Origin of the sequence: Arthrobacter sp. 131MFCol6.1 (genome assembly GCF_000374925.1) — a bacterium.
In the GTDB taxonomy this organism is placed as follows: domain Bacteria; phylum Actinomycetota; class Actinomycetes; order Actinomycetales; family Micrococcaceae; genus Arthrobacter.
Genome location: NZ_KB895552.1, coordinates 1 through 57,190, shown reverse-complemented (window position 1 = coordinate 57,190; position 57,190 = coordinate 1). Strand labels below are relative to the sequence as shown.

The following is a 57,190-nucleotide window of genomic DNA, read 5'->3' as shown; positions in this document are numbered from 1 at the left end:
CCCGGCGTGCCGTCGAGCACCTGGTGGGCCACGGCCACCGCAACATCGCCCTGGTCATGGGCATGAACGCCGGCAATGATCTGGACGCCCGCGAGGTCGGCTGGCAGCAGGGCCTCGCGGAGGCCGGCCTCCCGGAAGGGCCCATTCTGCGCTGTGACTTCGACCGGCAGGGCGGCTACCGGGCCGGGCAGCGGCTGGTCGCGGCCGCGGACCGCCCCACTGCCGTGTTTGTCAGTTCCGACCTGCAGGCTGTCGGCCTGCTGCGCGCGGTGTCCGAGGCCGGGCTGCGGGTCCCCGAGGACCTGGCGGTCTTCTCCTTCGACGGCTCGGCTGAGGCGGAGTTCAGCTGGCCGCCGCTGAGCACGGTCGCGCAGCCTGTGCAGGCCATGGCCGAGGCCGCCGTCGAGGCGCTCATTGGCTTTGACGGCCTGTCTCCGACCCGGAACAGGATCTTTCCGGTGGACCTGGTCCTGCGCGCATCCTGCGGCTGCGCGCCGGTGCCCCTCCCCGTCCTTGCGGCACCGGCCGGACAGTAGCGCGGGTTTACCGCAGACTGCGACGACCGGGGCCGGCCTCCAAGAGGCCGACCCCGGTCGGACGTATATTGCGCGGGTCTTTGCCGTGCGGCTACCGGGCAGCCGATGGCGCCGTCTGGTCCTCCGCGGCGGCCGGTTCGCCGGCTGGATGCGCGTTCCGCAGGTGCCGGCCGGACCAGGGTCACTCGCCGTGGACGGCGGCCTGGCGCTCCTCGGACCGGTTTAGATAGGCCAGCAGCAGCGTGCCGGCGCGGTCCAGGTCCCCGGCTTCCAGGGCGGTGCAGATTTCCTCGTTGTCCGGCAGGTAGCCCCGGTAGAAGTGCGCATCCACGGTGGCCTTGTGGAAGAACAGCCGCATCTCGGCCAGGACCTGGGACATGATCGTGTCCAGCCGCCGGCTGCCCGCCAGGGCCACGATAGCGCCATGGAAATGCTGGTTGGCGCTGCCCAGGCCTTCCTCGTCATTGGCGGCGGCGGCGGCTTTGCCCTCTTCCACCGCAGCGCGGACCGCGGCCACGCGCTCCGGGCTGCCGCCGCCGCGGATCGCACTGACTTCAATGGCGCGGCGCACGGTATAGACGTCGTGGATGTCGCCGGCCTCGAGGCTGGCCACGAAGACGCCGCGGTTCGGGTGCCGGACCACCAGGCGCTCGGCCGCCAGTTCGGCGAAGGCCTCGCGGACCGTGTTGCGGGAGACGCCCAGGTCTTCGGCGATGCTCGACTCCGTGAGCCGGGCTCCCGGCAGGAGCAGGCCCTCCGCCAGTTGCAGGCGCAGCTCGGCCGCGACGCGGTCCGCCACGGAGGGGACGGCCACGCGCAGCCGCGCGGCAGCTGCGCCGAGGGCGGAGCCGGCAGCCCCATCGGGAGTGGTCATAGTGCCGAATCTACACGATTGTCCCAATGTTGAATCGTCGGATTGTTGAACAATCCGTGAAATTGATGCATCCTAGTAGGGGGCTATCATGAGACGAGGATCACAAATGGCAACCATTGACCTGAACAGCGACGTTGGCGAATCTTTCGGACGCTGGACCCTGGGCGACGACACGGCGATGTTCCGCTCGGTCTCCAGCGCCAACGTGGCCTGCGGATTCCACGCTGGCGACCCCAGCGTCATCCGCCGGACCTGCCGCGAGGCGGTTGCCGCCGGCGTCGTGATCGGCGCCCACGTCGGCTACCGCGATCTGGCCGGCTTCGGCCGCCGCTTCCTGGACATCGACCCGATCGAACTGGCCGACGACGTCGTCTACCAGATCGGTGCGCTGCAGGCGCTGGCTGCCGTCGAGGGTGGCACGGTTAAGTACGTCAAGCCGCACGGCGGCCTGTACAACGCGATCGTTTCGCACACCGCCCAGGCGAAGGCCGTCGTCGACGCCGTGAAATCCGTTGACCCGAACCTGCCCATCCTGGGCCTGCCGGGCTCGGAAGTGCTGCGCCTGGCCGAGGCCGCCGGCCTCCGCGCGGTTACCGAAGCCTTCGCGGACCGGGCTTACAACCCGGACGGCACCCTCGTGTCCCGTACGCTCCCCGGAGCCGTGCTGGAGGACCCCGCTCTCGGCACTGAGCATGTCCTCCGGATGGCCACCGATTCCGCCATCCGCACCATCGACGGCTCCATCCTGAAAATCCGCGCCGAAAGCATCTGCGTGCACGGTGATTCCCCGGGTGCCGTCGCCATGGCCGCCGCTGTCCGCGAAGCGCTCAACGCCGCAGACATCACCACCGCTGCCTTCGTCTAGACCGCAGCTTCACCGCTTCACACCCCGGTGCCACCGGGACCATCCGCACTTAACCCAAGCAACAGGCAGCACCCCGCACACCTGGAGGAAAACCATGACTGCAGCACCGCATCAGGCCACCCCGGCCGCCGGCAAGAGGAGGATCCCGCCCGGTGCCCTCAAGGCCTACATCGCGAGCCTCACCGGCACTTCGCTGGAGTACTACGACTTCGCGATCTACTCCGTGGCCTCGGCCTTGGTGTTCCCCAAGGTCTTCTTCCCGGGCAACGACGAATACGTCGGGCTGCTGCTGTCGTTCTCGACCTTTGCGGTGGGCTACCTCGCCCGTCCCATCGGCGGCGTGATCTTCGGCCGGCTCGGTGACAAAATCGGCCGCAAGCACGTCCTCGTGACCACCCTGCTGCTGATCGGCATCGCAACGGTGGTAATCGGCGCGCTCCCTGGCTACGCCACCATCGGTATAGCCGCACCCATCATCCTGGTGTTGCTGCGCCTGGCACAGGGCATCGGCGTCGGCGGCGAGTGGGGCGGTGCCGTCCTGCTCTCGAGCGAATTCGGCGACGCCAAGCGGCGCGGCTTCTGGTCTTCCGCCGCGCAGATCGGCCCGCCCGCCGGCAACCTGATGGCCAACGGCGTCCTGGCCGTGCTCGCCGCGACTCTCAGCAACGAAGACTTCCTCTCCTGGGGCTGGCGCGTGGCCTTCCTCGCCTCGGCCGTTTTGGTGGGCTTCGGCCTGCTGATCCGGCTCAAGCTCGAGGAAACCCCCGTCTTCAAGGCCATCCAGGCCCACGGCGAACAGCCCAAGGCCCCCATCAAGGAGGTCTTCACCAAGGAACCGCGCGCCCTCGTGGCCGCCGCCCTGTCCCGCATCAGCCCGGACGTGCTGTACTCCCTGCTCACCGTCTTCATGGCCGTCTACGCCACCAAGCAACTGGGCATGAGCACCAGCAACGTACTGACCGCCATCCTGATCGGCTCCGCCTTCCAGCTGGTCCTGATCCCTGCGGCGGGCGCCCTCACGGACCGCGTCAACCGCCGCCTCGTATACGGTATCGCCGCCGTCGGAACCGCCATTTACATCCCGCTGTTCTTCGTCATGATCCAGGACAAGTCGGTCCTCACACTGACCGTCGGCATCGTGATCGGGCTGGCCTTCCACGCCTTCATGTACGGCCCGCAGGCTGCCTACATCACCGAACAGTTCCCGGCCCGGCTGCGCTACGCCGGCAGTTCGCTGGCCTACACGCTGGCCGGCGTGGTCGGCGGCGCCATCGCACCGTTGGTCTTCACCGCCCTCTTCGCTGCCAGCGGCAATTGGTTCCTGATCGCGGGCTACCTCGCGGTCGCCTCGATCGTGACGGTCATCGGGCTGGCCATCGGGCGCAACCCGCATACCGACGAAGAAGAGCGGCTCCTGCAGGAAGCCCGCGCCTGAGCGGCGCGGGTCCTGTCCACCGGCACCGGCACAATGATTGAGGCAACTCGTGATTGAGACAGCAGGGGAACCCCTGAAGGTACAAGCGACCGGAGCAGGCGAAACCGCAGCTCACAAGGTCCGCTCTGTGCGGGCAGTGGGGACGCGCGCGGTCCTGGCCGAGCTCTCCGGCACCCAGGATGTGCTTGCCCTGCAGGCGCTGCTGCTGGAGAAGCCACTGCCGGGCCAGCAGGACGTCCTGGCCGCGGCCGAGACCGTCCTGGTCAAGGCCGAATCCCCGGCGTCGGCCCGGCGCATCGCCGCCCGCCTGATGCAGCTCGACCTCACCGCACCCGTCCAGCGCGACGGCGAGCTGGTGGTCATCGACACCGTGTACGACGGCGAGGACCTCGCCGAAGTCGGGCGGCTGACCGGCTTGGGAACCGACGGCGTGATTGCCGCCCACTCCGGGCAGATCTGGACCGTTGCCTTCGCCGGCTTTGCCCCCGGATTCGGGTACATGATCGGGGAGAACCAGCAGCTGGAAGTGCCGCGCCGTAGCTCGCCCCGCACTGCAGTTCCCGCGGGCTCCGTGGCGCTGGCCGGCAACTACTCGGCCGTGTACCCGCGCCGGTCCCCGGGCGGCTGGCAGCTGATCGGGCGCACCAACGCCAAGATGTGGGACCTGGACCGGGAGCCGCCCGCCCTGGCCGCCCCCGGCCACCGGGTGCAGTTCCGTCCGGTCCGGGATGCACTCGCCCTAGCGGCGGAGCCGGTAGCGGAGCCCGCGGCGGCAGTCGCAGAAGCTTCCGCCGATGGACTCCGGATCGTTTCACCGGGTCTTCAGAGCCTGATCCAGGACCTCGGCCGGGACGGCCACTCCGGCCTGGGCGTCTCCGCCGCCGGCGCGCTGGACCGGGCCTCGCTGCGCCGGGCCAACCGCCTCGTCGGCAACGCCCCCGGCGCAGCCGGCATCGAGACCGTCGCGGGCGGCCTCAAGGTCCAGGCCGTGGGGGACCGGGTCCTCGCCGTCGCCGGGGCGCCGTCGGAACTGAGCATCGCCTCCGCACCGGACGAGGCCGGCGATACGTGGCAGCGCACCGTGCCGGTGGCCACTCCCTTCGCGCTGCTCGACGGCGAAACGCTCAGCATCGGTGCGCCGGAGAGCGGCTTCCGCAGCTACCTCGCGGTCCGCGGCGGGGTGAATGCCGCCCCGGTACTGGGCAGCCGCTCCACGGACACCATGTCCGGGATCGGTCCTGCGCCCCTGGCCGCCGGGCAGCTACTGGGCACCGGCGGAGAAGCCGAGAGCGGCGTCGTCGGAAATCCCGAACTGCAGCCGGACTACCCGGGCGCCGGGGTGACCGTCCTCGACGTCGTCCCCGGCCCCCGCGCCGACTGGTTCGATCAGGCGGCACTGGACTCCTTTGCCGCCCAGGACTGGGCCGTGCTGCCGCAGTCCAACCGCGTCGGCATGCGGCTGGACGGTACCCCGCTGCAGCGCAGCCGCCAGGGCGAACTGCCCAGCGAAGGCACCGTCGCCGGCGCCCTGCAGGTTCCGCCGGAGGGCCTTCCCGTGCTGTTCCTGGCCGACCATCCGATCACCGGCGGCTACCCGGTGATCGCCGTGGTGGTCGACTCCCAGCTGGACCTCGCCGCCCAGGTCCCGATCGGCGGCAAGATCCGCTTCCGCTGGGCCGAATCCGCCCCCGCCGAACACACCCCCAACAACGAAGAAGCGAGTAACTGATGCGCAAGGTCCTGATCGCCAACCGTGGAGAAATCGCGGTCCGCATAGCCCGGGCCTGCGACGACGCGCAGCTGGCGTCCGTCGCTGTCTACGCCGACATCGACGCCGACGCCCTGCACGTCTCGGCCGCAGATGTTGCGTTCAGCCTGGACGGCAACTCGCCCGCGGACACGTACCTGAACATCCCCAAGCTCCTGGCGGTGGCGGCCCAGTCCGGTGCGGACGCCGTCCACCCCGGCTACGGCTTCCTCTCCGAGAACGCCGACTTCGCCCAGGCCGTCCTCGACGCCGGACTGACCTGGATCGGCCCCAGCCCGGACGCCATCCGTTTACTCGGCAACAAGATCACCGCCCGCGACGCCGCCGTCCGGGCCGGCGCACCCCTGGTGGCCGGCAGCGACGGTCCCGTCGACACGGCGGCCGAGGCCCGCGCCTTCGCCGAACAGCATGGCCTGCCGATCGCCATCAAGGCCGCGTTCGGCGGCGGCGGTCGCGGCATGAAGGTGGTCCGGGCCATCGACGAGGTCGAGGAAGCCTTCGACTCCGCCGTCCGTGAAGCCGTTGCCGCCTTCGGCCGGGGCGAGTGCTTCGTGGAGCGCTACCTGGACCGTCCCCGCCACGTCGAGGCGCAGGTCCTGGCGGACGCGCACGGCAACGTCGTGGTCGTCGGAACCCGCGACTGCTCCCTGCAGCGCCGGCATCAGAAGCTCCTGGAAGAGGCCCCCGCGCCGTTCCTGAGCGACGAGCAGACCACGCTGATCTATGACGCCGCCAAGGCCGTCTGCCGGGAAGCGGGCTACTCCGGCGCCGGCACGGTGGAATTCCTCGTCGCGGCGGACGGCACCGTGGCCTTCCTCGAGGTCAACACCCGGCTGCAGGTGGAGCACCCCATCACCGAGGAAACCACGGGGATCGACCTCGTCCAGGAACAGTTCCGGATCGCCGCGGGCGAGCCGCTGCGCCTGACCGAAGACCCGGCGCCGCGCGGACACGCCTTCGAATTCCGGCTCAACGCCGAGGACGTGGGCCGCGGCTTCCTGCCCTCGCCCGGCACCATCGTCGAGTTCGCCGGCCCCACCGGCCCGGGCATCCGCCTCGACACCGGCGTCCGCTCCGGCTCCTTCGTCGCGCCGCAGTTCGATTCCCTGCTCGCGAAGCTGATCGTCACCGGCGCGGACCGCCAGCAGGCCCTGCGCCGCGCCCGCCGGGCCCTCGCCGAAATGCGCATTACCGGCGTGGCCACCGTGCTGCCGTTCCACCGGGCCGTGCTGGAATCCCCGGACTTCACCTCCGAGGAGGGCCTCGGCATCCACACCCGCTGGATCGAAACCGACTTCGCGGACAGCATCCCTGCCGACCCCGACTACAGCACCACCGCCCCCGACGGTGCACGCCGCACCATCACGGTCGACGTGGACGGCCGGCGCCTCGCCGTCGGCCTTCCGGCGGATTTGCTCGACGGCTGGGCCCGCGCGGGCGGTCCGCTGCCCGCGGGCGTGTCTTCCGTGTCCGACGGCGGTGCCGCCGCCGCTGCTGACCCGGGGGAGTTGCGCGCGGACATGGCCGGGACCGTGGTCAAGTGGCTCGTCGAGCCGGGAGCCGAAGTCTCGGCCGGAGATCCGGTGGTGGTCCTTGAGGCCATGAAGATGGAAACCCAGGTCTCCGCGCACCGGGACGGCACCGTCACCGACGTCCGCACCGAAGCGGGCGGGGTTGTCACGGCCGGCGCGGTGCTCGCGCTGATCGGGTAGCCACATTCTGCTGATGTTTGGCGAGTGACTGGGCCGTTTCCGCTAGCGGAAGCGGCCCAGTCACGTTCGAGCGAGACGTGGCTATGCCTCGACGGCGTGGATCACGTCGCAGTGCCACCACACCGAGTCTCCCGCCTGCACATCGGGGATGGACGAGAGCGCGCGCATCAGGAGCGGGCGGAGCAGGATGTAGGCCATGGCTTCCGGGATCGGGACGGTCTGCAGCACGCCCTGGTCGTTGTCCATGTCCGACAGCGCCGTCCAGCCCTGGAACGTGCGGAAGTCTGCGGCAGAACGGCCGGACCCTCATGGAGCGTCTGCTCGGTCTGGGATCACGACGGCCGGCGGTCTTTCCCTCGACATGGACCGATACCGCGGTCTCTTTGCGGAACAGCCTGACTCCCCGGCGGTCGTAGGCTTCCTCGAACTTCTGGGCGAAGCCATCGGCAACACAGCCACCCTGAGCGACCCCGCGGCTGTCGTGCTGAGCGGGCCGCTGGTGGACTGCCCGGCGTTTGTCGACCGATTGCGCGACTGCCTCTTGCCGCACCTGCTGGAACCCTCAACCATGGTGACCGTCAGTGATCTCGGTACAGAGGGGCCCTTGACCGGGGCCTCATTGCACGCCGGTGAAGCGGCAGTGGAAGGGATCTGGGCCGAATACCGCCGGTGATCTTCAGGTGATCTGCCGGTCTTTTTGCGGGCCGGACCCCCCAAAAACGAAGCCGGCCGGGCACGCTGGGGAGTGTGCCCGGCCGTGTGCCCGGTGTGTGCGGTTGTTGCCCGCTCGGGTCCGTGACTCTGCGAGGGGCGGACGGGTCCTGGGTGAACCTTGACCGGGCGGGCAGGTGTGGTAGGTTCGCGAGAAGTATCCGCGGTCTGCTGTCTCGGGGCCATGTTTTGGGGGAATCATGGCTACTTTGAGTGCGCAATTTCGGCGGGGGACCGCTTGCCTGGCTGCCGCGTTGGGTGTCCTGCTTGCAGCATCAGCGGTGACCGCGCCAGCGGCGACTGCAAACGACGTGCTGACGTCCCCTGTCGCGGTGGCCGAGACGTACGCGACGCCGACCGTGCCGGGTGCGTTGGTCCCGGTCACCCCATTCCGGGCACTGGACACCCGGACTTCTGCTGCGGTGCGCCCGGACGGGACCGTGTCCTTCCAGGTCGGCGGGGCGCATGGGATTCCGGCGAAGGTTTCCGCTGTGACCTTCAACCTCACCGCCACCGTGCCACGGTTGATCGGGTACATCACCGCCTACGCCTCCGGGACACGCCGGCCCGATTCGTCCAACCTGAACTTCCTCGCCGGCCAGACGGTCGCGAACTCCGTCACCGTACCCGTCGGCGCCGACGGCAAGGTCACCTTGTTCAACCGCTCCTCCGGCACCACCCATCTCATTGCCGACGTCTCCGGCTACTACCTCCCCGGGGCATCCAAGAACTCGGCTCTCACCTGGGGCGAAAACCGCTTCAGCCAGCTCGGCAACGGCACCACGCCCTACCGTTCCACCCCGGCTGCCGTGAGCGGACTGAGGGGAGTCAAAGCCCTGGCCGGCACCGGCGGTTCGAGTTACGCGCTGTTATCCGACGGGACCCTCCGTGCGTGGGGCTCGAACGAGCAGGGCCAGCTTGGCAACGGCACCAGCATCAGCAGCACAACGCCTGTCCAGGTCAGCGGCCTCACCGGTGTAACGTCCATCGCCGCCGACTGGTCCACGGCCTATGCGCTTCTGAAGGACGGGACCGTTCGATCCTGGGGTTCCAACACGAGTGGCCAGCTCGGCAACGGCTCGGTCTACGGGAGCAGCAGTCCCGTCCAGGTCAGGGGGCTCACCGGCGTTACCGCCCTCACTGCGGGCTCCGGCGCCGCCTACGCGCTGCTGAAAGACGGGACCGTCCGGTCGTGGGGCTACAACTGGGGCGGACAGCTCGGCGACGGCACCACCGGGAACAGCTACGTGCCCGTCCAGGTCAAAGGGCTCACCGGTGCAAGGTCCATCGCGGTCGGGTCGTCCGCGGCCTACGCGCTGCTGAACGACGGAACCGTTCGCGCCTGGGGGTTCAGCATGGGGGGCCGGCTCGGCAACGGCGGCGGCGTCAGCGACGGCCTCACCCCGGTCCGGGTCCAGGGCCTCACCGGGGTCACGGCGCTCACGACTGGCGGAGGAGGCACTGCCTACGCGCTGCTGACGGACGGTACGGTCCGTGCCTGGGGCGGCAACTCGAATGGCGAGCTCGGCAACGGCACCACCGGCAACAGCAACGTGCCCGTCCAGGTCAAAGGGCTCAGCGCGGTCTCTTCCATCACGGCCGGAGGAGGCACTGCCTACGCGCGGCTGTTGGACGGGACGGTCCGTGCCTGGGGCGGCAACGCGTACGGCCAGCTCGGCAACGGCACCACCGGCAACAGCAACGTGCCTGTCCAGGTCAACGGACTCACCAGCGTTACCGCCGTCACTGCTGCCTACGGCACGGCATACGCGCTGCTGAACGACGGGTCAATCCGTGCTTGGGGCGGTAACCGAGTCGGCCAGCTAGGCAACGGCACCAATGCCGACCGCAGCATTCCCGGCCCGGTCCACGGGCTCTCCGACGCCACTTCCATCTCCGCCACCGGGACCTCGGCCTTCACCCTGCTTGCAGACGGGACAGTCCGTGCCTGGGGCGACAACTACGAGCGGCAGCTCGGCGTCAGTGGCACGGTGCCGTTTAGCAGCTTGCCTGTGGGCATCTCCGGGTTGTCGGGGGTTGCCATGGCCGCACAGGGCACCGCCAGCAAATATGCACTGCTGGCTGACGGGACAGTCTGGGCGTGGGGCAACAACTTTATGGGCCAGCTCGGCAGCGGGGTGCCCGTCCACGACTCGAGTGTTCCGGTCCGGGTCCGGGGCATCACCGGCGCCGTGTCGATCACGGCCGACGGCGACACTGCCTACGCGCTGTTGGCGGACGGGACCGTCCTGGCGTGGGGAGACAACTACATGGGCCAGCTCGGCAACGGCAACAACGACAACAGCAGCACCCCCGTCCAGGTCCAGGGCCTTGCCGCGGTCAGCTCCATCACGGCGAGAAACGGCAGCGCCTTCGCCCTGCTGAAGGACGGAACCGTCCGCGCCTGGGGCGGCAATCAATTCGGCCAGCTCGGCGACGGCACCACGGAGCGCCGCAACATCCCGGTCCAGGCCAAGGGCCTCAGCGGTGTGACATCGTTGAAGCTCAGCCTGTCAGACTATGTGGTGATCTATGCGGTGCTGGGCGACGGCACCGTCCGTGCCTGGGGGAGCGGCGCTTCCGGCCTGCTCGGCATCGGCACGAGGACCGACAGCGCAGTGCCGGTCCAGGTCACCGGCCTCGCCGGCGTGTCCTCCATCGCGACGGGCAGAGGCACTGCCTACGCCCTGCTGAAGGACGGAACGGTCCGCGTCTGGGGCAACGGCGGGTACGGCCAGCTCGGCAACGGCACCAACGACGACGCCAGCACGCCTATCCCGGTTAAGGGCATCATTGGAGCCACCTCCATCGCGGCAGGAGAGTCAGCAGCCTACGCGCTGCTGCGCGACGGCACAGTCCGCGCCTGGGGCAACAATAAGCACGGCGAGCTCGGCAACGGCAGTACCAGCTACACCGGTGCCCCCGTCCAGGTCACAGGACTTACGGGCGTCACATCCATCACGGTCAACGGACGCGCAATATTCGCGCTGATGAGCGACAAATCCGTCCGCGCCTGGGGTGCCAGCCCCCATGGCCAGCTCGGCAACGGCACCACCGCCGACACGAGCACCCCCGCCGAAGTCCCCGGCCTCACTGGCGTCACGAGCCTCTGGCCCTAGGTGAAGCCCCCCTCGGACGTCGTGAACAGCGGGGCGCCGCGGGCGGTCTGGTCGCCGATTCGCGCAGAGCCTAGAATCGGGCTGGGCGCACCGGGCCAAGGCACCGGCCGGACACGCCCCCCGCAGAACCAAGGCCATGTTCGAGCGGTGCCAGTAGAGGAGGCCCGCCATGACGGTCATCAACAGGCCCATGAGTTCGCTGCCGCGGGAACGCGCGTCCCGTGGGGAGTCCTGAGCGCCATGGACACCCCGGGAAAACTTGAAACGGAACAAAAATACGACGCCGGGACCTCTGCGGCGCTGCCGGAACTGCAGGAAATCGAGGGTGTGGACCACGTCGCGGAGCCTGTGACGGATCAGCTTGAGGCTGTGTACTTCGATACTCCGGCCCTGGCCCTCGCTGCACGGCGCATGACCCTGCGGCGCCGCACGGGCGGAGCCGATGAGGGCTGGCACCTCAAGCTTCCCGCCGGAACGGACCAGCGGGAGGAGATCCATGCGCCGCTGGGCCAGCCGGAGACTGTTCCGGAAGAACTGTCCGACCATCTGCAGGTCTTCATCCGCGGCGACGCACTCGTGCCCGTCGCCCGGCTGAGCACGCGGCGCACCACCTACCGGCTTTATGGGCCTGGCGGTGAGCACCTGGCCGACTTTGCCGACGACCACGTTCATGCCGAGGCCCTGCGGCCGCCGGGACCCGCCGTCGATTGGCGTGAATGGGAGCTCGAACTCGTCCACGGCACAGCAGAGCTCTTCGAGGCTGCCGCCGCAACCCTGGCATCTACCGGAGTCAGCCACTCCGCTTATCCTTCCAAAGTCGCCCGTGCCCTGGGCGATGCCTGGCCGGCCGAGTTCAGTCCCCGGACTCCGACGCCCCGGAAGAAGGGACCGGCAGTCGACGTCGTGACCGCCTACTTGGACGCGCGGATCGGCGACTTCATCGCCAACGATCCGGGCGTGCGGATGGGGACACCGGATTCCGTCCACAAGATGCGGTCCGCGACCCGCCGGGCGCGGTCCGCCCTGGCCACCTATCGCAAACTCTTCAACCGGTCAGCGGTGCGGGAACTCCAGGCCGAACTGAAGTGGCTTGGCCAGGTCCTGGGTCCGGCCCGCGATGCCGAAGTCATGCTGGAGCGGCTTCGCCAGCACATCCTGGAACTACCCGAAGAACAGAGGTCCGGCCTGTTGACCCAGATGATCGAACAGGAGCTGGTCGCAGCCCATGACGCAGGCTACAGAAACGTCCTGAAGACCCTCCGGACCGGCCGCTATTTCCGTCTCCTAGGCGCCCTGGAGGACTTCCGGGACCACCCCCCTGCCAAGCCACGCGCCTTCCGGCCCGCCCGTAAGGTGACGGCCAAGCTGGTGAACAAGGCCGCGCAGCGGGTGGAGCGTGCCCGGAAGGCCGTCAAAGGCTCCGCCGACACGGCCGCACGCGACACGGCGCTGCATGAGGTCCGAAAAGACGCCAAACGCCTGCGCCACGCGGGCGAATCGGTCACGGAGATCCACGGCAAACGCGCCGCCAAGCTCACCAAAGCGGCCGGACGGCTCCAGACGGTACTCGGCGACCACCAGGACAGCGTCATGGCGACCGACCTCCTGCACAGGCTCGCGGCCACCCCGGACCGGCCCGTCGATACTGACCTCGGCTTTGAGAGTTTGCTGGAGATGGAAGAACGCATTGCCCTCAAGACGGAGACCAAAGCCCGCAAGGCAGGGAAAAAGCTTCGCGGCCTGCGGCTGCGGCCCTGATCCGGGACGCGTCGAGTTACCGGACGGACAGCCCGCGGGCCATCGCGGACACTCTGCCGCGATCCCTGCGGTACATGGCGGAGTGATCGAGAAAATCCTCCCGTCCGGTAGCCGCAGCGCGGCCGTCCGTCAGCTCCGCCAGTTCGTCCAGCCTCGCCGCCAGGGTTTGGAACACTTGCCCGTGTCCGAAGCGGGCACCGTACGCGTCAATGAGGGCATCCAGACGGGGCAGCCGCTGCTGCTCGTCCGGGGCCCCGGGGCCGCCGTTCTCGCCCAGCGGCACGAGTCGGTAGGCCAGGTAGGCAAAGTCCCAGATCCGTGGCCCCGGCGAGGCCGTGTCGAAGTCGATGAGCGCGGTCAGCCGCCCGTCGGCAAACACCATGTTGTACGGCGCGGCGTCGTTGTGGCACACGACTTCTGCGGGTTGGTGCGTGGGCAGTTGCCACGTGAGATCCGCCTGGGCCAGTCCGACGCTGGCGTCGTGGATGCGGCGGAGTAGGGCCCCGGCGTCACGCAGAAGGCAAGGTTCCCAAATCCAGTCTGGCAACGGGTAATGTGCTGCATCGCCGTCGATGAAGCTGAGTACCTCCCGGCCATGTTCGTCCATGCCCAGTGCCTGGGGGACCTCAGTGATGCCAGCATGCCGAAGCGTTTCGAGGAGCGAATGGACGGCCGGCGTCCACGGTCCTGCGGTCCGGCGCACCGTGTCACCGACCCGCGTGACGAGAGTCGAATTGCCTCCGGCCAGAACCTCTTCTCCATCCATCCGCCCAAATCTACCCGCTCGACCGCCGTAGGAGAGGGGGCAAAGGCCCGGCCTCACACGGCCCGGACATCGGCGTCGACTGCATCACTTTGTGCCTCTTCCGAAGATGGAACCGTGACGGTCCGCCGCCAGCGGGCGCATCCGTGTCAGGATCAGTCATGACCGACCGCCTGATGCTCCTCGACACCGCGTCGCTGTACTTTCGTGCGTTCTACGGCGTACCCGACACGATCCGCCGCGGCGACGGCACCCCGGTGAACGCCGTTCGCGGGCTGCTCGACATGATCGCACGGCTCACCACCGACTACGGTGCGACGCATCTCGTCGCGTGCTGGGATAATGATTGGCGCCCGCAGTGGCGGGTGGACCTCATCCCGAGCTACAAGTCGCATCGGGTCGCCGAGGCAGTGGCGGGCGCCCCCGATGTGGAGGTGGTGCCGGACGCGCTCGAGGCGCAGATTCCGATGATCCGCCGGGTGCTCGAGCTCGCCGGCATCGCCGTCGTCGGGGCTGCCGACCACGAGGCCGACGACGTCATCGGCACCTATGCCAGCCACGCCGAGCTTCCGGTCGATGTGGTGACAGGCGACCGCGACCTCTTCCAGATCGTCGACGACGCCCGTCAGGTGCGGGTAATCTACACCGCGCGCGGCATGAAGAACCTTGAAGTCCTGACCGACGCCGTCGTCGTCGGCAAGTACAGCGTCCTGCCCGGGCAGTATGCCGACTACGCGACCCTGCGCGGTGACACCTCCGACGGGCTGCCGGGCGTTGCCGGCATCGGCGAGAAAACCGCCGCGTCGCTGCTCGGCGAGTACGGCACGCTCGACGGGCTGCTCGCGGCTGCCGCGGACCCAGGGAGCGGGCTGTCCACCGCCGTGCGGTCGAAACTCGCCGCGGCGGCGGACTACCTCGCGGTTGCGCCCGCCGTCGTGAAGATTGTGAGGAACCTGGAACTGCCGACGCTCGAGGAGGCAGGCGCGCAGCTGCACCCTGTCCCCGGCGGTTCGCGCGCCGAGCTTGAGCGTCTTGCCACCGAGTGGAACCTCGGCGGTTCGGTCACGCGGCTCCTTGAGGCACTCGACCTGCGCCGTTAGGGTTCCCTGGATTGTGGGGGCAAATGCCGGGGCGGAAATGCGATCCGGACCGCACCTCCGCCCTCCGGCGGCCTGTTGTCAGTGTTTCTTGAAGGCGTCCTTGACCTTTTCGCCGGCCTGCTTCAGGTCTGCTTTGACTTGATGGCTTTTGCCCTCGGCCCTCATCTTGTCGTCGCCGGTGGCTTTGCCGGCGGCCTCTTTGCCTTTGCCGTGGAGTTTCTCGGCGGCATTGTGGATCTTGTCACCCAGGCCCATGATGAACCTCCTTATTGATGTCGCCCCCGCGACGTGAATGCCATGGAGGCCACACTTAATTGTAGGGACAGAACCGTGGAAAGCGGGGGCCATTTGGGGCGGTCCGCGCCATCCTCCGCTCCGGGACAATAATCGAAATCAGGCGATCACGGGGCCGGAATGCAATTCCCGCCACGCTGAGTTATTCGGGCAGGGACCATTGGCAGGGATGGCTGCGCGCCATCCGAAGCGGCGGTGTTAGTCGGCAAGGATGCGGTAGAGCGCGCGGCGGGTGTCATCGATTACCGTCATTGCGGCATTGCGTTGTTCCTCGGTTGCCGAGAAGCGGAATTGGTGGATGACTCCCATGAGTTTTCCGACGCTTTGGTGGAACGCCGGTCCGGATCCCTCGGGGTCGGTGTTCCAGGCGTTCCCCAGCTCCTCGGCGTGATCGGCCACGTAGGCCTTGCCCGCATCGGTGAGGGTGAATTCGGTGCGCCGGCCATCACCTACGGGCGCAATGAGCTCTTCGTCAACGAGCTGCTGGAGCGTGGGGTAGACGGACCCCGGGCTCGGCCGCCAGGCTCCTGACGTCTTTTCCGCAATGGTCTTGATCAGCCCGTAGCCGTTGGACGGTGATTCAGCCAAGAGGGAGAGAATCGCCCAACGAACGTCGCCCCTGCTGGCCCGCCGCGACCCGCCGGGGCCAAAGCCCGGTCCGAAACCCGGGCCGAAACCCGGACCGAAACCCTGACCGAAGCCGGGCCCGAACCCGCGGCCCGGGCCGAAACCGCCGTGTCCGTGGGGTCCGCGGCGGCTCCTGCCGCGCCCGAAGCGTCCGTGGGCGGGTCCGGCGTCCGTAAATTTGTCGTCCTGCATGCCTTTCATAGCGGCATCGACCTTCCAAATAAGGTGAATCCTTTGATGGTCGCCGATCGTTCGGCGATAATCAACGATATATCGGTGAATATCATTGATCAAGGGTCTGCCAGCGCGGTTTGTCCGGAAAAACTATTCCGTGCCGGACTGCCGGGAGGTCTCCGTCCCGCCAAACCGCCGGAAGGATGCGCTCTGCTGGGCAAGCCGGCGCATGGCCAGGAGCACCGGTTCCATCAGGAGCGTCCCGAGGACCACGTGCCGCATCGCGGCCTCGGCCGAATCCGTGGGGACACTTTCGACGTCGGCCTCCGCGATGTCCTGCATTGCCGTGGCATAGCGGTCCAAGAGCGCCGCTGGCGCCTCGAATCCCGCCTCCGAGAGCCCGTGCAGGGCCTTTACCAGGGCCGCCTGGGTATCGCGATCGCAAGTCTCAGCGCCCCAGCCCCAACGGTCCAGGAGCTCTTGTGCCGAGGAGAGGTCGGCGTCGTCCGGTGCGGTCCGGGAGACCGCATGGTGCGCGATTCCGAGCAGGTCGTGGCCCGACTCCGGCGGGTTTTCCAGGCCAAGCAGTACCTCGCGGGTGGCGCTGACGCTGAGCCCGGCCGTGCCAATGAGTGCCCGGATCAGCTTCAGCCGCCGTACGTGCGAGTCGTCGTAGCGAGCCTGGGTCGCGGAGGTCAGTACGCCGTCGTGAAGCAGTTTCTCCCGGAGGTAGTACTTGATGGTGGCCACAGGAACCTCTGTGGCCGCGGCCAGCTGTGAGATGCGCAAAGTTTCTCCTTGACTTAGATAGTAGCACTCACCAATATTGGAGAGTATCAGTATCTAGTTAGGGGAAAAGCATGGCACGCATCAATGCTGGACGTTTCACGCACCGCCATTCCGGTGACTTGGTGGTCTTCCTCATCGGCATGCGCATCAACAGTCCCTGGCGACCGGATCTGTGGCTGCCAGTCTTCTTTGCGATGCCCCGAATGCTGACCGAGCTCTTTAAGGAGCCGGGTTCCGGCCTTCTAGGCTTTCGATTTGCCCTTGGAGCCGGCGGGCCGGTTATCGTGCAGTACTGGGACTCGCTGGACAAGCTGTATGCCTACGCCAGTGCGCCCGAATCCGAGCACAGGCCGGCCTGGACTGCCTTTAACCGCCAGGCCAGGAAGGCCCCCAGGGCCGTCGGCATCTGGCATGAGACATTCCAGGTGAGCCGGGCAGAGAGCATGTACGTCTCGATGCCTACCGAAGGTCTCGCGCAAGCCACGGAGCTGGTGCCTGTCGGGCCCGGAAGCCATCACGCGAAGGATCGGCTCTCTAAGCCCCGCTGATGCGGCGCCGGCTTTCCTAACGCAGGAGCGTGTTTTTCTGCCGCGGCTTGACGATCGAGTTCTGACCGCAGTTGGTGCAGGTGATGTCGTAGGCCCTGGAAATCGTGAAGACGGGGATGAAAAACACGGTGAATTTGGTGGCGCGTTCCTGCAGTTGATGCTGCGCGAATTGGTGGCAGTACTGGCACGTTGCCATCCGTTCGGGATGGCCATGCAGCACGGTCTTGAGGCCGAGGAGGACAAACATGGCGCGTCCTTTCAAAGGAAGTTCCGGATCAGGGTTTGGCCGGGGCCTCCGGCAGCGGGAGGCGGGCCGCGAGCCCCGAGAGCAGGATGGTGATTCCCTCATCCAGCTCGGCCATCCCGTCATAGTCGGCGAGAACCGGGGCGAGGGCGCGGAGGCGGGGGAATTCCTTCGGCGGCAGGCGGTGCAGGCCCAAGCGGAGAAGGGCCTCATTTTCCTCGGGGTCGACGACGAATTCCTGCAGTTCGTTGAGGATATGCCCGTAGAGGTATCCGTAGTAGGCGCGGTAGACGTGCAGTGCGTCAACGGGGGCGAATCCGGCGTCGATCAGCAGGGACAGGATCTGCTCCAGCGGACGCAATGTTCCCAGCGGCCGCAGTCCCAGGGGCGTTGACAGGGGGCGGGTCACGAGGAGGGGCACGACGTTGGGGTGCCGGAGCGCCAGGAGCCGCAGGTCGTGGGCAATGCGCCGGAGCTGCGACTGCCAGTCGGGATCATCGGGAATGATGGCCAGTTCGTTCAGCACGAGTTCTGAGACGCCGTCCAGCAGGGCCGCGCGGTTGGCGGCGTAGCGGTACAGGCTCATGGGGTCCCGCCCGAGTTCCTGCCCGAGCCTGCGCATGGTGAGGGCGTCGAGTCCTTCGGCGTCCACCAGTGTCAGTGCCGTCGACAGGACAATCTCCCGGCTGAGGCGAGCCTTCTTGCCGGGAGCCGCAGGGGGCGCCGGATGCTCTTCGGACGACATGGTTTTCCGTTCGGGTCGGTTCAGAGTGGTGGCATTTGCGGGATGAAAAGCCGGTTGCTTAATGTGTAGTCTACGCCTACAGTCTACATTGTAGAGAAGTTGCATTGACTGGTTTCCGCAGGATGTGGACCCCCAGCCCAGTAACCCTTTATCCCCGGATCTGCGGTGACGCAGCAGTGCGGGAACTTGCTTCATCGCCCCGTGCATGGCCTTGACGCTCAGCTGCTGTAGCCACACGGCGGCACACAATGCACCGCGAAGAAACGAGCCACTCATGGCAACTTCCCAGTACGACCAATTCCTGCAGGAAGCCACCACCCGGGACCCTGCATCCGACCACGCCCTGGGCAGGGACTGCCTCTACGGGCTCTACACCAGCTGGTGTTTCCTGAGCCAGACCACGCCCCGCTCCGAAGATGCCTTCTGGGCGGCCATGAAAGAGAAGCAGGTCCATCCCAAGCGCAACGGCCTCCGCATGAAAGGACCGGCCGCGGCGGACTACATCCTGGCCAGCTACCCGGGCCTGGTCTGACCCGGATGACCATCACGTCAAGCACGTACTTGCCCCGGGACGCCCACCAGCCCCGGGGGCGCCGGCCTTGGTGTGCGACCTGTGAGACCGACCGGCACCTCCTCCTGGACTCTGTCGCCACCATGAATCCTCAGCAGGAAACCCTCGCGGCCGCCATCAGCTGCACCAGCTGCGGCAGCTCGCACGTGGTGGCTACGACTGCGGCGTTTCTCGCAACCATCCCGGCGCGGACCGGGAACAGCGGCGGCGCCGTGCACCGGGAGGACGCCTACCGCCACTGCCAGGAGCCGATGTCCGCAGTGGACCCCGAGCGGCGAAGTCCGCACCGGGCGGTTTCCACTCACGCCGGGAGTCCGGATTTTCTGGGCGAATATCTCCGGACGCGTGTTCTCCGGTGCCGGTGCGGGTTCCAGATGGAAATACCCCGCCCGTGACAGGCAGCACCCTCCAGGGTCTGTATCCAACAAAGTATTAGGGGCACACCGTTTCCAACCACAGCACTGCCACCACCGGACCCTCCGCGGCCCACAACCACCGACCCGGGCTTATGGACATGGATCTGTCCCCGCAGGGACTCGCGGACGCCCCGGCGAACGAAGTCGACCCGGACAGCCTCGTCTACACCGGCAACAGCTAAGGGGCTGCACCCTGGGCCCCCCGGCCGGTACCCCGGGCCGGGCCCGCATCGACGCACTTTTCACCGGCCGCAGCCAGTATCGCTGGGGCCCACGTAGGAGAAAAACATGAAGATCCCTGACGCGCGCGGACCCATCAGCGGTGGCCTATTCCGGCTTCTGGCCGACGGGACCGGAGATGTTTCCGCAGCCCAGGGCGCGCTGCACCGTCTTATAGAAGGGCAGCTGGCACTCACCGATGACGTCATCGACGACGGCGATGTGCAATTGGCCCTGTTCTGCCTGTACGAGCTGCATTACGGCGGCTTGGATGGGGTGGACAACCGCTGGGAATGGAACCCCGGGCTGATCACACTCCGGCAGATGCTGGAGGAACCGTTCGAACTCGCGCTGCGGTCCGCGGCCCGCTCGTCCGCCGGATCAGTCCAGCCTGCTCCTGCCGCCGGCCTGGACAGCGATGCCGTGGCGGACCTTCTCTTCGGGCTCGCGGGCCAGGACGGTGGACCGGGCATGTCCCGCCATGTGGCGAAGAAAGCAACCCTCGGGCAGCTCCGTGAATTCCTGGTCCACAAATCGATCTATCAGCTCAAGGAAGCCGATCCGCACACCTGGGCGATCCCGAGGCTGACCGGGCGGGCAAAGGCTGCGCTGGTGGAGATCCAGGCTGACGAGTACGGCGGAGGCCGTCCGGACCGCATGCACAGCGCACTGTTCGCCCGGACCATGCGAGGGCTGGGGCTGGACGATGTCTACGGCGGCTACGTGGACGCCGTCCCGGCCGTCTCTCTCGCCGCGGTCAACATGATGTCCCTTTTCGGCCTGAACCGCAGGCTACGGGGAGCCATCGCAGGGCATCTGGCGATTTATGAGATGACGTCCTCCCGGCCGAACCAGCTCTACGGCAACGGATTCCGGCGTCTCGGGTTCGGGGCCGATGTGACCGCGTACTTCGATGAGCACGTCGAAGCGGACGCCGTCCACGAACAGATCGCGGGCCGGGATCTCGCCGGAGGGCTCGTGGAGGCAGAACCGGGCCTTCTTCCGGACGTCCTGTTCGGCGCGACGGCGGCGCTTGCCATCGACGCCCGGCTCGCCGCGCACATCATGGGGGCATGGGAAACCGGCACGTCCTCGCTGAAGCCGCCTGTCCCCGCCGGGGTCTGACCCGGGCACGAACCCCAGACAGGGAGCACGAATGAACCAGAAACCGCAGGAATCCTCCAATGACGGCGCCATTGTTATTTGTCCCGACGGACCGATCCTGGTCCGCGGCGAATTTGAGATCGTCACCCCATCCGGGGGAGCAGTGCCGCGGACGCGCAAAACAGTCGCCCTGTGCCGCTGCGGCGCGTCCGCGATCAAACCCTACTGCGACGGCACCCACAAATTGATCGGGTTCCGAACCGAATACCCCGCCACCCCGGGGACGAAAGAAGCGACGTGAGGCACCCTGCGGGGCGTGCCCGCCACCAGCCGGGATCCTGACCGCCGGGACCTCTGGGGCGCGTCCCTCTCGGCGCCGGCATGCCGGGGGCTCGTGTTCACGCTCGTTTCGGCACCGGGGAATGCTGCTTCGGCGCCGGGGAATGGTTGGGGATCTGTGGCAATTATCGCCGGATTCGTGGCCTCCGGTGGGCGAAGTACCAGCGCCTTAGGCAGCCCGGCGGCTTACTCAAGGCGCCGGCGTCGTGCTCCGCAGTGTTGGCTGGGCGAAGGGGGCCGCGGGGCAACGAACGGGTAAACAGCGGGCAACGAAAAAAATAAAGCATATTTTTTAGGAAATATTTGACTCAATCTTTGAGGCGTGGCACGCGCGCGGAGAGTTTGTGCAAGCGCTTACATCGACCGGGGTGTGAGCCGTTTTAGTGCTTGAAATGTGGTTTTGATTCCTCGCCGGCACTGTCTACGGTGATGAACGTCCAGGAGGTCAGCACCCTCCCGGGCCACAGCGGGGCCCTACCGAGGTCCCGTCCCCTCGACACGATGGCGTCCTCGATGACGCCTACGGTGTCATTCGGGGCTGCCGGAGTTTCGGGGAATGAGGGCATAAGCCCGTCTTCCACGAATGGTCTCAACTCCGCGAGAAGAGCAAAAATGCACGAGCACCCCAATACACACCGGAAGCTGCGGTGGCGTTCTGTCGCCGCGGCACTGGCGGCGGCCGTGGCGGCCTCCGTCTTCCTTGCCGTTCCGTCAGCCCAGGCAAACACGCCCTCGGATCCGCCGAGCGGCGGGCAGATGCCGGCGCCGACACCCGGCTTCCCCCTGCCCACGAAGCACACGCAGCAGGCGTTTGATCCGGCAGCGGCCTTCACCTCCAAGTGGACGCGTGCCGATGCCAAACAGATCATGGCCCAAAGCAGCACAAGCGTGACCCCGGGCCAGAACTCCATGAGCCCGAACGTCACCATGCCGGAAATCCCCCAGGACTTCCCGGCCATGAACAACGACGTGTGGGTTTGGGACACCTGGTCCCTGACCGACGAGAACGCAAACCAGATCAGCTACAAAGGCTGGGACGTCATCTTCTCACTCGTTGCCGACCGTCACGCCGGCTACGGCTTCGACCAGCGGCACTGGAACGCCCGGATCGGCTATTTCTTCCGCAAGACCAACGCCGACCCGGCCAAGGACAAGTGGAACTACGGCGGACACCTGTTCCTGGACAACACCTCCGTCGGCAACACCGAATGGTCCGGCTCCACCCGCCTCATGCAGGGAAACCACGTCAACGTCTTCTACACGGCAACCACGTTCTACGACGTTGCCGAGCGCAACGCCGGCGGCGGCGGAATCGCCCCGGATGCCGTGATCGCCAAGGCGCTGGGCAACATCCACGCAGACAAGAACGGCGTGAGCTTCGACGGCTTCGAGCACACCAAGCTCCTGGAGCCCGACGGCGTCATGTACCAGAACAAGGCCCAGAACCCGGGCTTCGCCTTCCGGGACCCGTACACGTTCGCAGACCCGGCGCACCCGGGTAAGACCTTCATGGTCTTCGAAGGCAACACCGGCGGCAAGCGGGGCGACTACAAGTGCACGGACGGGGACCTGGGCTACCAGCCCGGCGATCCCCACGCCGAAGCCACGAGCACCGTGAACTCCACCACCGGTGCATGGTTCCAGACCGCCAACGTGGGCCTGGCCGTGGCCGACAACAAGGACCTGACCAAGTGGCACTTCCTGCCGCCGATCCTTTCCGCCAACTGCGTCAACGACCAGACCGAGCGTCCGCAGATTTTCATCCAGAACGAGGCCGGCAAGAACAAGTACTACCTGTTCACCATCAGCCACCAGTTCACCTACGCGGATGGGATGCGCGGCCCTGACGGCGTCTACGGCTTTGTGGGCGACGGCGTCCGTTCCGACTACCAGCCCATGAACAACAGCGGCCTGGCTCTGGCATCCCCCACGGACCTCAACATGCCAGCCAATGCTCCCGAAGGGCCGGATCCCCGCCAGAACGGCCGCCAGTTCCAGGCTTACTCGCACTACGTTCAGCCGGGCGGTCTCGTGCAGTCCTTCATCGACAACGTGAACGGTGTCCGCGGCGGTTCCCTCTCGCCCACCGTGAAGATCAACTTCCGCAACGGAGTTTCGGCAGTTGACCGCACCTTCGGCCAGAACGGCCTGGGCCCGTTCGGGTACCTGCCCACGAACCTCAACGTCGGCGGTGCCGGCCTCTACAAGTAGTAGTGCAGTAGGGCAGTCCTGAGGCGGAAGCGCCCGGATTCTCCGGGCGCTTCCGTCTCCCGCACCTGCAGGCCCCAGCTGAGGCGGGATGGCTTTCACCAGAACCAGGAATGTTGAATCATGAAAAACCTCGTACGCCCGCCGGCGCTGAAACACGGAAGGCCGAGCCGCCGGACGATCTGGATAGCGGTGGCAGCAGCGGCCGCGGCCGTCCTGGTCGCGCTGGCGCTGGTCCCTTCGGCGGCAACCCGTCCGGGTGTCCAGAGGCACGCCGAGCAGGCACTCCGGAGCGTCGCCGACGCCCAGACCGAAGCCAAGGAATCCCGGGGGATTTACGGCTCCTATTGGCTCAGCAGCGGTGACCGCACCCTTGAGCAGCTGGCGCATCCGATCCGGACCGAGGGTGTGGCGGACGTGCGAAGCATCGCATGCCCCGACGGGTGGGTGGCAGCCGCGCGGACCGGAGGCGACGTCGACGTGATGTCCAGCCAGGAGGACCGGGTGGTCCGTGCGGGATCCGGTGAGGTCGTCCGCCCGGACTGCATGACCTCCGAAGCCGTCGGGTCCATGCTCGCGGATCTGGGCGTGCAACAGCCGACTTCGGCGCCCGCCGTCGCGGCTTTCGACCGGCCCGAGGGGGCATCCGAGTTCCGGCCGGGCTATCACATCACCCCCGGGAAGAACTGGATGAATGATCCGCAGCGTCCGATCCTGCTCGACGGCGTCTGGCACTACTACTACCTCTACAACGCCGGGTACCCGAAGGAGAACGGCACCGAGTGGTACCACCTGACCAGCACAGACCTGGTGCACTGGAAGGACGAGGGGGTGGCGATCGCCAAGTACCAAAACGGGCTGGGCGACATCGAAACCGGAAGTGCCGTGGTGGACCACGACAATTCCGCCGGCTTTGGCAAGGGAGCCGTCATCGCGATCATGACGCAACAGGACCAGGGAATCCAGCGGCAGTCGCTGTTCTATTCCACCGACAACGGATACTCCTTCACCGCGTATGCGCAGAACCCGGTCATGGAAAACCCCGGCGAACCGGACTGGCGGGATCCTAAGATCATCCGCGATGACGCCCACGGCCAATGGGTGATGGCCCTGGCCGAAGGCGAAAAGATCGGCATGTATACCTCGCCGGACCTGAAGAACTGGCACTACGCCTCCGGCATCGAACGCAACGGTCTTGGCACCCTCGAATGCCCGGACCTCTTCCAGCTGGATCTCGACGGTGATCCATCCAAACGGACCTGGGTCCTGGCCGCCAGCGCCAACGGGAGCGACGAGGGCTTCACCACCGGCGTCGCCTACTGGACCGGAACCTGGGACGGGACCCGGTTCACCCCGTCCGACGAGCCGCACCAGTGGCTCGACGCCGGCTCCGACTTCTACGCCGCCGTGACCTGGGATGATCCGAGACTCACCGAAAGCCAGCGGATGTCCTCCCGGCACGCCATCGGGTGGATGAACAACTGGGCGTACGCCCGGCAGTTGCCCACCGAGGACTGGCACGGCGGCGCCGATTCCCTTGTGCGCGACATACGGCTGGAAACAATCTCGGGAAAGCCAACGCTGGTGTCGAGCCCCACCCCGGCCATGAAGTCCATTGAAGGCCCGGTGGCAACCACCGGGGAACGCCGAATGACACCGGACGGCGCAGGACAGCTGCCGGCTCCGGAGAGCGGGGCATACCGGCTCGATGTGACTCTCGATCGGACGGCGCAGGACGACGGTTCCGTTGCGAGAATCGAGCTCGGAAGCGACGCGGGAACGTTCGCGACTGTCGGATACGACTTTGCCAACGAATCGGCCTTCATCTCCCGCGAGACGGATGCTGCCGCCACCGGCAAGGCCGAACTCAGCCCGGACTATCGGGCCATGCGACGCGCAGCCAGCCCAGCGCGGAACGGCACGGTGGAGCTCACGATATTCGTCGACTATTGCTCGGTTGAAGTTTTCATCAACGGCGGCGAAAAGACCCTGACCTCACTCGTTTTCCCTACCGCGGGGACGCCGGGCATCAAAGCCGTCACCGCGGGCGGCACGCTGACCATGAAGTCCTTCAGCTACCGACGGCTGGCCGGCACGCAGTGAACAGCACTTAGGCAGCTCGTCCTTCCGGGCTTTGGCGACGACGGACGGGACTTTGCCTCCGTCGTCGTCAGACGCAGTCACGTCCGAACGTACCTGCAGCATTTTTCCACGCCTCGCAAACTGCCAGGCCCGTCCAAAGAGCACGGTGGGGGACCGTCATACGGGCCGCGTTAGGACTGGGCATGTGCTTCGGGAGCCGGTGTACTGGGCCAAGGGATGGGCTTCGACGGCGATGTCGAGTTCTTCCAGGGTCGGAGGGTTCGCTCCCGGGCGCTGAACGGTAATGGCCGCGGCTGCAGCTGCGGTGTGTCCAAGCTGCTCCAGGACAGCCGGGGCGAAGCCTTCGGTTCCTCGGGTGAGAAAGCCCAGGATCAGGGCGGACATGTAAGAGTCCCCGGCGCCGATGGTGTCGGCAACCTTGGACTTCACGGCAGGAATGCTGATGTTAGCGGCGGAGGTGGTGAATTGTGAGCCGTCGGCGCCCTTGGTGATGACGGTAAGTCCGGTGCCCAAACCGAGGATGTGGGCCGCGGTTTCGTCCAGGCTTTTTTGGGGGTACAGCCATTGGGCGTCTTCGTCGCTGAGTTTGACGACGTCGGTTAAGGGCACGAGCTCTTCGAAGGTGGCTTTCGCTTCTGCATGGCTGCCGAGCAGGGCCGGCCTGATGTTGGGATCGTAGGTGATCATGCAGTCTCTGTGGGCCTGTTCGAGCAGTGATCTCACCGCACCGGCACCGGGTTTGAGGAAAGTGGCGATGGAACCGGTGTGCAGTATTTTGGGGACGAAGGCGGGGACTGCTGGGGCAAGGTCCCAGGTGATGTCGAAGTCGTACCTGGCGGAGCCGTCCGGTTCAAGGGTTGCTGTTGCCGATGCCGTCCGGGTGAGGGATCTTGATCCGGGCAGAAGTACGACTCCGGCGCTGCGGAGATGAGTTTCGATAGAGTCTCCCCGCGCGTCCGGGCCAATGGCCGTGAGCAGACCTGTTGTTACGCCGAGGCGGCCGAGTCCGTAGGCGACGTTGGCCGGTGAGCCGCCGGGGTGTTCCACAGTGCCATGCGACATTGTGACCACGTCGATCAGCGCTTCGCCTACGACCATGACGTCGGGGGATTGGTGAGCGCCGGGCCGGGCTGTTTTGAGGTAATCCATGGTGTGTCTCTCGTGGGAAGCTGATAGCGGAGCTGGTTCAGAGCCGCGTCAGTCCGCGGACCGGCAACCGGATCCGCGGACTGACATAAGCGCAGCAGTTGTTCAGGCGGTGGCTGCACCGGTCATGATCGCAACTGCATCGGTCATGGTGTGTGATTGCGGGGTGATGGTGGCAGCGCATTTGCCGAGGCGCTGGATGTGGATCCTGTCCGCCACGTCAAACACGTGGGGCATGTTGTGGCTGATCAGGATGACTGGCAGGCCACGGTCCCGGAGGTCCCGGACCAGCTGCAGGACCTGGTTCGATTCCCGGACGCCGAGTGCCGCCGTTGGTTCGTCGAGCACGACCACCTTTGAACCGAAGGCCGCGGCGCGGGCCACGGCGACAGCCTGGCGCTGGCCGCCGGACAGGTTCTCCACCGGCACCGTGACGTCCTGGAGCGTGGAGATTCCCAGCCGGGTCAACTCCTGCCTGGCCTTCGTGCGCATGCCTTTGGTGTCAAGCATCCGGAACACGCTCCCGAGGAGTCCCGCACGCCTTTCCTCCCGGCCCAGGAACAGGTTGGAGGCGACGTCCAGAGCCGGCGAGACCGCCAGGTTCTGGTACACCGTTTCGATGCCGTGGGCACGGGCGTCCTGGGGGCGTTTGAAGTGGACGGGCTGCCCGGACACCATCAGCTCGCCCGTATCCGGAATCTCAGCACCGGTGAGGCACTTGATCAGCGTGGACTTGCCTGCACCGTTGTCGCCGATGATCGCCAAGACTTCACCCGGGTACAGGTCCAGGCTGACGCCGTCCAGGCCTACGACGCGGCCGAAGGTCTTGACGAGGTTCCGGGCCTGCAGGATGGGCTGGCGTACTTGGGTTCCGGCCGGCTCCAGGTGGGTGGAGGTCATGATTTCACCTTTCGGATCCACTGGTCGATGGACACAGCGAGGATGATGAGGACGCCCACGGCGAGGGTCTGGTAGAGCACGTCAAGGCCTGCGAGGGAGAGTCCGTTGCGGAAGACGCCGACGATCAGGGCGCCCAGGAGGGTTCCCCAGACCGACCCGCGACCGCCGAAGAGACTGGTTCCGCCGATGACCACGGCGGTGATGGAGTCCAGATTCAGGTCGACGCCGGCGTTGGGGCTGGCTGCGTTGGTGCGGCCGATCTGGATCCAGGCGCCGACGGCCAGGACGGCGCCGGCGGCGAGGTAGACGCTCATGAGGACTTTGCTGACGGCGATGCCGGCCAGGCGGGCGGCTTCCTTGTCATCGCCCACGGCGTAGACGTGCCGGCCCCAGGCGGTTTTGCCGAGGATGAACGCGATGGCGATGTAGAGCAGGAGCATCACGACGACGCCGGTGGAGATCCTGACCGGGCCCACCGGGAATGTGGTTCCGGTCCAAGTCAGCAGGGGCGGCATGGCCGAGCCGCGCACTGTCGCGCCGTTGGAATAGAGCAGCGTCAGGGCGATGAAGATGTTCAGCGTGCCCAGGGTGACGATGAACGGCGGGAGCCGGAACCGGGTAACCAGGAATCCGTTGAGTGCTCCGGCGGCGAGTCCGACGACCAAGCCCGCGAGCAGCGCGATTGGCGCAGGCACTCCGTTGTTGACAGCGAGTTGGGCCATGACCATGGACGAAAGGATCATGACGGCGCCGACGGAAAGGTCGATGCCTGCGGTGAGAATGATGAGGGTCTGGGCGATGGCCAGGGTGCCGACGACGGAGACCTGCTGGGTGATCAGGGAGAGGTTTTCAACCCGCAGGAACCTGTCATTGAGGAGGCCGAACACGACCACCGAGATGAGAAGTACGAGGGCGGGGCTGACGGCGGGGTAGCGGTGGAGGATATTGCGTATCCGGCTGAGCGGTGTCTGGCGGTCAAGGAATTCCTCCGCCAGGTCGGCATGCCCGGCGCTGGGCGGGCCTGCGGTCTGTTGCTGGGTCACGATTGGTCCTGATCTTCCGTGATGGTTGCTAGGGCGGCCCTAGCTCGGTAGGTGCGGGGCGGGGAGGCCGATAGCGGGCTCCGGCCTCCCCGCCCGCAGTGAAGCTGGGTGGGGGCTACTTTCCCCAGCAGATGTCGGAGGCTTCGGTGGTGGTGATGCTCTTGACGCCGTCGGCCGGCTTGTCTGTAACGAGCTCGACGCCGGTGTTGTAGAAGTCCAGCCCCGGTGAGTTGGCCGGCTTCTGGCCGGTCTTGGCGAGGTCAACGATGGCCTTGACGCCCAGTTCGGCCATCTTGACCGGGTACTGCTGGGCCGTGGCGCCGATAACGCCGGACTTGACGTTGTTCACGCCGGTGCAGCCGCCGTCCACCGAGACGACCAGGACGTCCTTTTCCTTGCCGGCGGCCTTCAGTGCCTCGAAAGCACCCGCTGCTGCAGGTTCGTTGATGGTGTAAACGACGTTGATGTTCGGGTTCTTGGCGAGGAGGGTTTCCATGGCGGTGCGTCCGCCGTCTTCGGCGCCCTGGGAGGCCTGGCTGCCGACGATCTCATAGTCGCCGCCCTTGCCGCCGGTGTACTTGCCGGTCTTGGCTTCGTCGCCGTTCTTCTTTTTGTCGGCGGTGTCGATACCGAGGCCGGTCAGGAAGCCCTGGTCCCGGTTGTAGTCAACTGAGACGACCTTGTCGTCAAAGAGATCGACGAGGGCAATGGTCGCTTTTTTCCCGTCCAGCTGGGCTGCGGTCCATTTGCCGATCAGCTCGCCGGCGGCGAAGTTGTCCGTGGCAAACGTGATGTCGGCGGCGTCGGCGGGATCCGGCGGGGTGTCCAGAGCGATAACGAAGAGCCCGGCGTCCTTGGCCTTCTTCAGGGCGTCCACTACGGACGGGCCGTTGGGGGTGATCAGGATGCCCTTGTCGCCTTTGGAGATGGCGTTCTCGATGGCCTGGATCTGGGTGTCCTCGTCGCCGTCAGCCTTGCCGGCTGCGAGCTTGAGGTCCACGCCGCCGGCCTCGGCCGCCTTCTTCGCGCCGTCCTGCATAGAGACGAAGAAAGGGTTGGTCGTCGTCTTCACGATCAGGGAGACACCGACCTTTTCGGCGGCCGAGCTGCCGGGGTTGGCCGCGGGGGTTCCGCCGCAGGCGGCAAGGCTGAGGGTGCCGAGGGTCAGAACTGCGCCCATGGCGAGCAGGCGGTGGGTCATGGTGCGCGGTGCTTTGGAACTCAACATTGAATCTCCTGTTTTCGTGGCACTTTCCGATGCCTGACAACGATGTCAGGCATCATGTAATCAGCGTCACAAGGTAGAGTCAATGAAAATTCGATGATGAAGGACGATGTGATGACAACGATGTCTAATCGTTACCAAGCGGACCCCGGGAAGAATCGCCCCACGATGCGCCACGTCGCAGCATTGGCAGGAGTGGGTATCAAGACGGTTTCCCGCGTGATGAACGACGAGCCAGGCGTCTCCGAAGCCACCCGGCAGCGCGTGCTGGGCGCGTCCCAGCAGCTCAACTACCAGCTGGACATGGCGGCCGGGAGTCTCCGGCGGACCGGGCGGCAGACGCTTTCGATCGGCCTCCTGCTGCCCAGCGTGGCCAACCCGTTCAGCAGCGAGGTCCACCGTGCGCTGGAAGACACGCTTGCGGCCCGCGGCATCGCCGTCTTCGCCGCCAGCCTCGACGACGACCCCGAACGGGAAAAAGCCATGGTGGCCGCGTTCCTCGGCCGGCGGGTGGATGGCCTGGTCCTGACTCCCATAGCGCGGAGCCAGTCCTACGTCATTCCGGAACACTCCCGCGATCTGCCGATGGTGTTCATCGACCGTGAACCCGTGGGCATCGAGGCGGACGCCGTGGTGACGGACAACGCTGTCGGAGCCGCCAGGGCAGCGGCCCACCTCGTGGCGCACGGCCATACCAGGCTTGCCTGTCTGGGCGACCGCACGGACATCCAGACCGCCCGGGAACGGCGGCGCGGCTTCATCGAGGAGCTGGGCCGGGCCGGCATTGCAACATCCACCGTTCCGGTCCGCGACGGACTGCACGATGAGGAGTCGGCACGGCTGGCCGCGCTTGAACTGTTCACGGCCGAGGACCCGCCAACGGCCATCTTCTCCAGCCAGAACCTCGTCACGTTCGGCGTCATGCGCGCGCTGAAAGAGCTCGGGTTAAGCAAGCGCGTGGCCCTGATAGGGTTCGATGACTTCACGCTGGCGGACATGATGGATCCGGGCATCACGGTCATTGCCCAGCATCCCGAGAGGATCGGGATGCTTGCAGCCGAGCGGTTGCTGGCCAGGATCGACGGCGACGATAGTGCGCCGCAGACCTACGTCGTTCCGTCCGAACTCATCCAGCGCGGCTCCGGGGAGCTCCCCCCGGCCTGATGACCCGAAATTCCACCACTGCGGCCAATCCACAACAAGGGAAAACCATGATCAAAACGCTTTACGCAGAGTTCACCGTCAAGCCCGGCAGCGAAAGCCGGGTTGCCGAGATGATGCGCGAACTTACAGAACACGTCCGCCGCGAACCGGGCAACCAGCTATTCATGCCCTACACGCGGGAACGAAACCCCCGCGAGTACTTCGTCTTCGAGGTCTATGAAGGCGACGCGGCATTCCAGGAACATATCAGCGCAGCCTATGGCGCGCGTTTCAACGCTGAGCTCGCGGAGCACATCGAGGAGGACGGCTCAGTGCTGACCTGGCTCCAGCCGGTCGAGTAATCTACGGCCTGCCTCAGCGGAGGGGCCGGCCGGCGGTTCCCAGGCCCGGTTCGCCAAAATCGTTGACTTGTCTGATGGACATAACTTAGCGTCCTTCGCACTGACAACGTTGTCTATTGACGACGCGCGCGATGAAGGGCGAAACAAGCAGATGACCAGAACGACCACCCGCAGGACACATACCGTGTCTGCACTGACGCTCTCGGGACTGATGATGGCCGCGGCACTGGCAGGTTCCCTGCCGGCGTCGGCCGCTTCAGGCCTCGGAGACGAACCCTACCGGCCGGCCTTCCACTACACGCCCGCAAAGAACTGGATGAACGATCCTAACGGAATGGTCTTCCACAAGGGCGTCTACCACCTCTACTACCAGCACAACCCCTCCGGAAACACCTGGGGGAACATGTCGTGGGGCCACGCCACGTCCACGGACCTGACCCATTGGAAGGAGCAACCGCTGGCCATCTCCACCGATGACCAGGAAGATGTCTTCTCCGGAAGCGTGGTGGTGGACAAGGACAATTCCTCGGGGTTTGGCACTGCGGAGAACCCGCCCCTCGTGGCCATCTACACCAGCGCGTACAAGGATGCCTCTGCGCACCGCGGCCTGCAGGCGCAGTCCCTGGCCTACAGCCTGGACGACGGCCAGACGTGGACCAAGTACTCCGGCAATCCCGTGCTCAACCGGAACTCTGCCAACTTCCGCGACCCGAAGGTGGTTTGGTACGACAACCCGGCCGGCGGCGGCTACTGGGTGATGACCGCGGTCGAAGCGCAGGAGCACAAGGTGGTCCTCTACAAGTCCGCCAACCTCAAGGATTGGTCGGCGCTGAGCGAATTCGGGCCAGCCAATGCCACCGGGGGACAGTGGGAATGCCCGGACCTGTTCCCGCTCGCCGTGGACGGTGACCCCAGCAACGTCAAGTGGGTCATGGTTGTGAACATCAATCCCGGCGGCGTGGCCGGCGGATCCGCCGGCCAGTACTTCGTCGGAAACTTCGATGGCACAACCTTCACGTCCGAGTCCACCAAACCGGCCGCGGCGCTTCCTCCCGGCACGGTCCTGGCCGGGTTCAACGACGGAAACTACAGCGGCTGGACCGTCAACAACGAGCCCGGCAACTGGAAGAACGGTCCCTTCGGTGACACGCCCGCCTCAGGCACCCTTCCCGGCCAGAGTCCCGTGACCGGCATTGGCGGCAGCGGTCTGATCAACTCCTTCGACGACGGCGACTGGCCGCTCGGGTCCATGCAGTCACCAACCTTTACGGTCTCCGACGACTATTTGAACTTCCTCGTAGGCGGCGGTAAACACCCGCGAGTCTCCGACAAGCTGGACAACACCCCACCCGAGGGAGAGCTCAAGTTCAACGGCTTCGAGGTTCCCCCAGGGACGACACTGGCCGAGGCCGGCTGGACCGGAACCGGCGACCTGACACCGAACTTCCAGCCCGCCAGCAGCGGCGGGGACTTCTACATCGGGGCCAAGCGGATCAACACCTTCGATACCGGCACCGCACCGGGCGATGACCGGCAGGGCACCCTGACATCACCGGAATTCCCCATCACCAAGAATTTTATGAGCATGCTGGTCGGCGGCGGCAACCGCTCCGCGGACTCCGGACAGATCCTGGCCGCCCAGTTGCTCATCAACGGCAGCGTGGTCCGCTCCCTCGCGGGAGACAATTCCGGAATCCTGAACTGGAAGGGCTGGGACGTCTCCGAATTCGCGGGACAGAATGCCCAGTTGCGGGTGGTCGACCAGGCTACCGGCGGGTGGGGACACCTGACCCTTGACCATGTCATGCTCACCGACAGCGCCGCTGTTCCCAGGTCCGACGAAGAATCCGTAAACCTGGTAGTCAACGGACAGGTGGTCCGTACGGCCACCGGAAACGACAGCGAAACGCTCGACTGGGCATCATGGAACGTCAAAGAATTCGTTGGCCAACAGGCGCAAATCAAAGTCGTCGACAACAACCGATTCGGCTGGGGGCATATCCTCGCTGACGAGTTCATAGCGAGCTCCACAGCGGCCACAACCCGGCTGCAGTCCTATGACTGGCTGGACTACGGCCGCGACTACTACGCCGCCGTGTCGTTCGCCAACATGCCCGAAGGCAAGCGGGTCATGCTGGGCTGGATGAACAACTGGGACTACGCCAACGCCATCCCCACCAACCCGTGGCGCAGCGCCATGTCACTGCCGCGTGAAGTGAAACTGATCCAGACCCCGGCAGGTCCCCGACTCACCCAAAGCGCCGTGAAGCAGGTCGACAAGCTGGCCCAAAAGCCGCGCTACTCGACCACGAACGGCATCCGGATCGCGGAGGGGGCAGTCCCGTTGCCGGCGGCCGCCTCCGGCCAGGTCCAACGAGTCGACATCACGTTCGCTCCGGGCACGGCCAAGAAATCCGGCATCACCGTGCTGGGCGACGGGACATCATCCACCGTCATCGGCTACGACGCCACGGCCGGGAAGCTCTTCGTTGACCGCACCAACTCCGGCAACAGCGCGTTCCACCCGGCCTTCGCTTCCGTCGAGGACGCCCCCGTCACCCTGGACAGGAAGGGCAACATCACCCTGCGGATCTACCTCGACCGCTCTTCAGTCGAGGTGTTTGCCCAGGACGGTCTGCGGACCATCACCGACCAGGTATTCCCCAACGCCGGAGCAGACAAGATGGCCCTCTTCGCAGAAGGCGGGACCGCCCAGCTCAAATCACTCATCGTGACACCGCTGGAAAAGGCAATGTTCCTCCCCGAAAGGAAGTAACCCGGCCCACCGCCTGGCCTGCTCCCAAGGAGTTGGAACTGAAGGGACTGCGTCCGGCATTGCACCGGGCGCAGTCCCTTCAGCGTGTCCGTCACCGCAGGGGGCACGCTGACGCTGAAGTCCTTCAGCTACCTGCGTTGGCCTTCACCTGGTGATCAGCTGTTGCCCGCGGGGCCGGGGATCCGGACGGCCCTGCCGCTGACCACTATTCCGCCGGCAGCGGGAATGTCCACGGTGAGCAGGCCCGGCCGGCCGACGTGCCTTCCCTGGTGGATGAGGACTCTCGACGGGGGATCGACCAGGCCCAGGACGCGCAGGTAGGCGCCGACCGCCGCCGCGGCGGCCCCGGTGGCGGGGTCCTCCGTGATGGCACCGACAGGGAACAGGTTCCGGGCCTCGAATTCGCCATCTGCGATCGGGTGCAGGACGGCCACCGTCGCGGCCCAGCCCTGTTTGTCCATGAGCCGGCGCACGGCCTCCGGATCGAAGGAAAAGGAGTCGAAAAGATTGCGGTCCGCGACGACCAGCACCGGATGCCAGTTCCCCGAATACGCGATCCGCGGCGGATAGCCCGGATCGAGATCGTCCCGGCCGACGCCGAGCAGGCCAAGGAGGTCGGCCAGGACGTCGTCGTCGAAGGCGGCCAGCTGTGGTTCAACGCCCGTGAATGATGCGGTGATGTCGGCGCCGTCGCCCGCTGTTTCGATGCGGACAGGGCCGACGGGGGTCTCGAAGGTGAAGGCGCCTGCCCCGTCGCGTGCGCTTAGCGCAACGGCCAGCGCAATCGTCGCATGGCCGCAGAATGGCACCTCGGCGATTGGCGAGAAGTACCGAACCTGGCTCCGGCGCGGGTCCCCGCCGACGCCGGGCTCCGTCACGAAGGCCGTTTCCGCGTACCCGACGGCGGCCGCCACCGCCAGCATCCCGGCGTCGTCCAAGTGGCGGGCATCCAGCACCAGGCCGGCAGGATTGCCGCCGGTGGGCGTCGTGGAAAAGGCCGCGTAGCGCAGGACCTCCGGGGTGGTGTTTTCCATACCCCGATCCTCCCATGCCGGGTCACCACATCACGGGCCCGCGTTGTGGCTGTCGAGCAGGGTTAATGAATCGCAGACAGGCCCGTCTGCGGGAGCCCAGTACGTGTCGGGAGGATTCGACTGCGACCATACCTGCATCTGAGGGCTCAAGGGCCCCGATTGGGACAAGGCATGTCAGACCGCTAGCAGTTGACCTCGGTCCTGAGGTCGCGGATCGCGGCCTCGACGTTGGAGGCTTCGTCCCGGAGGGAATCAGCGGCCTGAGCCAACGTGGCGTCGTTCGGCACCGCGGCGACGGCGGCATTGAACTTGGCTTCGGCGGCCTTAACCGCATCCGCCCGTTGTTGGGCGAGGTTCTCGCTTGCCTTGGCCAGATCCTCGTAGGTCGCCGTGACCTGGTCTTGGGCGGAGTGGACCTGCTCGATGGTGGCGTCCGGCGTCAGCGTGGCCTTGAAATTCGCTAGGGCCGCGGCATGGGCATCGGCAGCAGCGCAGACTTCTGACACGCTCGCGGGCGGGCTCGAGATGGCCGCGGTGGGGCTTGGGGTGGCAGCCGGCGGACTGGTTGGGCTGCATCCGGTGAGCAGTACGACGGCGGTCGCAAGCGCGATGGATCCCACGACGATTGCGTGCGGTCTCGACATTTGGAGGCTCCTCTCCCAGCTGGGCTCGCCCCCGGGCATTGGGGCACCGAAGGGCATATCCATCGTCTGCCCGGACGCCGGTGCGGACCTCATCCGCCGGGGGTGAAATGAGTGGTGGGAGTGCACGGCCAGCCGGCACGGGCCCAAAGGCCCTTTTGGGACCGGCGGAACGCGGGTATTAATGGTTGAGCCACGGCGGGACGGGTCCTCCGCGACTGGTGTTGAAGCCGGGGCGGGCGGTCCAGGGCGGATGTCACAAACTTCCCTGGGCCGCCGCGGCGCTGATGCGGTTCGCCGCTGTTCCGGCAATAGCTTGCCGGAACAGCTCTCGGGAATAGCTCAGCGGAACAGCTCATCGAAACAGGTCGCCGGGACAGCCCGGAACCATACGAATGCGACAGGGCTTTGGCTTTGACAAAGACAGGGCCTTTGGCTCTGACAAATGGGAGGCGCGGCGGTGTCCGCCCGGACGTATGCTGTTTTCATCGGTTCAGCAGTGAGCTGCGTGCTTTGATTTCGAGCGTGGAACATGACCCAAGGAACTGCAAGAGACGGCCGGCAGGATCGTTATGCCTCCTTCTGGGAGCTGCACTTCAACGACCCGGATGTCGGTGCCTTCCTTAGCGAAGCCGTGAGTGACTTTGTCGACGACATCGGTGGTCCCGGCCGTGGGATCAGCTGGGCAGTCACACTGGTCTGGTCCGCGGAGGCCCTCACGCTGACCGCGGGCAGCGCACCGGCGCGGGCCGCCGACGAGGCGCAGCGTTCCTTCGACGACGGGCCCGCCCGCACGGCGGTCCGAAGCGGCGAATTTGTGTTCGTGGGCGACACTTCCCTGGAGCGGCGCTGGCCCGGGTACGCCAGCGCCGCCGCAGCCTTCGGGGTCCGGTCCCTCGTGTCCGTTCCACTGGTCCCGCAAGAGATCTTCCATGCCGCAGTGAACCTGTACGCCCCGTGGCCGCACGTCTTCACCAGCGCAGACATCATCGCAGCGGCTCGACTGGCCCGCTACATCTCCCGTGCACTGCGTTTGGTCCAGGAACTGGCGCTGCGGTCCGGGGGCGGCGCAGATCTCTCCTCGGCGCAGCTCTCCCGGGCACTGGCCGGGCTGGCGCTGCGGACGCTGGTGCGGGAGTACGGGTTTAGCGAAGAGGGGGCCCTTGACTACCTTCGCAGCGTTGCGGGCGGAGCCGCGCGGGAATCGTCCGGCGGCACGGTCCACGTCCTGGTGCCCGATTCCGTTCCGGCCCAGAACGTGCCCCAGCCCAGTCCCTATGCCCCGGTGCCACGCGGCGGAGACACGCCTCCCGTCCGTCGACGGCGGCGCAGGACGGGAACACCGGCCTAGGCGGACATCGGCACGAACCCAGCGGTCCCGGCAAGCCGGGCTCAGCCAGGGCAGCGGTCAGGCCGCGCTGGCGTCTTCGGTCCCGTGGGCGTGGTCTGGCCGGAGGATCTTCAGTGCGCCGGCCCACGCGATCACTTGGTCAAACAGGGTCTGCAGGCTTCTTTCCGCGGCCGCCGTCGGGATGAAAGTGCGGTAATTCGCAAACTCAGTGGCCAGGGGCAGCGCCACCTGGGCCCGGACGTCGGCCATCTGCAGCTCCGCGGCCACTGCGCGGAAGTGTTCGACGGCGCGGATGCCGCCGCTGCTTCCGTAGCTGACAAACCCGGCGGCCTTGTTGTTCCACTCCTTGTAGAGGTAGTCCACCGCGTTTTTCAGCGCTCCGGGGATCGAGTGGTTGTACTCGCCCGTGACGAAGATGTAGCCATCGAATCCGTCGACAGCTTCGGACCAGGCCTTAGTGTGCCCGAGGCTGTAACGGCCCAACGAGGGCGGCATTGGCTCGTCCAGCAGCGGAAGATCAAAATCGGCGACGTCGAGGACGTCGAAGATGGCATCGCCGCGTTCTGATGCCCGGGCATTTACCCAGTCGGCGACGGCCTTTCCGAGGCGTCCGGGCCGGGTGCTCCCGAGCACGATAGCGATGCGGATCATGGCGGGCTCCTTTCCGGAAGTTGTGTTAGCCCACACTAAGAACAACAAAACGGAGAGCCCGAAACTTCCGCAACCGCCGCCGCCCCGGGGTTCAGGGCTTGCGCGCGGCGCGTCGATGGTCCGGCAGGATCCGTCCGCCACGCAGGACGGTCACGAGGTCGAAGCCCGGGTCAACGGCGATGATATCGGCGCGCATACCAGCCCGGAGGCCTCCGATCTCGGTCTCCAGGCCCAGGACCCGGGCCGGAACCAGGGTGGCCGCGGCGACGGCGTCCGCCGGACTCACTCCCGCCGCGATGGTGGTGCGGACAACCTCCAGCAGGGTCGCCGTGCCCCCGGCAAGAGCACCGCCACTGCGCAGCGTGGCCACGCCGTCGTGCACCGCAACATCCGCGGCGCCGAGTTCGTAGTTCCCGTCGGGCAGCCCGGTCGCCGCCATGGAGTCCGTCACCAGCGCGATGCCCCCGGCTCCGACCAGGTCAAACACCATCCGGACCGTCTCCGGGGCGAGGTGGACGCCGTCGCCGACGAGCTCGACCACGACCGTGCCGGCGGCCGCCAGCCGCAGGCACGCGGCCACCGGTCCGGGACTCCGGTGATGCAGGGGAGGCATGCCGTTGAACAGGTGGGTCACCGTGGGCCGGGCATGCGGCCCGAAGGCCCCGGAAACCGCGCCCGTGCCGATAAGGTCCGCGGCTTCTGCCAGCGATGCGGCCGCGACGGGGGCAGGCGCATCGGTATGGCCCAGCGAGGGGGTCACGCCGTGGTCCGTGAGGATCCGGAGGAGCTCACTCGCGCCCGGCAGTTCGGGGGCGTACGTCATGGTCCGCAGGGCTCCGCCGGCCGCCGCCACCAGCCGCCGGAGCAGTGCAGGGTCGGGGTCACGGAGCCACCGCGGGTCCTGCGCGCCGCAGCGGGCGGCGGCGAGGAACGGGCCCTCGGAGTGGACGCCGGCGATCAGTCCCTCGGCTGCCAGGACCTTGAGTACGCCGAGCGACCGCACCAGCTCATCGTCAGGGGCGGTGACGAGGCTGGCCAGGAGGGTGGTGGTTCCGTTGCGGTGCAGGAAGTCAACGGCCGCCCGGCAGGTCCGGTCATTGCCGGCCGGGAAACCGCCGCCCGCGGCGCCATGGCAGTGGAGGTCGACAAGCCCGGGAAGCAGGGAGCTGCCGGGCGGCAGTGGCAGCTCCTCCGCATTCGGGAAATGCGCGGCGTCAAAGCCGCCGCTGGGTCCCGCGTAGGCGATCCGGCCGCCTTCCACTGCCACCACGCAGTCCGGTGTGCAGGCGCCGTCCGTGATGAGGGCGCCCCGCAGGAGGTAGGCAGGAGCGGCGGCGGCGTCGCGGTCCTCGAGGGGCAGGATCATGGTGCCTGGTTTCTGTGTGGCCGGGCGTTGGCGGGCAGGTACGGCTAGTTGAAGACTAGCTTGGCAGGTTCCGGAGCCAACGCCGAGCCAAACCTAACGCAGCACCACTGTCCTGTTGCCCTGCAGGATGACGCGTCCCTCGCAGTGCCAGCGGACGGCGTTGGAGAGTGCCCTGCATTCGGTATCGCGTCCGGCGGCCACGAGATCGTCCGGGCTGAAGGTATGGTCCACCTCCACCACTTGCTGGGAGATGATGGGCCCTTCGTCCAGCTCCGCGTTGACGTAATGGGCGGTGGCGCCGACCGTCTTCACGCCCCGGGCATGCGCCTGGTGGTACGGCTTCGCACCCTTGAAGCTGGGCAGGAAGGAGTGGTGGATGTTGATGGCGCGGCCATCCAGCTGGCGGGTGAGGTTGTCGCTGAGGACCTGCATGTAACGGGCCAGGACCACCAGTTCCACGTCCATCCGGTCGATCAGTTCCAGGAGCCGCTGTTCGGCCGCAGGCTTGGTGTCCGGGGTGATCGGCACATGGAAGAAGGGGATGCCGTGCCATTCGACGGTCCGTCGGTGGTCGGGGTGGTTGGAGACGACGCCGACGATCTCGATGGGCAGTTCTCCGGTGCGTGCCCGGTACAGCAGATCGTTGAGGCAGTGCTCGAATTTCGAGACCATGATCAGCACCCGCCGTTTGGTCCCGTGCCGCCGCAGCTCCCAGCGCATGCCGAACTTTTCGGCGACCGGCACAAACGCATCCCGGAGCAAATCCAGCGTGGTGTGGTCTCCGGCCGACGCGAAGTGGACCCGCATGAAGAAATGGCCGTCCAGTTGAGAGTCGAACTGTTTGCTCTCCAGGATGTCGCAGCCCTGGTCCAGCAGGAAGCCGGACACGGCGTGGACTATCCCGCGCGTTTCAGGGCAGTCCAGGGTCAGGACGTGCTCAACGGTGTCGGGTGTCTGAACCTCGGCCATGGTCAGCACTCCACGACGTTCACGGCGAGGCCCCCGCGGGAGGTTTCCTTGTACTTGGTTTTCATGTCTGCTCCTGTTTCGCGCATGGTCTTGATTGCTTTGTCCAGCGAGACTTTGTGGCTGCCGTCGCCGTGGAGGCACAGGCGGGCGGCGTTGATGGCTTTGACGCTGGCGATCGCGTTGCGTTCGATGCAGGGGATCTGCACGAGCCCGCCGACGGGGTCGCAGGTCAGCCCGAGGTTGTGCTCGATCCCGACTTCGGCGGCGTTTTCCACCTGTTCCGGGGTGCCGCCCAGCACTTCGCAGAGTCCCGCCGCCGCCATGGAACACGCCGATCCGACTTCGCCCTGGCAGCCGACCTCCGCCCCGGAGATGGAGGCGTTGATCTTGAACAGGATCCCGACGGCGGCCGCCGCCAGCAGGAACCGGATGACGCCGTCGTCGTCGGCGCCCGGGACAAACTTGACGTAATAGTGCAGCACGGCCGGCACAATGCCGGCGGCGCCGTTGGTGGGGGCTGTGACGATCCTGCCGCCCGCGGCGTTTTCCTCGTTGACGGCCAGCGCGAAGAGGTTCACCCATTCCATGGCGAGCAGCGGGTCGGCAGGCACGTGGACGAGCGAAGGGTTCCGGGCATCCGCCTCGGCGCTGAGGGCGGATGTTGCCAGCGTCCGGAACAACGCCGGGGCGCGGCGTTTGACGTTCAGCCCGCCGGGCAGGATGCCCTCGGCAGCGCAGCCGTTGTCCACGCATTGGCGCATGACCGCCCACAGTGCCAGGAGTTTTTCCCGGAGGTCGGCCTCGCTGCGCCAGACGAGTTCGTTGGCCAGCATGACGTCGGAGACAGACATATTCTCGCGACGGCATATTTCGAGGAGTTCGTCAGCTGTTGTGAACGGGTAGGGCAGCACGGTCTCGTCGGCCACCACGTGGTCAGCGCCTTGTGCGTTGCCATCGACGACGAAGCCGCCCCCAATGGAATAGAAGCTCCGCTCGCTGAGGACGTCGCCGGCGTGGTCAAGCGCCCGGAAGGTCATGCCGTTCGGATGCGCCGGCAACGACTTGCGGCGGTGCAGGACCACGTCCTCATCCCAGTTGAAGTCGACCCGGTGATGGCCGGCGAGCTGCAGCTCCGCATCCAGGGCAGCGGCAGCCACCTGGTCATCTGCGGTGCCCGTATCCACGCTCTCGGGGTCCTGGCCCTGAAGCCCCAGGACGACGGCCTTGTCCGAACCGTGGCCCCGGCCGGTGGCGCCGAGGGAACCAAACAGCTCGGCCTGCACCCTCGCCGTTGAGCTCAGATGCCCATCGCTTTTGAGCCCATCGGCGAACCGCTTGGCCGCCCGCATCGGGCCGACCGTGTGGGAGGAGGACGGCCCGATGCCAACAGAAAACAGGTCCAGGACGCTGAGCGCCATCAGGGAACCTCGGTGGACGCATATTCGCGCATGGCGTCCAGGAGCCAGCGGCCCAGGAACTCCGCGAAGGATGCCCGCGGGAAGATCCGGTAGGTCTCGTCCCCGGTCTTCCACAGAATGGCGGGGATGCCGCCGATTTCCGTGGACAGCGCCGTCCCGGGCTTGAAGACCCGGGGGTGCAGGTCCAGGGCGCAGCCCTTCTCCAGCACGGCACTGGCCCGGGGCCCGGAGAGCTCAAGCGTGGTGCGGTTGGCGGAGAGATCCACCACCTGGCCCTCGCCGTCGCCCAGTGCTGCGATGAGAGCCCGGGGGAGTTCGCCGCCCAGGCTTTCGTGGGATTCGGCGGGGGCCACGAGCAGGAATTCTGCCGGGCCCAGCCACAGCACCGCGGTGTCGCCGCTGCCGCGGACTTCCCCCGAAGCGGAGGGCAGCCCTCCGGTCACAGTGCCCAGCCGCTTCCCGGCCTCGCCGGCCGGATCGACCCGGAGCCCCGCCATGGTCAGGAACGGCACCTCGCGCAGCTCCACGGTGCCCGGAACGGACCCCGCTTCAAAAGCTGTCCTCAGGACCGACGCCGGGCTCTTCCGGAGGGTCTGGATCTTCTTGGAATTTTCGAGTGCTGCTGTGTCAGCCATCTTTACGGGCCCCTTCAGAGTCAAAAAGTACTGTTTCTGCGACGACAACGTCAACCAGCTGATCGCCGGCGGCGGCCACCAGGGTTTCGCCAATGCGGTTGCGCCCGTTCTTGATCAGGGCCAGCGCAAACGACCTGCCCAGCGCCGCGCTGTGGTAGCTCGAGGTCACGAACCCCTGCATCGGCACGGGGCCGTAGGCGGGGTTGACGGTGATGCCCTGTTCCACCAGCTGGGTGCCTTCGGGGAGCCGGATGCTGCCGTCCACGGGGAGGACGCTGACCAGGTGTTTCCGGTCGGCGCGGCCGGCGTCCTTGCGGGTGTAGGAGCGTTTGCCGATGAAGTCCTTGACCTTGGACACCACCCATTCCATGCCGGCGTCCTGTGGGGTGACGGTTCCGTCGGTGTCCTGGCCGACGATCGGGTAGCCCTTCTCCGCCCGCAGCACGTGCATGGTCTCGGTGCCGTACGGGGTGATGTTGAACTCCACGCCGGCCGCCGCCACGGCCTCCCAGGTGCTCAGCCCGTACCAGGACGGAACATTGATTTCGTAGGCCAGTTCGCCGGAGAACGAGATCCGGCAGACCCGGGCTGCAACGCCGGATGCCAGGGTGGTCTCGCGGAACGTCATGAACGGGAAAGCGTCGGCGTCCAGGCCGCCGTCGACTGCCAGTTCCGGCGCCACTTTGGCGAGCACGGCGCGGGATTTTGGTCCGACGACGGCGATTGTGGACCACTGCTCCGTGACGGAGGTGCAGTGCACATCCAGTTCAGGCCACTCGGTCTGCAGCCATTCCTCCAGCCAGTCCAGCACCTTGGCCGCGCCGCCGGTGGTGGTGGTCATGAAGTACCGGTCCTCGTCCAGGCGGAGCGTGACGCCGTCGTCGAAGATCATCCCGTCCGGGGTGCACATGACGCCGTAGCGGGCCGAACCCGGAGCGAGTTTCTTGAACGCGTTGGTGTAGATGCGGTTCAGGAACTCGCCGGCATCCTTGCCGCGGATCTCGATCTTGCCCAGGGTGGTGGCGTCCATGAAGCCCACGGATTCCCGGACGGCGGCGCATTCGCGAAGGACCGCGGTGTCCATGTCCTCGCCGTCCTGCGGGTAATACCAGGGCCGCTTCCATTGGCCGACGTCTTCGAAGAGGGCGCCCTGGGCGACGTGCCAGGGGTGGATGGAGGTGAGGCGGGCGGGGTCGAAGAGTTCGCCGCGCTGGCGGCCGGCGAGGGCGGCGAACGCCACGGGCGTGAAGGGGGCACGGTAGGCGGTGGTCCCGATTTCTCCAATGCCGGGTGTGCCATCGGCAGGTTCACCGCCGCCGTGCTTCAGCGCGGCAGCGATCACGCCGATCGCGTTCACCCCGGAGGTCTTGCCCTGGTCGTTCGCGGTGCTGATCGAGGTGTACCGCTTGACGTGTTCCACCGAGCGCATGCCGGCCCCGGTGGAGCGGAGGACATCGGCCACGGACTGGTCGCGCTGGAAGTCGACGAAGTGGCGGTGCCAGTCCGCCGGACCGCCGTCCTCCCCGGGAACCAGCCACAGCTGGCGGGTCGGGGCGGAGGCGCGCGGCGGCGCGGGCGTTGAAGGTTCGACGTCGGAGTCGAAGCCCGCGGCCAGGACCGCTGCGGCCCCGGCGGAGACGCCTTCGGCCACGCAGTCGTCGAGGGCGAAGGTGCCGCGGCCGGAGCCGGCCACCTGCTGGTTGGGAACCACGCTGTTGGGGACGAAGGCGGCGAGGTCCTCGTCCCAGCGGAGCCTGCCCTGGCGCTGGGAGTGCAGGTGCACCACGGGTGACCAGCCGCCGGAGACGGCCAGCAGGTCGCAGGCGAGCTGTTCGATGCCCGAGGTGAGTTCGCCGGCGTCGTTGATGCTCCGGACGGTCACGCCGGCGAGCCGGCCGTCGCCGGACGCATCGGCCGTCGTGTTGGCGACGGCGCTGCCGATCAGCACCCGGGTGCCGGCCGCGGCGGCCGCCGCGGCGGTTTCGCTCAGCTGTGCGCGGGCATCCACGACGGCCTCGACCTTGATGCCGGCGGCGCGGAGGTCGGCGGCCAGGGCGTAGGCGCTGTCGTTGGTGGTGCTGATGACCACGCGGGAACCGGCGGCGACGGCGTAGCGGTTGAGGTAGCTGCGGACCGCGGAGGCCAGCATGATGCCGGGGCGGTCGTTGTTTTCGAAGACCAGCGGGCGCTCATGGGCACCCGGGGCCAGGATGACCTGGGCGGCGCGGATGTGCCAGATCCGCTGGCGGGACACGCCGGGTGCGGCCGGGGTCAAGAGATGGTCCGTCCGGTTCTGGGCCGCGATGACGTAGTTGGAGTCGTAGGAACCGAAGGCGGTGGTGCGGTTCAGTACCGTGCACTCGGCTGCGGAGATCAGTTCGGCTTCAACATTGGCCACCCATTCCAGGGCGGGCTGCCCTTCGATGGTCTCCGCGAGGGCGGGATCGGTGGATCCGGACAGCAGTGATCCGCCGAGTTCGGGCTGGTCGTCAATGAGGATGACCCGGGCACCGGCGCGGACGGCTTGCCGCGCTGCGGCCAGGCCTGCGGGCCCGCCGCCGACCACGAGGACGTCGGTGTGGACGTATTTCTTGTCGTATTCGGCGTGGTCTTCGGCCGGGTCCAGTTTTCCCAGTCCGCTGAGGTACTCGGCGCCGAGGCCATCCACGAGGGACACCGTGGTGGCGGGGAGCATGGATTCGGCCACGTGGCCCGGGAACCGGGCGGCGACCTTGACCAGGGCGTTGGATTCCTCCACCCCGGCGGACATGATGCCGCGGGGCCGTCCCTCATACAGGGAGTCACCCGCGCGGAGCCGGCCGTTGGCCAGCAGCGCGGAGGCGAGGGTGTCGCCGGGGTGGCCCGTGTACTCACGGCCGTCCAGGGTGAAGCGCCAGGTGACACTACGGTCGATGCGGCCGCCGGTGCTAAGACGCGCGGGCTGCGGCTGAGCGGTCATTTGACTGCTCCTTCCGGGGATACGGGGCTGGTGAGGGTGGGGGCTGTGGTTCCCGTGGCTGCGTTTTCCTTGTCAGGGCGCGGTTCGCCCATCGGGTAGACGGCCTGGATGTCGTAGGTGACGGTGTCGCGGAGCATGTTGAACCATTGCCGGCACCCGGTGCTGTGCAGCCAGCGTTCGGCGAAGGCGCCCTTGGTGTTGTCGCGGTAGAACAGGTACTCGGCCCATTCGCGGTCCGTGAGCTCTGCCGGGTTTTCGGGGTAGGCCACGTGGGCCTGGCCGCCGTAGTGGAATTCGGTCTCGTCGCGGGGACCGCAGTTGGGGCAGGGAATCAGGAGCATGTCCTTACCTCTTTCTAGTGGGCCACGGCGGCGGCGCCGTGTTCATCGATCAGGGCGCCGGTTTCGAAGCGCTCGAGTGCAAAGGGCTGGTTGAGTTTGTGCGGTGTTCCGGTGGCGATCGTGTGGGCGAATGTCAGCCCGGCGGCCGGCGTGCCCTTGAATCCGCCGGTTCCCCACCCGCAGTTGACGAACATGTTCTCCACCGGGGTGGTGCCCACGATCGGGGAGGCATCCAAGGTGGTATCCACAATCCCGCCCCACGTCCGGAGCACGTGGGCCCTGGCAAAGATCGGGAAGAGTTCGACGGCGGCTGCCATCTGGTGCTCGATCACGTGGAATGATCCGCGCTGGCCGTAGCCGTTGTAGGAGTCCACTCCGGCGCCCATGACCAATTCGCCCTTGTGCGCCTGGGAGACATAGACGTGGACGTGGTTGGACATGACCACGGTGGGGTGGACGGGCTCGTGGAGCTCGGACACCAGTGCCTGGAGGGGGTGGGACTGGATCGGGAGCCGGAACCCGGCCATTTCGGCCAGCACCGAGCTGTGTCCTGCCGCGCAGAGTCCCACCTTTTCGGTGTTGATCGTGCCGCGGTTGGTCTTGACGCCCACCACCTTGTTCCCGTCCTTGATGAAGCCGGTGACTTCGCAGTTCTGGATGATGTCCACGCCCAGCTCATCGCACTTGCGGGCGAACGCCCACGCGACGTGGTCGTGCTTGGCGATTCCGGCGCGCGGCTGGTAGGTGGCGCCCATGACCGGATAGCGGATGTTGTCGTTGATGTTCAGGATGGGGCAGAGTTCCTTGACCTGCTGCGGGTCCAGCCACTCGGCGTCGACGCCGTTGAGTTTGTTGGCTCCGACGCGGCGGACGCTTTCGCGGACGTCGCCCAAGGTGTGGGCCAGGTTCATGACCCCGCGCTGGCTGAACAGGAAGTCGTATTCGAGTTCTTCGGGCAGGATCTCCCACAGCTTCAGGGCGTGCTCGTAGATCGCGGCACTCTCGTCCCAGAGGTAGTTGGAGCGAATGATGGTGGTGTTCCGGGCCATGTTGCCGCCGGCGAGCCAGCCCTTTTCCAGGATGGCGATGTTGGTCATCCCGTGGTTCTTGGCCAGGTAATACGCCGTCGCCAGTCCATGTCCGCCGCCGCCGACAATCACGGCGTCGTAGGAGGACTTGGGGTCCGGGTTGCGCCAGAGGAAGTCCGGGTGCTCCGGCAGGTGTTCGGTGGTCATTGTGCTGCTCCAATCAGTTCTGCCTCAAGCCCGGTCGCCGCTGTGCTGGTGCCGAGATGCGGGTAAAGGGGGAATCGGTCCGCGAGGGCGCTGACGCGTCCGCGCAGTTCGGCGGCGGTTTGGTCGCTGAGTTCGTCCCCCGGCGCCTGCGAGATGAGGGCGGAGGCGATGATGTCCGCCACCTCGGTGAACTCCGCGGCACCGAAGCCGCGGGTGGCCAGGGCGGGGGTGCCGATCCGCAGCCCGGAGGAGACCATGGGCGGGCGGGGATCGAACGGGACGGCGTTGCGGTTGACGGTGATGCCGATCCGGTGGAGCCGGTCTTCGGCCTGCTGCCCGTCCAGTTCCGAGTCCCGCAGGTCCACCAGGACCAGGTGCACGTCGGTGCCGCCGTTGACCACGGAGATCCCGGCCGCCGCGACGTCGTCCTTCAGGAGCCGGGACGCGAGAATCCCGGCGCCTTCGAGCGTGCGCTCCTGGCGTTCCTTGAACTCGGGGGACGCTGCGATCTTGAAGGCCACGGCCTTGGCCGCGATCACGTGCTCCAGCGGGCCGCCCTGCTGGCCGGGGAACACGGCGCTGTTGATCTTGCGTGCGTATTCCTCCTTGGCCAGGATCACGCCGCCGCGCGGGCCGCCGAGGGTCTTGTGCGTGGTGGTGGTGACGACGTCGGCGTAGGGGACGGGGTTCGGGTGCAGCCCTGCGGCGACCAGGCCGGCGAAGTGCGCCATGTCCACCATGAGGTAGGCGCCCACGAGGTCGGCGATGCGCCGGAACTCGGCGAAGTCCAGCTGCCGGGAGTAGGCGGACCATCCGGCCACGATCATCTTGGGCCGGTGCTCAAGGGCCAGGGCCTCCACCTCGGCCATGTCCACCAGGTGGTTGTGTTCGCTCACGTGGTACGGGACCACGTTGTAAAGCTTGCCGGAGAAATTGATCTTCATCCCGTGGGTGAGGTGGCCGCCGTGGGCCAGGGCCAGTCCCATGATGGTGTCGCCCGGTTCCAGGAGGGCGAACATGGCGGCGGCGTTGGCCTGCGCGCCGGAGTGCGGCTGGACGTTGGCGTACTCGGCGCCGAACAGGGCCTTGACCCGGTCGATGGCGAGCTGTTCGATCACGTCCACGTGCTCGCAGCCGCCGTAGTAGCGCTTGCCCGGGTAACCCTCGGCGTACTTGTTGGTCAGCACCGAACCCTGTGCCTCCATGACCCCGGCGGGGGCGAAGTTCTCGGACGCAATCATTTCCAGGGTGGACTGCTGGCGCTTCAGTTCACTCGCCACGGCCTCTTCGACCTCGGGATCGACTACGGAAAGTCGCTCGTTCAACTGCTCAACCACGGTTGCTCCTTTGAAATACCACTATTGCTATGACTGATATATCAGTGTGAGAACAATGGTATGATTGAGATCACATCAGAGTCAATAGCCAGAAGCCAAGTGGAACCAGGCTTCCGGTTGAAATCCAGAAACGGAGCCGAGCTGTGAATGCACTCACCGTCATGCCTCCCGCAGAGGATGAAGCCATCTCCCAGGCGGAGGCCGCGTACCGGCAGCTGCGCGACAAGCTGATCATGCTCGAAATCCGGCCGGGCGAACCCATCAATGACGGGCAGCTCGCCGCCGAGCTCGGGTTCGGCCGCACTCCCGTGCGCGAGGCGATCAAGCGGCTGGAAGTGGACCACCTGGTGGTTTCCTACCCGCGACGGGGAACCTTTGCCACCACCGTGGACTTCACGGAACTGGCCGACGTCTCGGAAATCCGGGAACTGCTCGAACCGCTGGCGGCGCGCAGGGCGGCAACGCGGGCCAACGCCGCCATGCGCCGCGAACTGCTGGATGTCGCCAAGACCATTGCGGAACTGGCCCCGAGTCCTGCAGAGTCCCGCGAGCTGATGCGCTACGACCTGACGGTGCACCGGTTGATCTACCGGGCCGCGGCCAACCCGCATCTGGAGGACACGCTGATCCGCTACGACAACCTGGCCACGCGCATCTGGTGCCTGGTCCTGGACAAGGTCCCCTCGGTCAGCGGCCACATTAGCGAGCATGTGGAGCTGCTCAAGGCGGTGGCCGAGGGCGACGCGGACAGGGCGGCCGAGCTCGCCCTGCACCACGTCACCAGCTTCGAGGAGACCATCCGCAAGGTCCTCTAGCCGCCGGCGTCAGCCGCGCAGGCCGAGGGCGAGTCTGGCGCCCTTCGTGCCTGGCGATGCGCAAATTACCCACCGACACCCGAATGCGGGCGCGTCAGCTATTCGCCGCGTCGCCGAACAGAATGCGCGTCGGGTGTGGCCGTTTACTTCCAGCGCTTCGGCCACTTCACGTTCATCAGGAGCAGTCCCAGCAGGAGCGAATCGACGGTCATGATTGCCGCCATGAGATATGCCCACCCGGCCATCATGGCTGGCCCGCCGTCCGGCGGCCGGAAGTGCGCGTGCGTACCAGAATGCCCATGACGATCTCCTGACGTGGACCCCCCAGTCACTCGATAGTCCACCCAGTTTGCCACCGCGTCGGTCGGGGCGGAACTGCGGCGCCTGCCGGCTCAAGCTTTTCCCAAGCTGACGCACGTGCGTCGCAAATGTGCAACGCTGTCACGCTGAATGCAACTGTCTTGCAGTCGCCTTGCGGGCATCTACCGCGCGGCTGCGGCGACATCTCTCCCACGCTGTGCGCAAGGTCGGAAACAAAAAAGCATTGACTGTGTCATGCGTCACGCCTAATCTGGTGCAACAGCGTTGCACTGATTGCAACTCCAAAACACTTTGGTGGACACATGAGTAACGAAAATTCCTCCCCCGCCACTCTTGCGGGGCAGCCCAGCCCGGAGTCGAATAACGGGCATGGCAGTACTTCCTCGGGACAAACTACGTTGAGCGGCCATGCGGCCCCTGGCGGCCACGATCCCGCAGTCAGCAGGGAAACCCGACGGCGGGTGGTCGCCGCCAGCTTCATCGGGAACTTCGTCGAATGGTTCGACTACGCCGTCTACGGCTACCTGGCCGCAACAATCGCCGCGGTCTTCTTCCCCGAGTCCAATCCCCAGACCGCGCTTTTGCTGACCTTCGCCTTGTTCGCGATCTCATTCCTGGTGCGGCCGCTGGGCGGTTTTGTCTGGGGCCACATTGGCGATCGGGTGGGGCGCCGTACCGCGCTTTCCCTGTCAATCCTGATCATGTCCGGAGCGACCTTCTGCATCGCCCTGATCCCGGGATACAACGCCATCGGCATCTGGGCGCCGATCCTTCTCCTGGTGGTGCGCGTCGTCCAGGGCTTCTCGGCCTCGGGCGAATATGCCGGCGCGTCGGCCTTCCTGGTGGAATACGCCCCGGCCAACAAGCGCGGCCTCTACGCGGCCGTGGTTCCGGCCAGCACGGCCGCGGGCCTGCTGCTGGGCTCCCTGCTCGCGGGCCTGCTGACCGTCCTGCTCAGCGCAGAGGCGATGCAGAGCTGGGGATGGCGCCTGCCGTTCCTCCTCGCCGCCCCGATGGGCCTGATCGGACGCTATATCCGCACCAAGCTCGAAGACACGCCGGTGTTCCGCGAACTGGCAGAGGAGGACCAGGCCATCAAGGCCCCGGTATCCAGCCTCTTCCGGAACCACTGGCGGTTGCTGCTGAAGGCAGTCGGAGCCGTGCTGCTCAACGCCGTCGGGTTCTACGTGATCCTGAGCTACATGCCCACGTACCTGTCCTCGGAGCTCGGTCTCGGTGCGGCCGAATCCTTCCTGGCCACCACCATCGCCCTGGTGACATACATCGGGTTCATCTTCCTGACCGGTATGCTCTCGGACCGCTACGGCCGCAAGAAAGTGCTGATCGCCGCATCCCTGAGCTTCATCCTGCTGACCGTGCCGGCTTTCGCCCTGCTGGGCACCGGGAACTTCCTGGTGATCGTCCTGGTCCAGATCCTGCTGGGCGGCATGCTGACGCTCAACGACGGCACGCTCCCGAGCTTCCTGGCGGAAATGTTCCCCACCCGCGTCCGCTACAGCGGCTTCGCTGTCAGCTTCAATCTCTCCAACGCGCTCTTCGGCGGCACTGCGCCGTTCATGGCCACCCTCCTGATCGCCGCGACGGCCAATGACCTGGCGCCGGCCTGGTACCTGGCCGGTGCCGCGGCCATCTCCCTGATCGCCGTGGCGCTCTCCCGGGAAACCAGCAAAGAACCGCTGCGCCACGAGTAGCCCCGGCCGGCCCCCCAAATTTTCCCCTCCAAAGAACAGCACTGCAGAAAGGCACCACCACCATGACCATCGCAACCTCCAACAACGCTTCGTCCATCGCCGAACTGGAGCGACTGAAAGTCCTGCACAACGGGCAGAAGGAAAAGCTGACCTTTTCCAACGCCGAATTTGAGCGCCGGCTCGGCGGACTGCGCCGCATCATGGCGGAGAAGGACCTGGATGCCGTCGTCCTGACCAGCTACCACTCCATCAAGTACTACTCGGACTTCCTCTTCACCTACTTCGGCCGGTCCTACGCCATGGTGGTCACCAAGGACGACACCGTGACGGTTACGGCCAACATCGACGCCGGCATGCCGTGGCGGCGCAGCTACGGCGACAACGTGGTGTACACGGACTGGCGCCGGGACAACTACATCTTCGCCATCCAGGAGGCGCTGCGCACCCGCGGCATCAACCCCCGCCGGCTCGGCGTCGAAGACGATTCGCTCCCGCTGGACAACCGGAACAAGATCCAGGCAGCCTTTGCCGGGGCCACCCTGGTGGACGTGGCCCAGGCCGCGATGCGCCAGCGGATGATCAAATCGGCTGACGAGATCGAGGTGATCAAGCACGGGGCCCGCATCGGCGACCTGGGCGGCGAAGCCATCCGCAACGCCATCACCGCCGGCATCACCGAATATGAGGTCGCCCTGATCGGCACCGAGGCCATGGTCCACGAAATCGCCCGGACGTTCCCGGATTCGGAAATTCGTGACACCTGGGTATGGTTCCAGTCCGGCATCAACACCGACGGAGCCCACAACTGGGCCACCACGCGCAAGATCCAGGAACACGACATCCTGTCCCTGAACTGCTTCCCCATGACGTCCGGGTACTACACCGCACTGGAGCGCACTTTGTTCTACGGCGAACCCGACGCCCGCTCCCTGGAGCTGTGGAACATCAACGTGGAGGTCCACAAGCGCGGCCTAGAGCTCATCAAGCCGGGAGCTGTCTGCAAGGACATTGCCGCCGAGCTGAACGAGATCTACGTGGGCCACGGACTCCTTGCCAACCGGACGTTCGGCTACGGACATTCGTTCGGCGTTCTGAGCCACTACTACGGCCGCGAGGCCGGACTGGAACTCCGCGAGGACATCGACACCGTACTCGAGCCCGGCATGGTGGTCTCCATGGAACCCATGATCACCGTCCTGGACGGCCAGCCGGGCGCCGGCGGCTACCGCGAGCACGACATCCTGGTGGTCGGTGAGGACGGAGCCGAGAACATCACGAAGTTCCCGTTCGGCCCGGAATACAACATCGTGGGCGCCTGAGCGGCCCACACCCCCTGAAAGGGACGGACAGCAGAAGCGGCGCCACGTCCACCGTGGCGCCGCTTTTGGGCCCCCATGCGGAATGATGGTAGACACCATGACCCCAGCAGAATCTCCCGGGACCACCGGAAACGGCGACACCAAGGGCACCTCCGTCATCGTCAACGCCATCGCCGTGCTGCGAACCTTCACGGCGGACGAACCGTTGCTCGGGGTCACCGAGATCGCCAACCGGGTGGGCCTGCACAAGAGCACCGTTTCCCGGATCCTGGCCACCTTCGAACAAGAACACCTGGTGGAACGCGATCCGGAAACCCGCCGCTTCCGGCTGGGGCTGGGGCTGATCGCCGTCGCCGGACCGTTGCTCGCCGAACTGGAAGAACGGCGCGTGGCGTATCCGGTCCTGCGCGAACTCACCGAACAGACCGGCGAAACCAGTGCCCTCATGGTGTGGAACGGCGCCGAGTCGATGTGCGTGGAGCAGATCGCCAGCCACCACCAGATCAAGCACACCACCCCGCTGGGAGCCCGGTACACCGACGCCATGAGCGCCTCCGTGCAGGTCTTCCTGGCCGCAGCGCCCGTCGAACGCGTCCGAACCCTCCTGCGCAGCGGAGCGATCAGCTACCCAGGACTTGATGACGCGGGCCTGGATGGCTACCAGATCAAGCTCAAGGATGTGACGGCCCGCGGCTGGGCCATCAACTACGGCGAATCCTCCATCGACGAAGTGGGCGTGGCCGCTCCCGTCCACGACCACCGCGGCGACATCGTGGCGGCCGTCCTGATCTCGGCGCCCCGGTTCCGCGTCTCACGCGAAGGACTGCAGAGCCTGGGCGAAGCGTGCGCGGCTGCGGCGGACAAAATCACCAGCCGGCTGGGCGGCCGCGCGTCCCGCGGCAACGACTAACGCCGGGCCGGCAAGCAACGCGCACCCGCCTCAGCAGAGCCGGGCCAGCCGCGTGGCCAAATGCAACGCCGCAAGCCGGCCCGTCCGCCGGGGGTCGCCGCCGCACAGCTCGAAGATCCGCTGCAGCCGTTGATGCATCGACTGCCGTTCCACGTGCAGCTCCCGGGCCGCCTGGGCGGTGTTGCATCCGGAATCGAGCCAGGTGGCCAGGGTATCGAGCAGCCGCGAATTGCGTTGGGTGTCATGGTCCAGGAGTGCGCCCAGCTGCTGGCGCACGAAGTTGCGCCGTTGTTCGGTCTCCAGGCTTCCCACCGCAAGGCGTTCGACGGCGAATGCCTCGGAATCGATCACGGGACAGTGCGGGCCGGTTGCCCCCGCCGGTGAATGTCCCAGCGAGTCTGCCAATTCCAGCGTGAGCCTGGCTTCCGACAGGGACCAGGGAGCTTCCGAGATCCCGGCGGCCAGCGGGCCAACGGCGACGAGCGTATCGGCCAGCGCGGGCAGCCCCCGCAGGCCGGCCAGGAGCGTATCCCGGCTTTCGCGCGGATTATCGCCCGGCTGGACGGCCACCGCCAGGAGCTCGGCGTTGTCGACGTAGGTGGCGCTCGGCTGCGCCCCGCGGGTCAGAAGGCGCTCCACCGGCGCCCGGAGCTGTTGGAGCATGTCGGAGCGGATCACGATGGCCACGAGCGCGGCGCCCGGCGGAATCCCGGCCGCGGAAGCCAGCTGCTGGAGCCGCCAGGTCTGGCTGCCCGAATCTATCGCGCGGAGCAGGGCCGCCCCGGCGACTTCCTTGAGCCCGGGAGACATCCGCTGGAGCAATGCCAGGGCCAGAATGTCCACTGAGCGGTTCCCGGCTGTCCGGGCCAGGTTCTCGTCCTCGCCGGCCGGAACCCGCAGCAACAGCTGGGCAGCGAGAATGCCGCGGATCGGCACGTCGATGTGGATCAGGCGTGCCTGCTCCTGCGGCCCAGGGGAGGAGGCGTCGGCGTCGGAAGCCTCTGCCTGCCCCGGGGTTGCGCTGGCCAGGGTCGCGCCCGCTATGGACGTCAGGGTCACCTCGGCATTGATGATGCCGGCCAGCACGGCGAGGATCCGGTCCAGGCCTCCGCCGTGCGCCAGCTCGACTGCCATGGCGTGGCTGGCCTCGTCCGCCCGCCGCAATTGGGACACCGAGTCACTGACCAGCATCGAGTTTATGGCCTGCATGACGCCGACGAACGGCACCACCGCGCGAAGTTCGATCAGCGGAAGGCCGGCTGCTTCGGCGGCCGCCACCATTGAGGACGGCAGAGACGGAAGGGCCACCCCGGTTTCGATGGCTACGGCCGCCACACCCCGCTCTGCCAGTTGGCGAACGTAATTGACCTGCCGCTCCTCGGAGGCCTGGGCGAGAGCTTCTCCGCCGGTCAGCAGCAGCTCCCCGCCGGCAAGCAGCGGCGCGATGTCGATGATTTCGCTGGAGTGGATCCACCGCAGCTGGGTCCTGGCGGCAGCCCGGGCCGCTGCCCGGATGACGGGATCGGCGGCCGCCAGCGTCGGATGGTTCAGGGCGTCTTCAAGACGAATGGACATTACACTCCGTCACGTCGCTCTACGTTTGTTTAGACACATTGTATATGGCTGAATGTGGCCTGCGACACATAATCTTGAGGAATCCCACACATCCTCGGAGGCTCCCCATGCGACAAAAATCCCCAGCGGCCCCAGCCGGCACCGCGCCGGAAGCCAGTGAAGACCACGAAGCGTGGCTCCACCCCATCCCCGAATCAGAGCGGACGCGCAAAGTGTCCGGCCAGTTCTGGATCTGGGCTGGCGCCAACCTCGCCCCGATCAACTGGGTGCTCGGAGCGCTCGGCATCCAGCTCGGCTTGGGGTTCGCGGACACGGTCACCGTCCTTGTCCTTGGCAACCTGATCGGGATGCTGCTCTTCGGATGCTTTGTCCTGCTGGGGCAAAAGACGGGGGCGACCGGCATGGTCCTGGCCCGCGCCGCCTTCGGCCGGCGCGGAAACTACCTCCCGGCGGCGATCCAGGCCCTTCTGGTGATCGGCTGGTGTGCAGTCAACACCTGGATCATCCTGGACCTGGTCATGGCGCTGTTCGGAACCCTGGGGTGGGTTGATCCGGAGGCCCACAACTATGCGTGGAAGATCGCCATTGCCACCTTCATCATGGCCGCCCAGGTAACCATTGCCTGGTTCGGCTACAAGGCCATCGCCGCCTTCGAAAAATGGACCGTCCCGCCGACCATCATCATCCTGACCGTGATGTCGGCAGTGGCTTGGTTCGGCATGAAGATCAACTGGACCTACGCCGGCCCGGCAGGACACATCCTGGAAGGCTCGGAACGCGTCGCTGCGATGAGCGCTGTCATGACGGCGATCGGCATCGGCTGGGGCATCACCTGGTTCACCTACGCCGCAGACTACTCGCGCTTCGTCAGCACCACGGTGCCCAAGCGCAAGGTCTACCTCGCCTCGGTGCTGGGCCAGTTCATCCCGGTCGTCTGGCTGGGCATCCTGGGGGCCAGCCTGGCCACCAACACAGGGGAAATAGACCCCGGCAAGCTCATCGTCCTGAACTTCGGCGCGCTGGCCCTGCCCGTGCTGCTCATGGTGCTGCACGGCCCCATCGCGACCAACATCCTGAACATCTACACCTTTTCCGTAGCCACACAGGCGCTGGACATCTCCATCAGCAGGCGCAAGTTGAACCTGTTCGTCGGCGTCTTCTCCCTTGCGGTCGTGATCTTCTTCATCTTCCAGGAGGACTTCGCCTCCGTGCTGGACGCATGGCTGATTGGGCTGGTCGCCTGGGTGGCTGCCTGGGGCGGAGTCATGCTGGTCCACTACTTCTGGATCGAAAAGCGCTGGCCCGGTAACCCGGCCAGGCTGTTCGACGCCGTCGGTACCAAGCGGCTGCCAGGCGTGAACCCGGCCGGCATCGCCTCATTGATCATCGGCATCTTCGCCACCTGGCTGTTCATGTACGGGCTGGTGCCGGCAATGCAGGGACCCATAGCGGTCGCCCTGGGCGGGTGGGATTTGTCCTGGCTCGCCGGAGGACTGTCCAGCGCTGCCGCCTACGCCGTCCTCGGCCCGCGTTTTCACCGCAAGTTCCTTGATGTTCCCGACAGCGAACAGGCTGCAGATGCGCCTCACGCCAGCGACCTCGCGGTCCCGTCAGCCACCCGCACCGCCCTCTAGCAGGAGACCAGCCCCGTGAACTTCCCCGCTTTCGCTGACACCGCCCATCCCATCACCTGGCCCGAAGGTCATCGGGCCGCAGCGTCCTTCACCTTCGACGTCGACGCCGAATCCTGCACCATCGCCCATGACCCGCAGAGCACCAGGCGCATGTCACTCATGACGCACCAGTCCTACGGGCCCAAGGTCGCCGTCCCGCGGATCCTGCAGATCCTCGAGCGCCAGCAGATCCAGGCGACGTTCTTTGTCCCGGGATTCACCGCCGAATGCTACCCGGACGTGGTCCGGCGGATAGCCGACGGCGGCCACGAGATTGCGCACCACGGATACCTGCACGAACCCATGCAGGGCATCGACGCCGCCACGGAGGCGCGGTACATCGACCGGGGCCTGGATGCCCTGGCCAAGGCCGCCGGCGTCCGGCCGACCGGCTACCGTGCCCCGTGGTGGGAGCTCAACTGGCATTCCGCGACGCTCCTTGCCGACCGCGGGTTCCTTTATGACTCAAGCCTGCTCGACGGCGACGCGCCGTACCGCTTCAGCGTTGCCGAGGGGGACCCCCGCGATCTCGTGGAAATCCCTGTCGACTGGGCTCTGGACGACTGGGAGCAGTACGCCTTCTACCCGGGCGTCACCGGAAGCGGCGTCATCGAAAGCCCGGCCAAGGTCCTGGAAATGTGGACGCTGGAGGCCGAGGCCCACCACGCTGCCGGGAGCTGCTTCGTCCTGACCAACCATCCCTTCATTTCCGGCCGGCCGTCCAAGGCCGTGGCCCTGGAGCAGCTGATGGACCGGGTCAAGTCGATGGACGGCATGTGGGTCACCACCATGGAGAAGATCGCGCAGCACACGCGCGACTCCGTCGAGGAGATCCACACCCACGCGCGCATTGCGGTGCCCGGGTTCCCGGACACCGGCGCACAGTTCACGCCGGCCGCCGTGCGGCAGTCCCAAGGAGCCCCGGCGCGGCGCGGGGCCGGAATCTAAGGCACAATTCGGCCCTTGCAAGGTCCCCGGCCCGGGGACCTTCCCGTGCGGCGGTCCGGAGTCAGCGGCGAAGCGGGGTGTTTAGCCGGTCTTGGCCATCGCGTAGGCCAGGGTGCCGTAGGCCAGGGCCCCGGACATTTCGGTGAGCAGTTCCGGGTTGGTGTTGGCGATGGTGTCGCAGGCCTCGTGGTAGCAGGGATCGAGGTCCTTGCCGGCCTCCCCGCCATAGGTCTGGGCCTGGGCCTGGGTCTTCCTCTTCTCATCGCCGGTGAACAGCCCGCCGCCGGGAATGCCGGCCGAGAGGAAGGCGTCGTAGTCGGACCCGCCGTCAAAGGGCGTGGTCTCGGCCGGCAGCGCGTTCTC

The 57,190-nt window shown here is 66.6% G+C and carries 49 protein-coding genes and 1 pseudogene (1 of these 50 cut by a window edge); 25 read left to right on the top strand and 25 right to left on the bottom strand.

What is annotated here, in order from left to right:
* Positions 1-536, top strand: the 3' portion of a protein-coding gene (locus tag C566_RS0117285; protein ID WP_018775615.1) for a LacI family DNA-binding transcriptional regulator. It extends 529 nt beyond the left edge of the window; only the last 536 of its 1,065 coding nucleotides appear in the window; its start codon lies off the left edge, out of view; it ends in the stop codon at positions 534-536.
* Between the two features lie 181 nt (positions 537-717).
* Here the strand turns inward: C566_RS0117285 and C566_RS0117280 are convergent, their stop codons facing one another.
* A complete protein-coding gene (locus C566_RS0117280; protein WP_018775614.1) occupies positions 718-1,410 on the bottom strand; it encodes a GntR family transcriptional regulator in 693 nt (230 codons plus the stop codon).
* 106 nt (positions 1,411-1,516) lie between these two features.
* On the opposite strand from C566_RS0117280, the gene C566_RS0117275 reads away from it, so the two are divergent.
* The 4 genes from C566_RS0117275 to C566_RS0117260 all read left to right on the top strand — a co-directional run bounded on the left by C566_RS0117275 (position 1,517) and on the right by C566_RS0117260 (position 7,190).
* Positions 1,517-2,275 (top strand): LamB/YcsF family protein, encoded by a 759-nt coding sequence (locus C566_RS0117275; RefSeq protein WP_018775613.1) that lies wholly within the window; start codon positions 1,517-1,519, stop codon positions 2,273-2,275.
* Positions 2,276-2,369: 94 nt separating this feature from the next.
* Positions 2,370-3,710 (top strand): MFS transporter, encoded by a 1,341-nt coding sequence (locus C566_RS0117270; protein ID WP_018775612.1) that lies wholly within the window; start codon positions 2,370-2,372, stop codon positions 3,708-3,710.
* Between the two features lie 52 nt (positions 3,711-3,762).
* Positions 3,763-5,439, top strand: a complete 1,677-nt coding sequence (locus C566_RS0117265; RefSeq protein WP_231386421.1) for a 5-oxoprolinase/urea amidolyase family protein — start codon at positions 3,763-3,765, stop codon at positions 5,437-5,439.
* Positions 5,439-7,190 (top strand): acetyl/propionyl/methylcrotonyl-CoA carboxylase subunit alpha, encoded by a 1,752-nt coding sequence (locus tag C566_RS0117260; protein ID WP_018775610.1) that lies wholly within the window; start codon positions 5,439-5,441, stop codon positions 7,188-7,190. Before C566_RS0117265 ends, C566_RS0117260 begins: the two co-directional genes overlap by 1 nt.
* A gap of 81 nt (positions 7,191-7,271) precedes the next feature.
* Here C566_RS0117260 and C566_RS22485 read toward each other — a convergent pair.
* Positions 7,272-7,463 (bottom strand): annotated as a pseudogene (locus C566_RS22485) (YbiU family protein); the annotation flags it as partial.
* Between the two features lie 88 nt (positions 7,464-7,551).
* On the opposite strand from C566_RS22485, the gene C566_RS0117250 reads away from it, so the two are divergent.
* The 3 genes from C566_RS0117250 to C566_RS0117240 all read left to right on the top strand — a co-directional run bounded on the left by C566_RS0117250 (position 7,552) and on the right by C566_RS0117240 (position 12,778).
* The gene (locus C566_RS0117250) at positions 7,552-7,863 is read left to right on the top strand and encodes an ROK family protein (RefSeq protein WP_018775608.1); all 312 of its coding nucleotides are present in this window, start codon (positions 7,552-7,554) and stop codon (positions 7,861-7,863) included.
* A 319-nt stretch (positions 7,864-8,182) separates the two neighbouring features.
* Complete coding sequence (locus C566_RS21730; RefSeq protein WP_196802400.1) at positions 8,183-11,020, top strand: RCC1 domain-containing protein; 2,838 nt, start codon at positions 8,183-8,185, stop codon at positions 11,018-11,020.
* Positions 11,021-11,167: 147 nt separating this feature from the next.
* Positions 11,168-12,778, top strand: a complete 1,611-nt coding sequence (locus C566_RS0117240; protein WP_231386416.1) for a CYTH and CHAD domain-containing protein — start codon at positions 11,168-11,170, stop codon at positions 12,776-12,778.
* 16 nt (positions 12,779-12,794) lie between these two features.
* Here C566_RS0117240 and C566_RS0117235 read toward each other — a convergent pair whose 3' ends face one another.
* On the bottom strand, positions 12,795-13,544 hold the full coding sequence (locus tag C566_RS0117235) for a phosphotransferase (protein ID WP_018775605.1): 750 nt from the start codon (positions 13,542-13,544) through the stop codon (positions 12,795-12,797).
* A gap of 158 nt (positions 13,545-13,702) precedes the next feature.
* Between C566_RS0117235 and C566_RS0117230 the strand changes: the two genes are divergently transcribed.
* Complete coding sequence (locus C566_RS0117230; RefSeq protein WP_018775604.1) at positions 13,703-14,641, top strand: 5'-3' exonuclease; 939 nt, start codon at positions 13,703-13,705, stop codon at positions 14,639-14,641.
* A 78-nt stretch (positions 14,642-14,719) separates the two neighbouring features.
* Here the strand turns inward: C566_RS0117230 and C566_RS21725 are convergent, their stop codons facing one another.
* From C566_RS21725 to C566_RS0117215, 3 genes are all read right to left on the bottom strand, one after another.
* Positions 14,720-14,896, bottom strand: coding sequence for a CsbD family protein (locus tag C566_RS21725; RefSeq protein WP_018775603.1), 177 nt, complete (start codon positions 14,894-14,896; stop codon positions 14,720-14,722).
* Between the two features lie 237 nt (positions 14,897-15,133).
* Positions 15,134-15,763 carry a helix-turn-helix transcriptional regulator gene (locus C566_RS23485; RefSeq protein WP_018775602.1) on the bottom strand — a complete coding sequence of 210 codons (630 nt, stop codon included), beginning with the start codon at positions 15,761-15,763 and terminating at the stop codon, positions 15,134-15,136.
* A gap of 123 nt (positions 15,764-15,886) precedes the next feature.
* Positions 15,887-16,525, bottom strand: coding sequence for a MerR family transcriptional regulator (locus tag C566_RS0117215; protein ID WP_018775601.1), 639 nt, complete (start codon positions 16,523-16,525; stop codon positions 15,887-15,889).
* A gap of 71 nt (positions 16,526-16,596) precedes the next feature.
* Between C566_RS0117215 and C566_RS0117210 the strand changes: the two genes are divergently transcribed.
* The gene (locus C566_RS0117210) at positions 16,597-17,073 is read left to right on the top strand and encodes a DUF4188 domain-containing protein (RefSeq protein ID WP_018775600.1); all 477 of its coding nucleotides are present in this window, start codon (positions 16,597-16,599) and stop codon (positions 17,071-17,073) included.
* Positions 17,074-17,089: 16 nt separating this feature from the next.
* Here the strand turns inward: C566_RS0117210 and C566_RS0117205 are convergent, their stop codons facing one another.
* Together C566_RS0117205 and C566_RS0117200 are read right to left on the bottom strand one after the other, a co-directional pair.
* Positions 17,090-17,320 (bottom strand): zinc-ribbon domain-containing protein, encoded by a 231-nt coding sequence (locus C566_RS0117205; protein WP_018775599.1) that lies wholly within the window; start codon positions 17,318-17,320, stop codon positions 17,090-17,092.
* A 28-nt stretch (positions 17,321-17,348) separates the two neighbouring features.
* On the bottom strand, positions 17,349-18,062 hold the full coding sequence (locus C566_RS0117200) for a TetR/AcrR family transcriptional regulator C-terminal domain-containing protein (RefSeq protein ID WP_018775598.1): 714 nt from the start codon (positions 18,060-18,062) through the stop codon (positions 17,349-17,351).
* Positions 18,063-18,336: 274 nt separating this feature from the next.
* Here C566_RS0117200 and C566_RS0117195 point away from each other — a divergent pair, with 274 nt between their 5' ends.
* The 5 genes from C566_RS0117195 to C566_RS0117160 all read left to right on the top strand — a co-directional run bounded on the left by C566_RS0117195 (position 18,337) and on the right by C566_RS0117160 (position 25,022).
* Entirely contained in the window at positions 18,337-18,594 is a 258-nt protein-coding gene (locus C566_RS0117195; RefSeq protein WP_018775597.1) for a hypothetical protein, read from the top strand.
* 743 nt (positions 18,595-19,337) lie between these two features.
* Positions 19,338-20,393: an iron-containing redox enzyme family protein gene (locus tag C566_RS0117180; protein WP_018775594.1), complete on the top strand. Its 1,056-nt coding sequence runs from the start codon at positions 19,338-19,340 to the stop codon at positions 20,391-20,393.
* A 31-nt stretch (positions 20,394-20,424) separates the two neighbouring features.
* The gene (locus C566_RS0117175) at positions 20,425-20,673 is read left to right on the top strand and encodes a CDGSH iron-sulfur domain-containing protein (RefSeq protein WP_018775593.1); all 249 of its coding nucleotides are present in this window, start codon (positions 20,425-20,427) and stop codon (positions 20,671-20,673) included.
* 650 nt (positions 20,674-21,323) lie between these two features.
* Complete coding sequence (locus tag C566_RS0117165; RefSeq protein ID WP_018775591.1) at positions 21,324-22,922, top strand: glycoside hydrolase family 68 protein; 1,599 nt, start codon at positions 21,324-21,326, stop codon at positions 22,920-22,922.
* 120 nt (positions 22,923-23,042) lie between these two features.
* Positions 23,043-25,022, top strand: a complete 1,980-nt coding sequence (locus C566_RS0117160) for a glycoside hydrolase family 32 protein (protein WP_018775590.1) — start codon at positions 23,043-23,045, stop codon at positions 25,020-25,022.
* Between the two features lie 156 nt (positions 25,023-25,178).
* Here C566_RS0117160 and C566_RS0117155 read toward each other — a convergent pair whose 3' ends face one another.
* From C566_RS0117155 to C566_RS0117140, 4 genes are all read right to left on the bottom strand, one after another.
* Entirely contained in the window at positions 25,179-26,171 is a 993-nt protein-coding gene (locus tag C566_RS0117155) for a carbohydrate kinase family protein (RefSeq protein WP_018775589.1), read from the bottom strand.
* 102 nt (positions 26,172-26,273) lie between these two features.
* Positions 26,274-27,068: an ATP-binding cassette domain-containing protein gene (locus C566_RS0117150; protein WP_018775588.1), complete on the bottom strand. Its 795-nt coding sequence runs from the start codon at positions 27,066-27,068 to the stop codon at positions 26,274-26,276.
* Positions 27,065-28,111: an ABC transporter permease gene (locus C566_RS0117145; protein WP_018775587.1), complete on the bottom strand. Its 1,047-nt coding sequence runs from the start codon at positions 28,109-28,111 to the stop codon at positions 27,065-27,067. The genes C566_RS0117150 and C566_RS0117145 overlap by 4 nt, the downstream gene beginning before the upstream one ends.
* A gap of 115 nt (positions 28,112-28,226) precedes the next feature.
* Positions 28,227-29,339 (bottom strand): substrate-binding domain-containing protein, encoded by a 1,113-nt coding sequence (locus C566_RS0117140; RefSeq protein WP_018775586.1) that lies wholly within the window; start codon positions 29,337-29,339, stop codon positions 28,227-28,229.
* Between the two features lie 165 nt (positions 29,340-29,504).
* On the opposite strand from C566_RS0117140, the gene C566_RS0117135 reads away from it, so the two are divergent.
* The 3 genes from C566_RS0117135 (at position 29,505) to C566_RS0117125 (ending at position 33,617) form a co-directional block, all read left to right on the top strand.
* Complete coding sequence (locus C566_RS0117135; protein WP_018775585.1) at positions 29,505-30,500, top strand: LacI family DNA-binding transcriptional regulator; 996 nt, start codon at positions 29,505-29,507, stop codon at positions 30,498-30,500.
* A 47-nt stretch (positions 30,501-30,547) separates the two neighbouring features.
* Positions 30,548-30,841 carry a putative quinol monooxygenase gene (locus C566_RS0117130; protein ID WP_018775584.1) on the top strand — a complete coding sequence of 98 codons (294 nt, stop codon included), beginning with the start codon at positions 30,548-30,550 and terminating at the stop codon, positions 30,839-30,841.
* Between the two features lie 214 nt (positions 30,842-31,055).
* On the top strand, positions 31,056-33,617 hold the full coding sequence (locus tag C566_RS0117125; protein WP_231386418.1) for a GH32 C-terminal domain-containing protein: 2,562 nt from the start codon (positions 31,056-31,058) through the stop codon (positions 33,615-33,617).
* A gap of 155 nt (positions 33,618-33,772) precedes the next feature.
* Here the strand turns inward: C566_RS0117125 and C566_RS0117120 are convergent, their stop codons facing one another.
* Complete coding sequence (locus C566_RS0117120) at positions 33,773-34,651, bottom strand: PhzF family phenazine biosynthesis protein (protein ID WP_018775582.1); 879 nt, start codon at positions 34,649-34,651, stop codon at positions 33,773-33,775.
* Between the two features lie 182 nt (positions 34,652-34,833).
* A complete protein-coding gene (locus C566_RS0117115; RefSeq protein ID WP_018775581.1) occupies positions 34,834-35,295 on the bottom strand; it encodes a hypothetical protein in 462 nt (153 codons plus the stop codon).
* A gap of 529 nt (positions 35,296-35,824) precedes the next feature.
* Here C566_RS0117115 and C566_RS21720 point away from each other — a divergent pair.
* Positions 35,825-36,643 (top strand): GAF domain-containing protein, encoded by an 819-nt coding sequence (locus C566_RS21720; RefSeq protein WP_018775580.1) that lies wholly within the window; start codon positions 35,825-35,827, stop codon positions 36,641-36,643.
* 57 nt (positions 36,644-36,700) lie between these two features.
* Here the strand turns inward: C566_RS21720 and C566_RS0117105 are convergent, their stop codons facing one another.
* The 9 genes from C566_RS0117105 to glyA form a co-directional block, all read right to left on the bottom strand.
* The gene (locus C566_RS0117105) at positions 36,701-37,294 is read right to left on the bottom strand and encodes an NADPH-dependent FMN reductase (protein ID WP_018775579.1); all 594 of its coding nucleotides are present in this window, start codon (positions 37,292-37,294) and stop codon (positions 36,701-36,703) included.
* 91 nt (positions 37,295-37,385) lie between these two features.
* Positions 37,386-38,660: an N-acetylglucosamine-6-phosphate deacetylase gene (locus C566_RS0117100; protein WP_018775578.1), complete on the bottom strand. Its 1,275-nt coding sequence runs from the start codon at positions 38,658-38,660 to the stop codon at positions 37,386-37,388.
* A 93-nt stretch (positions 38,661-38,753) separates the two neighbouring features.
* On the bottom strand, positions 38,754-39,629 hold the full coding sequence (gene purU / locus C566_RS0117095) for a formyltetrahydrofolate deformylase (RefSeq protein ID WP_026266796.1): 876 nt from the start codon (positions 39,627-39,629) through the stop codon (positions 38,754-38,756).
* 2 nt (positions 39,630-39,631) lie between these two features.
* Positions 39,632-41,047, bottom strand: a complete 1,416-nt coding sequence (locus C566_RS0117090; RefSeq protein WP_018775576.1) for an L-serine ammonia-lyase — start codon at positions 41,045-41,047, stop codon at positions 39,632-39,634.
* On the bottom strand, positions 41,047-41,682 hold the full coding sequence (locus tag C566_RS0117085) for a sarcosine oxidase subunit gamma (RefSeq protein WP_018775575.1): 636 nt from the start codon (positions 41,680-41,682) through the stop codon (positions 41,047-41,049). The genes C566_RS0117090 and C566_RS0117085 overlap by 1 nt, the downstream gene beginning before the upstream one ends.
* Positions 41,675-44,641 (bottom strand): 2Fe-2S iron-sulfur cluster-binding protein, encoded by a 2,967-nt coding sequence (locus C566_RS0117080; RefSeq protein ID WP_018775574.1) that lies wholly within the window; start codon positions 44,639-44,641, stop codon positions 41,675-41,677. The genes C566_RS0117085 and C566_RS0117080 overlap by 8 nt, the downstream gene beginning before the upstream one ends.
* On the bottom strand, positions 44,638-44,982 hold the full coding sequence (locus tag C566_RS0117075) for a sarcosine oxidase subunit delta (RefSeq protein WP_018775573.1): 345 nt from the start codon (positions 44,980-44,982) through the stop codon (positions 44,638-44,640). Before C566_RS0117075 ends, C566_RS0117080 begins: the two co-directional genes overlap by 4 nt.
* Positions 44,983-44,996: 14 nt before the next feature.
* On the bottom strand, positions 44,997-46,217 hold the full coding sequence (locus C566_RS0117070) for a sarcosine oxidase subunit beta family protein (protein WP_018775572.1): 1,221 nt from the start codon (positions 46,215-46,217) through the stop codon (positions 44,997-44,999).
* Complete coding sequence (gene glyA / locus C566_RS0117065) at positions 46,214-47,554, bottom strand: serine hydroxymethyltransferase (protein ID WP_018775571.1); 1,341 nt, start codon at positions 47,552-47,554, stop codon at positions 46,214-46,216. Before glyA ends, C566_RS0117070 begins: the two co-directional genes overlap by 4 nt.
* A gap of 143 nt (positions 47,555-47,697) precedes the next feature.
* On the opposite strand from glyA, the gene C566_RS0117060 reads away from it, so the two are divergent.
* From C566_RS0117060 to C566_RS0117040, 4 genes are all read left to right on the top strand, one after another.
* On the top strand, positions 47,698-48,369 hold the full coding sequence (locus C566_RS0117060; protein WP_018775570.1) for a GntR family transcriptional regulator: 672 nt from the start codon (positions 47,698-47,700) through the stop codon (positions 48,367-48,369).
* Positions 48,370-48,992: 623 nt separating this feature from the next.
* A complete protein-coding gene (locus C566_RS0117050; protein ID WP_081627367.1) occupies positions 48,993-50,402 on the top strand; it encodes an MFS transporter in 1,410 nt (469 codons plus the stop codon).
* A 62-nt stretch (positions 50,403-50,464) separates the two neighbouring features.
* Positions 50,465-51,721 carry an aminopeptidase P family protein gene (locus C566_RS0117045; protein ID WP_018775567.1) on the top strand — a complete coding sequence of 419 codons (1,257 nt, stop codon included), beginning with the start codon at positions 50,465-50,467 and terminating at the stop codon, positions 51,719-51,721.
* Between the two features lie 97 nt (positions 51,722-51,818).
* Complete coding sequence (locus C566_RS0117040; RefSeq protein WP_026266795.1) at positions 51,819-52,631, top strand: IclR family transcriptional regulator; 813 nt, start codon at positions 51,819-51,821, stop codon at positions 52,629-52,631.
* A gap of 30 nt (positions 52,632-52,661) precedes the next feature.
* Here the strand turns inward: C566_RS0117040 and C566_RS0117035 are convergent, their stop codons facing one another.
* The gene (locus C566_RS0117035; RefSeq protein WP_018775565.1) at positions 52,662-54,206 is read right to left on the bottom strand and encodes a PucR family transcriptional regulator; all 1,545 of its coding nucleotides are present in this window, start codon (positions 54,204-54,206) and stop codon (positions 52,662-52,664) included.
* Between the two features lie 107 nt (positions 54,207-54,313).
* On the opposite strand from C566_RS0117035, the gene C566_RS0117030 reads away from it, so the two are divergent.
* Together C566_RS0117030 and C566_RS0117025 are read left to right on the top strand one after the other, a co-directional pair.
* Positions 54,314-55,840: a purine-cytosine permease family protein gene (locus C566_RS0117030; RefSeq protein ID WP_018775564.1), complete on the top strand. Its 1,527-nt coding sequence runs from the start codon at positions 54,314-54,316 to the stop codon at positions 55,838-55,840.
* A 15-nt stretch (positions 55,841-55,855) separates the two neighbouring features.
* The gene (locus tag C566_RS0117025) at positions 55,856-56,827 is read left to right on the top strand and encodes a polysaccharide deacetylase family protein (RefSeq protein WP_018775563.1); all 972 of its coding nucleotides are present in this window, start codon (positions 55,856-55,858) and stop codon (positions 56,825-56,827) included.
* 81 nt (positions 56,828-56,908) lie between these two features.
* Here the strand turns inward: C566_RS0117025 and C566_RS21715 are convergent.
* On the bottom strand, positions 56,909-57,190 hold a 282-nt coding region (locus C566_RS21715), incomplete at its 5' end, for a M28 family peptidase (protein WP_043467311.1).

What these genes read in the sequence shown, in the direction of transcription:
- C566_RS0117115 (WP_018775581.1), bottom strand. Translation starts at nt 35,295, where the DNA reads ATGTCGAGACCGCACGCAATCGTCGTGGGATCCATCGCGCTTGCGACC.
- C566_RS0117155 (WP_018775589.1), bottom strand. Translation starts at nt 26,171, where the DNA reads ATGGATTACCTCAAAACAGCCCGGCCCGGCGCTCACCAATCCCCCGAC.
- C566_RS0117250 (WP_018775608.1), top strand. Translation starts at nt 7,552, where the DNA reads ATGGACCGATACCGCGGTCTCTTTGCGGAACAGCCTGACTCCCCGGCG.
- C566_RS0117085 (WP_018775575.1), bottom strand. Translation starts at nt 41,682, where the DNA reads ATGGCTGACACAGCAGCACTCGAAAATTCCAAGAAGATCCAGACCCTC.
- purU (WP_026266796.1), bottom strand. Translation starts at nt 39,629, where the DNA reads ATGGCCGAGGTTCAGACACCCGACACCGTTGAGCACGTCCTGACCCTG.
- C566_RS0117130 (WP_018775584.1), top strand. Translation starts at nt 30,548, where the DNA reads ATGATCAAAACGCTTTACGCAGAGTTCACCGTCAAGCCCGGCAGCGAA.
- C566_RS21720 (WP_018775580.1), top strand. Translation starts at nt 35,825, where the DNA reads ATGACCCAAGGAACTGCAAGAGACGGCCGGCAGGATCGTTATGCCTCC.
- C566_RS0117100 (WP_018775578.1), bottom strand. Translation starts at nt 38,660, where the DNA reads ATGATCCTGCCCCTCGAGGACCGCGACGCCGCCGCCGCTCCTGCCTAC.
- C566_RS0117175 (WP_018775593.1), top strand. Translation starts at nt 20,425, where the DNA reads ATGAACCAGAAACCGCAGGAATCCTCCAATGACGGCGCCATTGTTATT.
- C566_RS0117080 (WP_018775574.1), bottom strand. Translation starts at nt 44,641, where the DNA reads ATGACCGCTCAGCCGCAGCCCGCGCGTCTTAGCACCGGCGGCCGCATC.
- C566_RS0117070 (WP_018775572.1), bottom strand. Translation starts at nt 46,217, where the DNA reads ATGACCACCGAACACCTGCCGGAGCACCCGGACTTCCTCTGGCGCAAC.
- C566_RS0117040 (WP_026266795.1), top strand. Translation starts at nt 51,819, where the DNA reads ATGACCCCAGCAGAATCTCCCGGGACCACCGGAAACGGCGACACCAAG.
- C566_RS0117120 (WP_018775582.1), bottom strand. Translation starts at nt 34,651, where the DNA reads ATGGAAAACACCACCCCGGAGGTCCTGCGCTACGCGGCCTTTTCCACG.
- C566_RS0117160 (WP_018775590.1), top strand. Translation starts at nt 23,043, where the DNA reads ATGAAAAACCTCGTACGCCCGCCGGCGCTGAAACACGGAAGGCCGAGC.
- C566_RS0117195 (WP_018775597.1), top strand. Translation starts at nt 18,337, where the DNA reads ATGGCAACTTCCCAGTACGACCAATTCCTGCAGGAAGCCACCACCCGG.
- C566_RS0117210 (WP_018775600.1), top strand. Translation starts at nt 16,597, where the DNA reads ATGGCACGCATCAATGCTGGACGTTTCACGCACCGCCATTCCGGTGAC.
- C566_RS0117045 (WP_018775567.1), top strand. Translation starts at nt 50,465, where the DNA reads ATGACCATCGCAACCTCCAACAACGCTTCGTCCATCGCCGAACTGGAG.
- C566_RS0117280 (WP_018775614.1), bottom strand. Translation starts at nt 1,410, where the DNA reads ATGACCACTCCCGATGGGGCTGCCGGCTCCGCCCTCGGCGCAGCTGCC.
- C566_RS0117205 (WP_018775599.1), bottom strand. Translation starts at nt 17,320, where the DNA reads ATGTTTGTCCTCCTCGGCCTCAAGACCGTGCTGCATGGCCATCCCGAA.
- C566_RS0117090 (WP_018775576.1), bottom strand. Translation starts at nt 41,047, where the DNA reads ATGGCGCTCAGCGTCCTGGACCTGTTTTCTGTTGGCATCGGGCCGTCC.
- C566_RS0117200 (WP_018775598.1), bottom strand. Translation starts at nt 18,062, where the DNA reads ATGTCGTCCGAAGAGCATCCGGCGCCCCCTGCGGCTCCCGGCAAGAAG.
- C566_RS0117075 (WP_018775573.1), bottom strand. Translation starts at nt 44,982, where the DNA reads ATGCTCCTGATTCCCTGCCCCAACTGCGGTCCCCGCGACGAGACCGAA.
- C566_RS0117035 (WP_018775565.1), bottom strand. Translation starts at nt 54,206, where the DNA reads ATGTCCATTCGTCTTGAAGACGCCCTGAACCATCCGACGCTGGCGGCC.
- C566_RS0117135 (WP_018775585.1), top strand. Translation starts at nt 29,505, where the DNA reads ATGCGCCACGTCGCAGCATTGGCAGGAGTGGGTATCAAGACGGTTTCC.
- C566_RS0117235 (WP_018775605.1), bottom strand. Translation starts at nt 13,544, where the DNA reads ATGGATGGAGAAGAGGTTCTGGCCGGAGGCAATTCGACTCTCGTCACG.
- C566_RS0117275 (WP_018775613.1), top strand. Translation starts at nt 1,517, where the DNA reads ATGGCAACCATTGACCTGAACAGCGACGTTGGCGAATCTTTCGGACGC.
- C566_RS0117180 (WP_018775594.1), top strand. Translation starts at nt 19,338, where the DNA reads ATGAAGATCCCTGACGCGCGCGGACCCATCAGCGGTGGCCTATTCCGG.
- C566_RS0117260 (WP_018775610.1), top strand. Translation starts at nt 5,439, where the DNA reads ATGCGCAAGGTCCTGATCGCCAACCGTGGAGAAATCGCGGTCCGCATA.
- C566_RS0117270 (WP_018775612.1), top strand. Translation starts at nt 2,370, where the DNA reads ATGACTGCAGCACCGCATCAGGCCACCCCGGCCGCCGGCAAGAGGAGG.
- C566_RS0117165 (WP_018775591.1), top strand. Translation starts at nt 21,324, where the DNA reads ATGCACGAGCACCCCAATACACACCGGAAGCTGCGGTGGCGTTCTGTC.
- C566_RS0117030 (WP_018775564.1), top strand. Translation starts at nt 54,314, where the DNA reads ATGCGACAAAAATCCCCAGCGGCCCCAGCCGGCACCGCGCCGGAAGCC.
- C566_RS23485 (WP_018775602.1), bottom strand. Translation starts at nt 15,763, where the DNA reads ATGAAAGGCATGCAGGACGACAAATTTACGGACGCCGGACCCGCCCAC.
- C566_RS21725 (WP_018775603.1), bottom strand. Translation starts at nt 14,896, where the DNA reads ATGGGCCTGGGTGACAAGATCCACAATGCCGCCGAGAAACTCCACGGC.
- C566_RS0117140 (WP_018775586.1), bottom strand. Translation starts at nt 29,339, where the DNA reads ATGTTGAGTTCCAAAGCACCGCGCACCATGACCCACCGCCTGCTCGCC.
- C566_RS0117150 (WP_018775588.1), bottom strand. Translation starts at nt 27,068, where the DNA reads ATGACCTCCACCCACCTGGAGCCGGCCGGAACCCAAGTACGCCAGCCC.
- C566_RS0117050 (WP_081627367.1), top strand. Translation starts at nt 48,993, where the DNA reads ATGAGTAACGAAAATTCCTCCCCCGCCACTCTTGCGGGGCAGCCCAGC.
- C566_RS0117125 (WP_231386418.1), top strand. Translation starts at nt 31,056, where the DNA reads ATGGCCGCGGCACTGGCAGGTTCCCTGCCGGCGTCGGCCGCTTCAGGC.
- C566_RS0117105 (WP_018775579.1), bottom strand. Translation starts at nt 37,294, where the DNA reads ATGATCCGCATCGCTATCGTGCTCGGGAGCACCCGGCCCGGACGCCTC.
- C566_RS0117230 (WP_018775604.1), top strand. Translation starts at nt 13,703, where the DNA reads ATGACCGACCGCCTGATGCTCCTCGACACCGCGTCGCTGTACTTTCGT.